The following is a 57,671-nucleotide window of genomic DNA, read 5'->3' on the forward strand; positions in this document are numbered from 1 at the left end:
CGACGCCGTATGGAACGCTCGTTACGGCAAAACCATTTATAACAAGCTAAAGTCGAGCCACATTCCCATCTGCGGTGCCGGCGGTCTTGGCTCACATATCGCCATTAGCCTCGCGCGGCTTGGCATCGGCGAGCTCACCATCATCGACAAGGATGTGGTAGACATTACGAACCTTGGTCGCCAAGCTTATGAAATGACGGATTTGGGCAAACCGAAAGTTGTAGCCTTAAAAGATATTCTTCACCGCATCAATCCGTTCATCAAAGTGAACGCCGTCCACACCACCATCAACAGCAGTAATTTTGACAACTATTTAAAAGGCTTCCCCTACATCATCGAAGCCTTCGACTCGGCTGAAAACAAGGCGGAATTAACAAGCTATGTACTAACGCATTATCCCGCAACAACGTTAATCGGGGCCAGCGGCGTCAGCGGTTACGATCATCCGAATACGGTCCAAACCAAAGAATTATTCAGCCGCTATTACCAAACAGGTGACGGCCACAGCGAAAGCACCCTCGGACTTTTGGCACCGCGTGTCATGCTCTGTGCCGCTCACGAAGCAACCATGCTCTTACATTTATTACTGACTCAAAAGGAGTGACACTATGTCAACAACAGCCTCACAACAGGCCACCATCGAACCAAGTTCTAAATTTACACCGGAAGGCGATACCTTCACGCTGGGCGGCAAAACATTTTCTTCCCGCCTTATCTTAGGTTCCGGCAAATTTTCACTACCCCTTATAAAAGCCGTCGCCGAAGAAGGCAAGGCTCAAATCATCACCTTAGCTTTGCGTCGCGCCACGCCGGACGGGCAAGAAAACATCTTAGACTTTATGCCTAAAGATGTAACCTTATTGCCAAATACCTCAGGTGCCCGCACAGCGGAAGAAGCGGTGCGCATTGCCGAACTCTCCCGTGCCATGGGCTGCGGCGATTTTGTCAAAGTAGAAATCATTAGCGATGCCCGCTGGCTCTTGCCGGATAACCAAGAAACCATCCGTGCCACCAAAATGCTGGCCGATAAAGGCTTTGTCGTACTCCCTTATATGTATCCCGATTACTATGCCACTAAGGCTCTTGAAGAAGCCGGCGCAGCCGCCATCATGCCCCTCGCCGCACCGATTGGCAGTAACCGCGGTCTTTGTACCAAAGCTTTCATCGACATTGTTCTAAAAAGTACGGACTTGCCGGTTATCGTCGATGCAGGCATCGGCAAACCGTCGGAAGCATGCGAAGCCATGGAGATGGGTGTCACCGCCATCATGTGCAACACGGCCATCGCCACGGCCGGCAATGTAGCGCAAATGTGTAAAGCTTTTCGCCTCGCCATCGAAGCCGGTCGCCTGGCGTACCTTGGCCAAACGGGCCGCGTTATTGCGGACCAAGCGGAAGCATCCAGCCCACTCACGGGCTTCTTGAACGATTAAATACATACACACGAAATGATTACGTGCGCATCTTCAAGACAAGTTCTTCCGACATTGATCACCGGATTACTTTCCTAATGCGCAATTAAACTCAAGCTAAATAATTTAGGAGATCATAATGAATATATTACCTACTCCTCGTCATATGATGCCGCCCAAGCTCAATGGCCACATCAAAACGGCCACGCCCGACGACGAAGCTGTATTAAAAAATAACATCATGGCCTACACTTCGTCCATGGACCAATTGGATATGACGCGGCTCAACTATGTGCTGAATACTAAAAACAGCTTTTCTGATAAAAACTTTACCGCCCACCATGTAGAGCAAGCCTTGGCCAAAGACACATTGGAGCCGGAAGATTTTATGGCCCTCCTCAGTACGGCTGCCGCTCCCTATTTAGAGGCGATGGCGCAAAAAGCCAAAACCTTAACGCGGGCTCGCTTCGGCAATAACGTGCAACTATTCACGCCCCTCTATATCGCCAACTACTGCCATAACGGTTGTCGTTACTGTGGTTTTAACAGTAAACAAACGATTAAACGCGCCCAACTTTCCATGGATGATGTGAAACGCGAGTTAGAAAGCATTGCTCAAACAGGCTTACAAGAAATTCTATTTTTAACCGGTGAATCAGAATCGCGCTCTTCCATCGAATATATTGCAGCCGCCCTCGAACTGGCCAAACCATATTTTGCCAACATCGGCATAGAAATCTATCCGGCCAATCAAGCGGACTACGAAATTCTCCATCAAGCAGGCGCGGACTTCATCACTGTATTCCAAGAGTCTTACGACCTTAAAGCGTATGAATACTACCACCCTTACGGCAATAAACGCTCCTTCCCGTATCGCTTTTATGCCCAAGAACGGGCTTTGAACAGCGGCTTTAGAGGCGCCGGCTTTGCCGCTTTATTAGGTCTTAGCAATTTCCGCTACGATGCCTTAGCCACCGGGCTTCACGTCTGGTCTACGCAACAAGCCTTCCCGGCCGCCGAACTCAGTTTTTCCGTACCACGCTTGCGTCCGGTTAACGGTGAACTGGGACACTTCAACCATTTAGTGAGCGACCGTGACTTCTTACAAATCATGTGTGCCTATCGTTTGTTTGTTCCGCAAGCACAAATTACCGTATCCAGCCGCGAAAGCAAAGAATTCCGCAATGCAGTCATGAATATTTGTGCCACCAAAGTATCGGCCGGCGTTCAAGTGGATGTGGGCGGCCACAGTGCCAGTAATAAACATCGCAGTAGCGACCAATTTGACATTAGCGATACCCGCAGCGTTGCCGAAATGCATGATGATATTCAAAAACTGGGCCTCCAGGTAGTGTACCATGACCACATCCGTGTCTAAAAACGAAGTTTTCAACTTAAAAGCTCCCTCAACTGCGCAAGGGGACGCAACCACACAAGGTTCTATGAAACTAACCTATGTCACTCATTTACCCGCACTCTATGAGTTTTTAGGAAAAATAAATTCACCCTTGTCACCGACCGACTATTTACGAGCTCTAATTAAGTCCGGTCCCGATGCAGTATTGCTTCGAGCTAAGGAATTATCCATCAAAGAGTATGAGGACCTACTCACAGAACTTCTTCCCATAGCTAAAACGGTCGGCACGGAGCTCATCATCAGCCACCATATCGACTTAGCCATAAAATATAATTTGCCGGCTCAACTTTCAGTGCCCGAATGTCTCGATATAACGGCTCAAGCCCAGGCAGAGTCTGTTTTAGGATATAAAGTTCTTATGCCTGCCCCGTTTAAATTTGGGGTTTCAGTTCATTCTTTAGGTGAAGCCCAAAAAGGAGAATCTCAGGGTGCCAAATGGTTAGTCTTAGGGCACTTATTCCCTTCTCGCTGCAAACCGGGACTGGCACCGCGAAATAGCGCCGAATGCCAGGACGTGCTTGAGTTCGCGAAAGCCCACCATATCCCCCTTCACGCTATCGGCGGCATAAACTTTAACACGTTCAGCCAACTTCCAAAAGGATTTGCGGGCATCTATGTAATGACGGAAACCATGGAACAGGAAGATATTTACGGTTACACGAAAAAATGGCGGCAACTGTTAAGCGGCATTGAATAAACTTAGTTTTCTATTAACTACAAAAGGCGCTTGAATCTAAGCAGAGATAGATTCAGGCGCCTTTTATAAGGGTCATTGGCTATATTTTTATTGTATTGAATATGTAGTATTTGATATTCCGCATCTAGGATTTAAAATCCAGTACTCAATATCTAATACTTTGTATTCGGCATTCAGTATCTAATACTTTGTATTATTAGTTGCCTTTTACTTTTAAAATGTCAGCACCGGCAATACCAGGTTTTGTCATTTCAGCCGGCGATAAGATATGGTTCATTTCGGCTTCGGTCAACAAACCTTTTTCCAAAATGATTTCTTTAATAGCGCGGCCCGTTGTGTACGCTTCTTTAGCCAAAGCGGATGCGTTTTCATAACCAACATACGGTAACAAAGCGGTTACGATGCCCACACTGCGGTTCAACCAGTATTCGCAACGTTCGCGGTCAACTTCGAGGTCGATTAATAATTTATCAACGAAAGTATTTACGCCGTTTTTCAAATAGCACATAGCATTGAACAAGTTGTACGCAATAACCGGTTCCATAACGTTCAATTCGAACTGGCCGTTTTCAACGCCCAAGGTTACGGCTAAGTCGTTAGCTACTACCTGGTAGCAGACCTGGTTCAATACTTCCGCAATTACAGGGTTAACTTTGCCCGGCATAATGGAAGAACCCGGTTGACGAGGTGGTAATTTCAATTCGCCAATACCGCAACGAGGGCCGGATGCCATCAAGCGGAAATCGTTCGCCATTTTAATCAACACGAGAGCCGTTACTTTCATGCCACTGGAAATGTCGGCAAAAATATCGGTGTTGTTCGTAGCATCGATCAAGTTATCAGCGGTAACAAATTTTTCACCAACCACTTCAGATAATTCATGAGCTACGTCTTCGATGTAAGAAGGTTCGGCGTTAAGACCCGTACCTACAGCAGTCGCCCCCATGTTCACAACATGAGCACCTTCAATGGAAGACTGAATACGTTTAATGCCACGGCGAATACCGGAAGCGTAAGAGCCCATTTCCTGACCAAGGGTAATCGGCACAGCGTCTTGTAAATGAGTACGGCCCATTTTCAAAACTTCTTTGTATTCTTCCGCTTTCTTTTCCAATTCGTCAACTAAGCGCTGCAATGCTTCAATTAACGGTTTGCTTTTTAAAATAGCACACACTTTAATAGCTGTCGGGAATGTATCGTTCGTGGACTGAGCCATGTTGCAGTGGTTGTTTGGAGAAATAATGTCATAACTGCCTTTGGCATGACCTAAGATTTCAAGACCACGGTTCGCCAACACTTCGTTCATGTTCATGTTGAAGGATGTACCGGCACCACCTTGAATCGGATCGATTGGGAATTGTTCTACCCATTGGCCGGCAATGATTTCATCGGCAGCCTGCACGATGGCATTACCGATAGTCGGATCCATACGACCTGTCTTCATGTTAGCCAAAGCACTGGCTTTTTTAACCATAGCCATGGATTTAATGAAATCACGGTCAAGATGTTTCCCTGTAATTGTAAAATTTTCCATTGCGCGAAGAGTTTGCACACCATAATACAATTCGTCAGCAACTTCTAATTCGCCTAAAAAATCATGTTCCTTACGCATACATTTTACCTCATTTCTTCTAGTACCTACTATGTTGAACCGATTATCGCAAACCGGTTAAAATCATTGTTATATTATTGTTATGTTACTGTTAGTTTTTGTTCGCTCATTGGATTCCTTCTGTACAACTTTAAGACTGTATTATCCTTTGTCTTAAAACTTCATTATTCAAGCTGCATATAGGAAATGTCCGGTATGGGCTAAGTTCGCTCCATCCAATATCTACCGGACACGTTCATTATAACATGTATACAATGTACAACAAAGGCTAAAAGGGCCATAAAGCTATATCAAATAAGGATATAGCTGGCATAGGTCATGTCTTTTTCTATAGAACAGTTAACAAAGCCACTAGCTACAACGGTATAACAACAATGAGTTTGACGCATAGCTCTGACGAGTTTTGACGCTTTTTAGTACGGTAATATGCATTTGGCTAAGACTATAGAATATAAAGGCTCGTCAGCCTCTTCCTACAAATAAAAAGAGCCGCAGCGAAATACAGATGCACTGTTTTCGCTACAGCTCAATTATGGTTTGAGTAAATGTCCGATATATTAGTCTTCTACAGACACCAATTCAATTTTGAAGTTAAGTTCTTTGCCGGCCATTTCATGGTTAGCGTCGAAAGTAATCATTGTTTCAGTTTTGTCGATTACTTTAGCCGGTACCGGTTGACCTGCAGTATTAGTTAACTGAACACGATTGCCTACTTCGAGTTTTTCAGAACCCGGTAATTCAGCAATTTCAATTGTTAAAATATAAGCAGGATTTGCTTCGCCGTAAGCATCAGCAGGCATCAAGTGAATATCTTTTACTTCGCCTACAGCCATGTCTTTAACGGCTTCGTCAAAACCTTTAATCATCATGCCGGCACCACAAATGAATTCTAATGGTTCACCACGATCGTAAGAAGAATCAAACTTCGTGCCGTCATTAAACGTGCCGGTGTAATGTACTTGTACTTTTTTGTTTTCGTTGCTCATGTTTAGCTCCATTCTGTTTAGAGAATTTCTGAAAAATATTCAAATCCTTTTCATTGTACACTAAGTAAGTCATAAAGTAAAACTATCTAAATAATCGCTAATTCCAATTCTTAATGGGTAATATAATGTAAACCATCATCACCTTGAAAAATTTCAGAACCATTTTTTTCTCGTTTAATCTTTTTTTGATTAATTAGCTTTTCTTTTTCTGCTTTAATCCTTTTTAGGAGTTCACTTGCTGGTTCATCATTAGGGTCTTGGGGAGTCAATTTCCCTCTCATTGCCAAATCTAAAATTTTATCTTTCAGCGCTTTTGTATCTATCATTCTTCAACCTCACCTAAAAGCTCCTTCAGTTGTGCTACAGCATGCGCTATATTATCTGATTTTTCCTGCATAAGATCTAACATTTCTAAAATAGTATATTCTGTTTCCTCGCTTTCAGGTTCAATCCAAGAAATATCTAAATTCACACTATCCCTTTTTAAGATCTCTTCAATGCTATACTTACGCCATCGACCATTAGTGTTAGACTCATTCCAAAGTTCCTGACGCTCCTCACGATAATCTCGTTTATAACATTCAACAAATTCTTTAAAATCATCTTTATTCAAAGGATTTCGTTTTCCAAATGTTCTCATATTATTACGTAGATCATATATCCAAATCTCCTTAGTATTGTTTGTTTCTGTTGCGCCTCTTTCAAAAAACAATACATTTGTTTGAACACCTTTAGCATAAAAAATTCCCGTTGGTAACCGCAAGATAGTGTGTAAATTACATTTATTCATTAAGTCTCGCCTAATTAACTCTCCTACACCACTATCAAATAAAACATTGTCTGGAACAACGACTGCAGCCCTTGATTTTCCATTGGGCTTCAAAGAATTATAAATTATCTGAAGAAAATTCAGCTGCTTATTACTTGTCTCGTATGTTAAATCATCACGAGTCGCTCGTTCTCCTCCTGACTTTGTTCCAAAAGGTGGATTGGTTAAAACAACATCAAAATCCTTCATCCACTTCCCATTAGAAGATAAAGAGTCTCCCTGCACTAATCTACAATCTATGTCATGAAGCAATGCATTCATCAATGCTAATTTATGTGTATTAGGAACTAATTCCATACCACTTAAAGCCTTTTGTTTTTGAAACTCAACCTCATCAGGCGATAGTTCAAAAAACTCGTCATACTTTGATTTAAGATAATGATTTGCTGCGATCATAAAACCAAATGTACCTGCTGCTGGATCATTTAGTTTTTCTCCTTTAACTGGATTGACTAATTCCACCATGACATCAATTAAAGCTCGTGGTGTAAAATATTGACCTGCACCAGATTTTGTTTCATTAGCATTTTTCTCTAATAACCCCTCATACAAATCTCCAAGACCTTCTTCTTTGGCCGAATACCATTCTAAATCATCAATAGATTTAATTATCTTTTCTAGATTCTTAGGTTCATCTATATGGGTTGAAGCGTCTGCATAAATCATATTTAATGTTCTATTCGCCGTAATTGCAGGATCTCCTAAGTCGAGCAATAACCTTTTATAAAATTTCTTAAGCTTTAAACCTTCTTTAGAAACTAACTCATCCCAACGATACATCTCCGGAATTACTTCTTCAGAGTTTTGTTCTTTCATCATTTTAAGAAACAAAACATAAGTTAACTCAGTTACATAGTTTTGATAACTAATCCCATCATCTCGTAAAATATCTGCCATTTTCCATAGTTTTTGTACAATTTCATTATTTGTCACAATTTATCTCCTATCACTATGATATATACAATTCATCATTAAGTAATTCAATAACTTTGTCTATATCTTCTCCTATTCTTCGTTTCATCCCGTTATATCCGCCTTTTTCACGCCATACAGTTGTCTCATCAAAATATACCTGTGCTGTTGGCGCCAATACCGGCGTACTCAAAAGTTGGGCTCTAATACGTTTCAGCCACTCCATTTGTTTCGGTGTCCAAGATTTCATATTATATACTTTTTCCATGGCATTTTCTATACGTGTCTCATGAGAAACTAATGCACTTCCAATTGCAGCTTGTCTAATAAAGCTAATAATATCTGCAACAATATATTCTTTTTTGGCTTTTTGCCACGCAGAATTCAACATATTTTCATCGTAATGATTACGTTTTAATTCTAATTGAATAGAGCGCAATTCGTTAAAAGTCAAATCTTTTGGTCTATTAACTATAATATTTAAAGCTGCAATTTTATTTATATTATCGTTTATAAACTTTGAAAACTCTTCTAAATAGTCATTAGGTTTCATATTCTTAGGACCATACGTTTGAATTACTTCCAAAAGCTTATCCGGATGCTTAGAAATATATTTAATATTTGGATATTTTGAATTTGTGTGCAAACGATCAAAAGAGTCTATTTTATCTTTTTCGGCTCCCAACTGTTTTTGGCTCATGCTCTTTAAGTCTAATAGCCACGAATCCAATGTACCAAAAGAAGCTGATATTTCTATATTATTTTCTTCAGTTCTATCAATTCGTTGTTTTTTTTGCTGCATTTTAGCAATGAGCTCATTTTTAAAATATTCATATGTTTCGTTATCTGTAGCATCTAATGCTCTCTGATACAACTCCATTAAAGATAGATTAGTATTTACTACAACCGGTTTCATATCAGTAATATTCTTCAAATGATCATATAAATGAACCGCATCGAAAATATAAAATGATGTCTTACCAATCTTCGGACAAAGCCTTGTTGCACGACCTAACATTTGATCATATAAAATGCGAGAACGTACTCTCCGCAAAAAGACTAAATTAATTATTTTTGGCACATCAATACCTGTAGTTAATAAATCTACGGTTACCACTATATTAGGATATTTCTCATTTTTAAATCGCTTAATTGCTTCTTCTGGATTCTTAATATATCCTGTAATTTTAATAATGGCATCATCATGTACCGGAATACCCTTATCTTCATATGCCTTTTTTAAAAGTCGAACTACCATATCAGCATGTAAATCATTGGCTGCAAAAATAAGAGTTTTCCCATCGTCGTCTGTATCTAAATAATCAGTTAATTTTTCTAAGATTACTTTATTAAAATCCTCTGTAATTACCTTTTTATTAAAATTGTCTACTTCAAAACTTAATTCATCCTCTAAATAGGCCTTATCAAAAACCTTCTTTTCTTCATCCCATATATCGACATCTGATTTTGCAGCAAAAGTTATCCCATTTTTTAATAGCTCTGTCTCAAATCTATATGGCGGCTCATGATCAACTAAAAAACCATCAATCACAGCATCAGAATACGAATAAGTATATATAGGTGCATTAAAAATTTTTGTAGTATGTAAAGCTGGAGTTGCCGTAAGCCCCACCACCGTAGCGTCAAAATAATCAATAACTCTTCTATATTGACTAATATATTCTTGTTGGTCTCTAAATAAAATTTCATCATCAGTCATTTCTTTGTCATAAAGATATCCTCTATGAGCTTCGTCAACAATAATGAAATCATATGTTCCAACAGATAATATTCTATCATCAGAATAAAAAAGCCTCTTAACCATACCTTGAACGGTTGAAATATGAATCTTTGTAGCCGTTTCAGGATCAGGTTCACCTATCGATTTGACATCATAAATATCTGCAACAGATAAATTTTCAATTTTTATATCCCCAAGCGCATCGGCCGCCTGAATACCTAAACTTCTACGATCAACTAAAAAGAGCACTCTCCTTACACGTTTAGTTTTAATTAATCGATACATTAATGCTATCGCCAAACGAGTTTTTCCAGTACCTGTAGCCATTGCCAATAGCATTCGACGTTTATTATCAGCTAATCCCTTTTCAACAGCCTTTATTGCCTCAATTTGATAATAACGTTCTACAAAATCTGGATAAGGTTCATTAATTAATTCAGCATTAGCCTTATTTTCATCTACTTTAAGCTTTTCTTTTAAATCATCCGGACTATGCCACCCTTCTAAAGGAAAAGAAGTTTTTTCAGGGTATCTACTATCCCAGAACCATATTCCAGATTGTTCTTTGAATTGTTCTATATACGAACGACCATTAGTTGCATATATAAAAGGTACTTTATATTCTCCATCTATAAATGGCACCTCATATTCATCCATGTCTTTTATATTTTTAGCATAAGTCTTTGCTTGTTCTATATGACCGGCTATTGAAAAATTATATTGTTTTGCTTCTATTATACCCACCAAATCCAAACCAATAAAAAGAGCATAATCAGCATATCCCCCATTAACAGGAACTTCAGCAATAGCCTTATTCTTATTTTTTTCCGGTCTTTCACCTTGAGACCAAGCTATTTTATCAGTATCCGCTAACCAACCTGCATTACGCAACTGCTCATCAATAAAATTAAGCCGAGTCTCTTTTTCAGAAAGGGGTTTATTTTTAAGATATTTTTGAGACTGAGATCTACGAACTTTAGTAACATTCTTATTAATAATGTTTCCTGAATTTTTACTTAACTTTTGTAATTTTAAACCATAATCTAATCGTTCGCTTTCCAGTATAGCCTCTAATAATTTAATCTTTTCATTTAACTCATCAATTGTACTATTAGGATTATCTTGTAGTTTTTCGGGATTGGAAAAAGCTTTCCCTTCATAATCATAAGAAACATATACTTCCATGAACCAATTTGCAAGAAAATGTGCCCACCGAACACTATTTAGTGCTGTAGTAAAATCACCATAATTTGTATGAACTGCCAAATTACCATGTTTACGAATATTATGAAAAACTTCTAATAGCTCTGGTTCTAAAACATTTCTCAATTCTAATATTCTTAACCGTTTGATTAACGAGCACTCAGAATCAACTTCAATCTGCTCGAGAGAAAATATTGCTTCTACCATACTTTCTGCAAACTGTCTAATTTTAACCAATGTTACATTTGGATCTCTATAAACATTGTACTCCGCTGTTTCTCCCAGATGCCCCAAAAGACTCCATTCATCCTTCATCATATCAAAGTTACTCATATAAATACCCCATTTTCCTAATCTATGCTTCCATGAGTATCTTCCATATATTTATTATTATAGGAAGTATTATTTTATATTATTATATCACATCACCCATGAAATATGATTTTATATTATAAAATATTTGACTTCTAGATATTATCTCAAATATAACAAAAAAGACCGCTTGATGAATTTTTCATCATGAACCGACCCCTTAAAGTTAGACCTAAAAATCTAATTTTAAGGAGGTCGGTTTTTTCATGTCAAAATATAGTTTTAAATTTAAGCTAAAAGTTGTTACAGCATATTTAAATGGAGAAGGCGGTGGCAGAACTCTAGCAAAAAAATATGGAGTCAAATCATATTCTCAGGTCAAAAGATGGATAAAAAATTATCAAGCATTTGGTGTGGAAGGACTTAAAGAAAGAAAATCTAAGACTAAATATACTTCTGAGTTTAAGCAATCTGTGGTAGAGTTGTACTTAACAAGTATCTTATCTTATCAACAAATAGCTTTACAGTACGGAATTAATAATCCAACATTAATTGCTCGATGGAAATCAGAGTATATAAAAGATGGTGTAAATGCCTTTGTTGAACGACCTAAAGGACGGCCACCCACTATGAAGAAATCTGAGACTAAGCAATCCAAGCCTAAGAAACCTATACGTATTAGTCAAAAAGAACTATCTAAATTAACACCTGAGCAACAACGAATTTTAGAACTGGAAAAACAATTGCGCTATGCTCAAATAGAGAATGCCTATTTAAAAGAACTGAGGAGGCTGCGACTCGAGGAAGCTCGAGAAATGAAAAAATCGCAAGAATCATCAACGGCCTCCGAAGAGAGTTCACATTAAAGGAGATTCTTGCGGCATTAAATTTTCCTAAGGCTACTTATATGTATTGGCAAAAGAGGTTCACTCGTGAAGATCCAGATTTAGCAATAAAAATAGAAACTGAAGAGATTCGAAAAACCAATCCCAATTATGGATATAGACGGTTATTACCCTTATTAAAACTTAAAGGGATAGTAATTAATAAAAAGAAACTGCAGCGTATCATTAAAAAGTTTAAACTTCAAATTACTACATATTCTCGCAAAAGCAGAAAATATAACTCCTACAAAGGCAAAAAAGGTACGGTTGCTCCCAATCGAATTCACCGTAGATTTGAATGTATATACCCCCATCAAAAAATCACAACAGATACAACTGAATTCAAGTATTATGAGGGGGGAGCTGATGGAGAATTAATAACAAGAAAATTGTATTTAGATCCATTTATGGACCTATACAATCTTGAAATACTAAGTTTCAGTATTTCACCGGCACCTTCAGCAGCTGGTATTTTAATGGCACAAAGAAAAGCTATTAAAATAACAGAGGATGCTAAATATAGACGAACATTTCACTCTGACCAAGGCTGGGCGTATCAAATGAAAGAATATCAAAGGCTCTTAAAGAATAATAATATCTTCCAGAGTATGTCCAGAAAAGGAAATTGCTATGACAATTCGCCTATGGAAAACTTCTTTTCAATTTTGAAGCAGGAAATGTATTATGGAAAAACATTTCATAGCTACAAGGAATTAGAAACAGCACTTACTCAATATATACTTTATTACAATGAAAAACGAATAAAAGAGAAGTTGAATTGGCTAAGCCCGGTAAAGTATCGCTTAAAGAATACAGTAGCATAAAAAATTCCGAGAAACCTATTCAGGCTTCTCGGAAATAAAAGTCTAACTTTTTGGGGTCACTACATCACTACGGTCTTTTTTCAATATCCGAGTCTTTTAATCTATGCTAAATCATATAGCTATTCAATATTATCTATACACTACTAAACACCATTACTTAACTTCCAGCTGCAACATCATGCCGTTTTCTTCATGTTCCAAGATATGGCAGTGAACCATGAATACGCCAGGTTTAGTGAAGTGAAGTCGGATACGTACGTGTTCGCCCGGATCTACCTGGATAGTATCTTTAAGACCTTTTTCAGCAGCATCTACGGGGCGACCGTTGCGGGACAAGACTTCGAACTGAACACCGTGTACATGGAACGGATGCATCATGCCCATCATGCCCGGATCTGCATTAGATACGTCCCAGATTTCAGTAGAACCCAATTTGCTGGTGAAATCAATACGACCCATGTCGAATTTTTTACCGTTAATCATTACGTTTTGAGCCATGCCGGACATAACGATAGATTTATCGGCCGGTTTCGTCAAGTCATCGGACGCATTCATATTGTTATAGTTCCAAGCGGCCATGTCCGTGTTTACTTTAGCTTCGGCCGTTAAGGTATCGGCCCCACGTTTGAAGTTCAATACATTGGCTGTACCGTTAGTACCGTTTGTAGTTACCAAGCTTGGCAAGGCGTCTTTATATTTTGAAAAATCAACCAACACTTCGACACGTTCACCCGGGGCAATCGTAATGGATTGTTTAGGTACCGGCCAAGGTAAGATGCCACCGTCACCGGCTACTTGCATCATAGGACTCATGTCGGACAACTGTAAGGTATAGGTACGCGCATTGGAACCGTTCAATAACCGAAGACGAACCATGTTGGTTTTCACATCAAAGTATGGATTAATAGTACCATTTACAACGAGGGTATCACCATATACGCCGTCGGCATTATAGTCTTTCTCATAATCCCATTGGTTATCGGCCGTGAAGTTGCGTTCCTGAATGGCCACCGGGATATCGTCAACACCATAAGTATGCGGCAAGTTCAAAGCGCCTTCTTTGTTGTCATCTACGTAGATGAAACCGGCTAAGCCTTTATATACCTGGCTGGCCGTTAAGCCCATGGCATGCGGATGATACCAAGCTGTATTGGCTGACTGATCAACGGTAAACTCAACTTCGCCGGTGCCACCGTTAGCGGCAATCGGATAATGAGGACCACCATCAACATCGGAGCGAACTACCATGCCATGCCAGTGATAGGTTGTTTTTTCAGGTAACTCATTCTTCAATTTAATGGCTACTTTTTCGCCGTGTTTCATGTATAAAGTGGTACCGAGTACGCTGCCGTTATAGCCATATGTATCGGTAAGGGCACCGTCTTTAATGGCTGTTTTCCCTTCTTGAGCCGTTACTTCAAGGTGACGCACACCGTTTTCATCTACTGTCCCTTTTTGCATAGGGGGTATAGCCAACGGTTTTGCAGCTTGTTGTACTTGCTTCAAAGCGGGCACATCATCAACGCCGTGCATGTGTCCCATCATGCCCATCATGCCGTTCATCGAATTAGTAGCCGTCATGCCCATCATACCGCCATTCATCATGCCGGACATCATGGAGTGCATGGAGTTGCTATCCATGGAATTTTGGCCATTCATCATAGAATGCATAGAGCTGTTATTCGCGGAACTCTGATTGTTCATCATGTTATTGACCATGCCGCCCATCATAGAACTCATGTTAGCCGTCATATTTTGGCTGTTTGTAGCGGTCGCGCTATCGTAGCAACAATCATTGGTCGTCACTGTATCATGAGCAGATACAATGGCTGTCCCGCCTGTTATCGCTACTGCCACCAATAAAGCTTTCATATAATTTGAATACTTCTTCATTTCACCGTCTCCAATACTTACATTTTAACTACAACACATTTTAAATATTTCACCTGAAAACCAGGATATATGTATGCCTATACCAATACCGATATATACTTGATTTTGAAATAGTATATACCCCATACCGGTATATTAGGTTTTTTACCATGTAATCATACCATGATTGTAGGAAAGACTCAACACGGGGGTATATTAGGGTACATCTGTCTTTTGAGGCTAGTCTTTTTTATATTTTATGAATAAAAACCTCCTAATATTAGCTCTCATATCTAATATTAGGAGGTTGATTTATAATTTTAATATTGGAGTTTTTTTAATGTAAGTGTTTCAAAATGCTCGACAAGTTGCCTACTATTTTGGCTGATATTCACTGTTAATTTTATTCCAAAACGCTGTATGATGCGCTTCGTTAAATTCATTTTCGCTCATATAGGAATTCGGCAAAGTGAAGGTCATATAGTTTTGTTTCTTTGGATCATAGGTTGGCCACTCAGACTGCTTATTAATTTCACCGGCACGCGCCCAAATTTGAACCATTTGATTGGCTAACTTTTGCTGTTCCGGATTTAAAGCCGTAGATTGAATGGAACTGCCGTTAAATCCAGGGAAGATGTACGGTAATTCATAAGTATGCGATGCTTTTTGCGGGAAACTCGTTACCAAATAAGACGGCGCCGTTTCATCAGCAAACACATAAGCATACACCGGAATCTGATTATAGAGCACATCATTTATGCGTTGCATCGAAGAAGATAACCATGCATCGGTAATCAAAGGGGCAAATGCTTCAGCGTAAGAGTCATATTGCTCCGGTGGATACTCTGCCATAATAGCTTCTTTGAGGCCCGGTCTGTCGCCCAATAAATTTACCAGCCAATCTAATTGAGCCATATACCCTTCACGATCCATGGCTTTCCCGGTCAAAGTTTCCGGTAAGCCGGCAAAGAAATTACCTTCCTGCTTAGTAACACCATTAATAAGGGTTGCTTTATTAAAACGGCCGTTTTTAAATGCTTCCATCGAACGTTCTGGTATGTACTCCCCATCAACCATAAATGTCATCAACATATACGGTGTCTGAGTGCGAAGAATTTGTTCCGTCGATAAGCTTCTAAGCTGTTCGGCCGTAGCATCTTTTAAACCATTGGCTTCGGCAAAGGCAATCCCTTTCGCCTCAGCTTCCGCTATACTGTTCTGTGTAAAGGCAGCCGTCATAGTTGATGTATTACCACTCATGGAAATAACCTGCTGGAACTTACCGGCTGAATGCGGATTTACCATGGCCGTCAAGACACTTTCACCACCGGAAGATTCCCCGGCAAGGGTAACGTTTTGTGGATCCCCACCAAATTGACTGATATTTTCTTGTACCCAGGTGAGTGCCATGTCCTGGTCCATAAGGCCGTAATTGCCGATGGCATGGCCTTCGGCATCAATAGCCGGGTGGGCAAAAAGCCCAAATATACCTAAGCGATAATTTATCGTTACCACTATGGCTCCCTCTTTTGCTAAGGCCGTCGGATTATAATCCTGAGACGCGCCAACTTTTAAACCGCCCCCGTGAACCCATACAAACACCGGAAGTTTCTCATTATTGGCTTCTGCCTTAAGGCGGGCCGCTTCGTCAACAAACACATTAAGATATAAAGCATCTTCGCTACCACCGGCGGTGGCAAATACGCCTAAATCACTATTCTGTGCAAACTGACTTTTATACTCGGTGGCGTCATAAACACCCTCCCAAGATTTTGGCGGCTGCGGCGGACGCCAACGAAGTTCTCCTACCGGTGGCTCAGCATAAGGGATTCCTTTATAGCTCTCAATGCCATTTTCGATTGTCCCTCGCAAAAGACCTGTGTTAATGCGCACGATAGGTGCCGACTGCTGCACCGCCGTGGTCGCTAAATCGGTTACTGCTACCGACGGTGCCCCATTAGTAACAACGACATCGGCCGCCGTGCTGAAACTAAATTGACTTGCTAATAAAACTGCTAAACCTAGTTTACTTAAGTTTCGCCATGCTTTCTTTTGAAATAAATTCATTGTATCACTCCTCTCTGATAACAGTGTAACCGATTTAACATTGACAGAGAAGTTTCCATTTTTTACAATAGATGTAACTAAAAGTTTCTACTTATTATATGCCGATAACTTTTACACCCTACGCTTTATTAGTAACAGTCTTATCTTAAATCAGGTAAAAAGACGTATGTATGCATCGTTTTTCAAAATAAGGAGATCTTATGTACAACAAAGATTTAGATATTTTTAAAGCAGTTGCCGAAACAGGAAGTTTCTCCAAAGCAGCACAAAAGTGTTTTATTACTCATACAGCAGTCATTAAGAAGATGGGCAATCTGGAAACGCACTTTGGCGCGACTTTATTCCATCGTTCGACGCGAGGGGTCACCTTAACAACGGAAGGACAAATACTATATCATCACACGTTAGAGATAATGGACTTCGCTAGTAAAGCAATTGCAGAAATAGAGGCGGTCCAACATAAGAAACATCCGATTCTCCGAATAGGCTGTTCCTTTATGTATCCCATCGATCCATTCATACTCCTTTGGAATCGTAATTTATCGGTAACGGCAAATATGCAGTTTAGAATTATTCCCTTTAGTGAAGATGAGTCTTATAAGAAACTACTTAATAATAAATTTGACTGTATTATCAGCCCCTACAATCATTTTCGCGCTACCGATAATATTTCAATTCTCCCGTTAGGCTCGTATCACTTTTGCTTGGCCGTACCCATACAGCACCCATTACACGGCCTATCGCAATTATCTTTTAAAGATTTAGAAGGTCATCGCTTGCGCATGATGATTACCGGCATCAGTCCTTTAAACGACAATATCCGTAACCATCTGGTAACGCATCACCCACAAATTAACATCGTAGATATTCAGGACCACTACAATATGGATACCTTCAACGATTGTGCCGAAAGCGGAGACATATTACTGTCCTTAGACTGTTGGCAACAGATTCACCCGGCCCTTCTGTCTATTCCTTTGGAAGAATCCTATGAAATGCCATATGGTCTAATTTATTCTAAAGAAAGTCCACCTAATGTTCTTTCGTTTTTGGAACAACTAAAAACTGAGTAAACATCGATGTCAACCCCCCTATCAACAGCTAATAAGGGGCGATCCCAATGACAGTCCTCTAAGTATTTCAACACACAAAAACACCCCGTGACCTAAGCCACGGGGTGTTTTGATTTGTTAAGCTATAATGCTAAACTTAAATTATTTAAGTTCAACAGTTGCGCCAGCTTCTTCCAATTTAGCTTTAAGAGCTTCAGCGTCAGCTTTAGCAATGCCTTCTTTTACAGGAGCAGGTGCGCCGTCAACAACAGCTTTAGCTTCTTTCAAGCCAAGACCGGTTACTTCGCGAACAACTTTGATTACGTTGATTTTACCAGCGCCAGCGTCTTTCAAGATTACGTCGAATTCAGATTTTTCTTCGCCTGCGCCAGCAGCACCGCCAGCAGCAGCAACAGCTACAGGAGCAGCTGCAGTTACGCCAAATTTGTCTTCGATAGCTTTTACAAGATCATTTAATTCAAGGATTGTTGCTTGTTCTAATTCAGCAACGATGTTTTCAATGTTAAGTGCCATGATTTAGTTCCTCCACTAATTATATTTGGTAGTAATATGTTTAAATTACCGATTATGCTACAGTTTCGTCTTTTGCTTCGGAAACCGCTTTTACAGCGTAAGCCACGTTGCGGATTGGAGCCTGAAGTACGGAAAGGAGCATGGAAAGCATACCTTCACGGTTAGGCAATTTAGCAAGGGCTTTAACTTCGTCAGCATTGATTAATTTACCTTCAACAAGACCTACTTTAACGTCAATTGCTTCAGTTTTAGTGTCTTTAATGAAGTTTTCAATGATACGAGCCGGAGCTACTGCATCAGTTTTGGAAATTGCCAACGCAGTTGGACCTTCCAAGTGCTCCGCGAAACCTTCAATACCTAATTCATTAACTGCAATGCGAGTCAATGTATTTTTGATTACTTTGTACTCTACATCTTCAGCCAAGAATTTACGGCGTAAATCAGTTACCTGAGCTACTGTCAAGCCATGGTAACCAACAAGTACGGCCCCCTTTGCTTCAGAAAGATTTTCTTTCATCTGTGCAACGATTGCCTGTTTCTGTGTAGTGACAGCCATTAGAATACCTCCTTATAGATTTTTGGTGATGCTCTATGTACTATCTTAGCGTAAAAAACGACCTCACCGCCAAAACGATGAGGTCAGAACCGTTCTACTAAAAGAATTCGGTGTCAGCCTCAGCGGGCGGATTTACATCCATTATACATACCTGCGGTCTACAGCTAAGAGAACATATCTAATTATTGTTCCTTCGTAACAGTAGTCAATTTGAATACGTTAAGTGGAACACCAGGGCCCATAGTAGAGCTCAAGGTTACAGATTTAATGTACTGACCTTTAGCTGCTGCCGGTTTAGCCTTAATAATAGTATCAACGATTGTGCGGTAATTGTCAAGCAATTTAGCATCATCGAAAGAAGCTTTACCGATTGCACAGGAGATGATACCTGCTTTGTCGGTACGATACTCGATCTTACCGGCTTTAATTTCGTTAACAGCACGAGCTACGTCCATCGTTACAGTACCAACTTTAGGGTTTGGCATCAAGCCTTTAGGACCCAAAATTTTACCTAAACGACCAACTTGGCCCATCATGTCAGGAGTTGCTACAGCAACGTCGAAGTCGCTCCAGCCACCCTGGATTTTTGCTACTAATTCTTCAGAACCTACGAAATCTGCACCAGCATCTTCCGCTTCTTTAATTTTTTCGCCTTTCGCAAATACGAGGACGCGTTTAGTTTTACCAGTACCATGAGGTAAAACTACTGCACCACGAACTTGTTGATCAGCGTATTTAGGATCGACATTCAAGTTGAAAGAGATTTCAACAGTTTCGTCGAATTTAGCAGTCGCAGTTTTCTTAACGAGCTCAACAGCTTCTACTGGTTCGTAGAATTTGCCGGCTTCGATAAGTTTAGCTGCTTCAGCGTATTTCTTACCTACTTTTGCCATTCTAAAATCCTCCTTATGTGGTTTAACGGGAATTCCCTCCCACCGATATGTGCCCTCATTGGCACACGTCGTACGCTAATTAATCAACGATTACAATGCCCATGCTGCGTGCAGTACCTTCTACCATACGCATGCCTTGTTCTACAGTATTTGCATTCAAGTCAGGCATTTTGAGTTCAGCGATTTCACGAACTTTATCGCGACTAACTTTTGCTACTTTGTCACGGTTAGGGACACCGGATCCTTTAGGGATACCAGCTGCTTTTAATAAAAGAACAGCTGCCGGTGGAGTTTTTGTAACGAAAGTGAAGCTTCTATCTTCAAATACAGTAATAACAACCGGAATAGTTAAGCCAGCCTGCTGTGCTGTACGTTCATTAAATTCTTTAACGAACGCCATAATGTTAACACCTGCCTGACCAAGAGCCGGGCCGATAGGTGGCGCTGGACTAGCCTTTCCTGCTTCACACTGAAGTTTTACAATTTTTGTAACTTTTTTAGCCATGGTGATTACACCTCCTTGTGCTCAAAATGTGGTGGTAACGGAAAAATTTCCTCCCACTGGCGACCACCAAGCCGCCTAAAAAGTTTAGAGTTATATTGTATATATTAAAGATTTTTCTCAACTTGAGAAAAATCTACCTCTACCGACGTTTCACGATTGAACATTTCCACATCAAGTTTCAATGTCTGTTTTTCGTGATTGATTTCAGTAATAGTACCTAATCTATCTTCAAAGGCACCGGAAGTAATGCGCACTGTTTCGCCTACTACGACATCAATCGTTTGCTTTGGTGCTTGATCCAGCCCCTGTGATTTGAGGATATATTCAACCTCGGAATCAGATAACGGTACCGGTTTGGTAGCAGAGCCTACGAAGCCTGTTACACCCGGTGTGTTACGTACTACATACCAGGAACGATCATTTACTTCCATTTCTACGATTACGTAGCCGGGGAAGATTTTGCGTTTTACAACTTTCTTAACGCCATCTTTCTCGTCGATTTCATCCTCAACAGGCACTAAAATACGACCAATCGTATCTTCCATGCCCATGGATTGAACCTTACGTTCAAGATTAGTTTTTACTTTATTTTCGTAGCCTGAGTAAGTATGTATAACATACCATTTCTTTTCTGCTTCCACGGAAAGGCCTCCTATCCGACAACACGCATCAACAACTGGAATAATTCGCTAAAGATAGCATCTACAATGCCGATTAAGGCGGAGATAAATACTACGGTAACGAATACTACAATCGTGTAATTGATGAGCTCTTTTCTTGTCGGCCAGACTACTTTTTTGAGTTCCGCTTTCATTTCGCGCGCCATACGACCTACGCCGCCACGACGCTGCTGCGGTGCTGTAGAATTGGATCCTGCCATCATTTCACATCCTTAAATCATCGGGTTAATTGGATGAAACGAATTATTTCGTTTCGCGATGTAACGTATGTTTACCGCAGAATTTGCAGTATTTCATCATTTCAATACGATCAGGATTGTTTTTCTTATTCTTGTTCGTCTGATAGTTACGTTGTTTGCATTCAGTACATGCCATAGTCACTGCATTACGCATCCGGATACACCTCACTTCAAAATAAACTTGCCTTAAACAAATATGCTTATATAGCCTACCACAGCAGGGCAAGCATGTCAAGTTTTGGGCAACTTAAAAAAGCCAGGCGACCACCTGACAATTCATTATAACAAACTTTACCTACTGTGTCTATAGGCTAAATTTAATTTTTTCACAAAATTTTTGGTCCGCCTGCTAACCGCACGTCCCACTGAATGGATCGCTAAAACCTCAGCCTATCCAGTAAGCAAACATCCCGGCGAAACAAAGAGCCTTTACCATCGGCTGATACCGGGCAAAGACTCTTTATCGTCATTTACAATTACATATCTTACGCTATTATTAAAACTTAGTCAATAGATACGATACGTTCTGCTTTTTCTACTTTAAAGGAGAAATAATTAGGATTGTTGTTATGTTCCAAGAACAAATTTTCACCATCAAAGCGACCGCGCCAACCTACTACGATTGGGTACATGGTGCTGATTGTCTTTAATAATTCAATAGGCTTCAAATTTAAGATTGGTGCAAACAATACATTAACATTATCCAGTAAAATTACATCGGAACCGCACGCCTTTAGAGCTTCACACATAACGTCCTTCGCCATATCGGGACGTAAATCGCGAGCTACTTCCAAAAACTCATCGTCAATAAGTTCTTTTGCTTCAATGTACTTCCAACCGTCTTGCTCTGCCAATTCGCGGATTAATTTACTCTTCCCGGATCCGGGACCGCCGACAATAAATAAAATCCGTTCTTCATCCGCCTGCAGAGAATTCCATCGTTCTTTGATGTCCTGTGCTGTTACCATGTGTCATCCTCCTTTACCGAAACCCTACTTACTCAATTCTTTGTTAGGTCTGTCTGACAACATTACCGTTTTTATAAAATTGTCTTTCTCACCCACTGTAAACAACAAATAGCTGTATGCCGAGTCAGGGTTCTTGTAAGTATATATCATGAGCGGATCGCCGTTAGCCGCGGTATCCGTTTCCACGCTCGTAGGCATGCCATATAAATATAACAATAAATACTTACTATCGCCAATCGAAATGCCGCGGCGCGTCAAAGCGGTGCTTTTGGTAATCATCGCCCGCACTACCATCTGATTTTTGTCATAGCCTACCAAAACATCGTCGTAAGCAATGAATTCGTCGTCATATAAGAAGCCTCGTTGTTGCCATTGTTCATCTTGATTCGAAACGAACGGTTCATTCACACGATAGCCCATGAGACTAAAATCATCAGCCGTCAAGTGGTTGGCTTTGTAATACTGTTCCTGCACAGCCGGTAGCTTAAGACGCGACCACACCTGGCCGTCAATCATATCGATAGCGCTTACTTTATTATTCTTTAGTGTAAACACTAAATACTGCGAAGACGAAGCATTAATACCATTAGTTGTAAGCGGTATGCCTTCTCTATTATCTTTCGCCACAGGCGACGCAAATTCCTTCTTACTTTTTACAGAATTTTTACTTTTTTCATATTTATAAATAAGCGCTACGGTTCCCGTTTTAGCATCCCGCCACATGCCTTGCGGAGCCCCGTAAGCAAAGAGGATTGTGCCGCGCGTTTTGCCGATACCGATGTCGCGAACCGTCTCAGCCGCGCCTTCGGTGATGTGAATATTCGTAATAGTTTGTGGGGCAAACGTATAATCCAGACCTTCACGACGCAACGTATCACCGTCACCCAAATGACCGTTTAAAGAGCTCGAATTAGGGCCATATACGCCGGTATACACGGTGAAGCTCCCGTCTTTACCGGTATAAGTAGTAAACATATCTTTCACGGTAATCGGTTTAACCGCCGGTTTTGCGGGACGAATCTTTTTAGATTTCTTAGCGTCATCGGCTAACAGCTTAATCTCACCATCGTCCTTTACCGCATCATCGACATCTTTCCCTGCATCGACAGAATCAGTCTTAACGGCATTAGTTGTATTAGTTGTATTAGCTGTATTAGCTGTATTAGCTGCATCAGCTTTCGCATCTTCAGAGGCACCTTTAGCCGCGTCTTCAGCAACACCGTCTTTAGCGTCACCTTTTGCAGCATCAGCTTTAGCTGCTTCGTTAGCTTCAGCGTCCTTAGTGGTATCAGCGGCATCAGCAGCATCAGCCGCATCAGTGGCCGCTTTAGTAGCCGTAGCCGTTTTATCACCGGCAGCCGCTTCACGTTCACTTAAAGGACCACCGAGCAGTGCTTCCCAATCACTGTCCTTACCTGTTAAGGTTCTAAAATCAGCACCGAGGATCAACTTGCCGATAGCAAAGTCCTTTTCAGACAAAGCTTCCAAAGAGTCAGCCGTATAACTCTTGCCGATAGCCGTCAAGTCAATGCCGGTTTTTTCACTCTCTTGAGCCTCAATACTTTCCGCCAAGCGCACCGCCATTTTATTAACGGCGGCCTTCTCCGGTGCCCAAGTATCGGCCGGATCCATAACCAAATCAGCTGTTCCATTTGCAAAAACACCACCCGTTAAGGCACTGCTTATGAGAACTGCCAATGAAATACGCTGTAATTGTTTCATAACTACCCCTTTCGTACCGCTTCTATCTGAGCTTTAAGCCAATCCGTCCATTCGGTTAGCCCTGTTTTGGCAGTGCAGCTCACTTCAAACAGGCTAACCGCCGGATTTAAGTTCTTAATATCCGTAACGGCTTTCTCCTTATCGAACGGAATATACGGCAACAAATCCACCTTATTCAACAACACAGCCTTCGATTCTTTAAAAATCAAAGGATACTTGAGCGGTTTGTCTTCCCCTTCCGTAACGGATAGTACGGTAACCTTCATGGCTTCGCCAATGGCAAACTCAGCAGGACACACCAAATTCCCTACGTTTTCTATAATAATCATATCAAGCTTGTCTAAATCCAGTTCAGCCAAGGCATCTTCAATCATTTTCGCATCCAAGTGGCAACCGCCAACCGTATTGATTTGCAAAACGGGAATGCCCAATTTATGAATGCGTTCCGCATCTTTCGCGGTATATAAATCGCCTTCAATTACGGCGAGTGAATACTCTTCGGCGAGCTCCTTGAGGGTCGCTTCGAGCAGTGAGGTTTTGCCCGCACCCGGTGAGCCCAATAAATTAAAGACAAATATATTTTTTTCTTTAAACAAGCGCTGTAAATCAGCTGCAATAGCATCATTTTTGGCCAGCACATTGGTCATAACTTTTACTTCCATAGCTACCTCACTCTTAATCTATATACACGGACCATATCAATCCATATCGATTGACGCCACCTGCAATTCGCGGCCCGTTATGGTGGAAATGGCCAAACTGCCGCAATGGGGACATTTAAATACATAATCGGTGACGGAAAATTCCTTATCACAATCAAGGCATTTGCCACAAAGCGGTATCATTTCAATTTGCAAAACCGCATTTTCGGCGGCCGTATTTTTAGTAACCGAATCAAAACAGAACTGCAATGCATCCGGTTCAACACCCGACATAACGCCGAGTTTTAATTGAATGGCGTGAATTACGTGACCCTCATTAGCTTTTAACGTATCGAGGGCAATATCAACAATTCCCTCAGCGATTGACATTTCGTGCATGATAGGCCTCGTAAATATTTTCTAATAACATCGTGGTCGTTACGGAACCTACGCCACCCGGTACAGGCGTAACGGCGCCGGCCACTTCAATAGCCGATGCATACTCTACATCGCCTACCGTCTTACCGTCTAAATCATTAATCCCTACATCGATAACGGTAGCGCCCGGTTTTAACATATCACCGGTAATCACATGAGCTCGGCCCACAGCAGCTACCACTACATCAGCTTGCTTTAAATGCTCTTCTAAATTTGTAGTTTTGGAATGGCAAAGAGTCACCGTCGCATGTTGTTCCAACAGGAGCAAAGCTACCGGTTTACCTACAACCTGACTGCGACCGACAACGACAACATGCTTACCGGCCAACGGAATTTTATAATGTTCTAAAATGGCCATACAAGCGAGCGGCGTACATGGCCAGAACCCGCCTTTGCCGGAGCTGGCAAGGCCGATATTACGCGCCGTAAGACCGTCAATATCCTTACCGGGATCCAGGCTTTCAATAATCACATCAGGGTCTACCTGCGGCGGCATCGGCATCAACGGCAAGACGCCATAAATGCGGTCATCTTCGTTCCACCGTTTAACAACAGCCAGGACTTCCGCTTGGGACGCATCAGCCGACAAATGTGCTACTTCAACACCAAAGCCGGCACTCTTGGCAGTTTTTTCCATAAAACGAGCATACATTTGCGCCGCTTTATCATCGCCTACCAATAAAATACCTAAGCCCAGCACAATACCTTTTGCCTGAAGTTCTGCCAAACGCTCACTTAACACTGCTTTGTGGGCATCCGCCACAGCTTTGCCACGTAATTCAATCATGCCAACGCCTCCTAATTATATATAACAATATCTTTATCGTTTAAAATAAACTGTTACCGCTTCGCCCGCTTCGGCTTCGCCACCGGCGGGGATATCCTGAGATACTGCATAACCGGTACCGTCAGGAGCAAATTGTAAACCTGCATCATGGAGCCAATCGCGCACTTCACCGGTCGTCCAGCCGGTAAAATCAGGAATGATAACGCTGCCATCAGGCGCTTTTTCAACGCTCGGTTTAGCCGGGCGAGTATCACTCTGCCCTTTCAAGTCTTTTTCACGCGTTACCGATGGTGACAACTGGAAGTAACGCACCAGCTGACTCATAATGTCTTTAAAAACAGGGGCTGCAATTTGACTGCCATAGTAGGTACCGCTCGGATCGTCAATTACAATAAGCGTTACGAAACGCGGATCTTCCACCGGACCCATGCCGATGAAGGACGCAATATAACGCCCTTTTAAATAACCGCCATGTTCCGGATCCAGTTTTTCAGCCGTACCGGTTTTACCGGCAAAATGATAGCCGTCAACGGCCGCCTTATTGCCGCCCCCTTCGGATACTTCTTTTTCCAAAATATCAAGAATTGTCTTGGCCACATCTTCCGGAATCGGTTGACCCGCCGACATATCTTGAGTTATCTCTTCTTCCGAGCCATCCGGATTATTGATACTCTTAATAATATGCGGTTTCATCATTTTACCGCCATTGGCAATGGCACTAAAGGCCTGTACCATTTGGAGCGGGGTAACGTTAACACTTTGGCCAAACGAAATTGTCGCCAAATCAAGCTGGGACATATCATCCAACGACCGGAGCTGGCCTTCCGCTTCACCCGGCAATTCAATACCTGTGGCTTTACCAAATCCGTACGCCCGGAGATATTTATCCATAATCTCTTTACCGGTCGTAATACCCAACTTAGCCATACCGGTATTGAGGGAATATTTTAAGATTTCCAACAAACGCACCGGGCCGTTGCCTTCGCCATCCCAGTTCTGAATCGTATGGTCTCCCACAACAAACGAACCGGTATCATTAAAAACGGTATCCACAGTCCATTTACCGGATGCCAACGCCGCCGAAGCAGTCAACGGTTTAAAGGTAGAGCCCGGTTCATACATGTCGGTAACAGCGCGGTTTTTATAAGAATTATCATTTCCTTTATCAAAGTGGTTCGGGTCATATGTCGGACGATTAGCCATTGCCAAAATTTCGCCCGTCTTCGGATCCATAACAATAATGCTGGCGCCCGTCGCTTTCGTATCCGCCATGGCTTTATCCAACGCCCGTTCCGCAATAAACTGAACCGTCGTATCAATCGTTAAGGTAATACTTTTTTCTTTTTCCGGCAAAAACTGCGATAATACAGAGCCAAAAATAGCGGTACCATGCGAGTCCGTAGCGATCAACTCTTTAGTCGTGCCACCGCGCAAAGTATCATCCATTTGCATTTCCAGACCGTCCAGCCCTTTATCATCGGTGCCTACAAAACCGAGCACCTGAGCTAACAAATTACCGTTAGGATAGAAACGACGACTTTCATTAACGAAATTAAGGCCTACAAGTTCATTATCCTTTATAACTTGATCAACCGCTTTCGATTTATCTGGATCCATCATACGATCAAGCCAGATAAACGCTGTATCTTCTTGCAGACGTTTAACAATGGTCTCTTCCTTAATACGCGTATACGGCGCAATCAGCTTCGCAATTTCCTCCGGCGACTGTTTAATCATCTTCGGATCCGCATACAAGGACCGAGTCACGATACTGATGGCCAAGGGATTACCGTTGCGGTCAAAAATCGTGCCGCGCGGCGATTGAAGTTTACGTTCTTCTTTTACCTGACTTAAATTCTTCGTATCCAATTGACTGTTATCAAACACCTGGAGCCATAACAGACGCCCGGCTAAGAGAACCATTACGCCGGAAAAAATCACGAGAATTAGAAATATTTTATTTTGTAAGGCTTTCTGATCCTTATTAGTAATCATGAATCCCTATTACTCCTTACGTGCTTTACGAGCCAGTTTACGCTTAGCCGCCTCCATTAAGGCCTCCGGTTCATTCGCAACTTGACCGCTACGCACTTGAACTAACAATGCTTGCAATATCTCCCCTGTTTTGTCACCCAATAGGGCCGGCAATTCAGGCCCATACGCCAAATCTCGCGTATGAATCGGCACCGATTCCGTTATCGCCGCCAGGCATTCGCCCATGGCGTATGTACCATCGGTACTGCTATGGGGCCGACCGCAACCGATAACATCGGCAGCACACACTTCAGCCATTTGCTGTACCGCTTCTTTTAACTCGCTGCTTTTACGAAAACGGCCACTCTGAGCCTCTTTACGCATCCAGCGCCAAGGGTCGGCATCCTGATTATTGGCAAAAAAGTGAAAGCGCATATGACTGCTCACGAGCCATGCTACGCGCTGCACCATCTTTTTTGGGTATTGTAAGCGTGTCAAAATAACTTCTGCCATTTGAGCGCCCAATTGATCATGGCCACGGTCCGTAATACGGCCGTTGTGAAAACCGCGAATGCAGTCCATGCCTTTGGCCACATCATGCAATAAAGCAGCCCAACGCAAGGTTAAATCAGGCTTAATCGCCTGCACTACGGCCAAGGTGTGCACCCAGCCGTCATAGGCATGAAATTCCGGTTGCTGCGGTAATCCCACCAAATGATGCAATTCCGGCAAAATCGGAACTAACTCATATTCACCGGCCATGAGTATGCGACAGTTGCAATCGGCCAAGCCGGACTGAACCAAAACATCAAGACCTTTGGCCGCATGAGGTGTGACCAAGAGCCCGTCCAGTTCCTGACGAACACGCTCCAAGGAGAGCCCTTCTACGCGTTTAAAGTTAGGCGCCATACCATCCAATAAGCTGCGATGCGGCAAAAAACCGAGCTTGCCCACAAAACGGCAAGCCCTAAACAAACGTAGCGCGTCTTCTTGAAATCGTTCTTCCGCATTACCAATGGTACGCAAAGTAAGACTTTTAATATCTTTAAGGCCGCCCACTAAATCTATCACTTCACCCTGAGCCGTCATGGCCATGCCATTCACCGTAAAATCGCGGCGAGCCACGTCTTCTTCAAGCGTATCGGCATATACCACTTCTTCCGGACGATGACTGTCCGCACCATAGCGCTCGCGGCGGAATGTGGCGACTTCATAACTGCCTTCCGGCACCATCACTACAACCACGCCAAAAGACTTACCGACTACACCGGTCGTATTAAAACCGGCCTTAGCCATAATATCTATAATATCATCGGGTCTTGCCTTCGTTACAATATCATAATCATGAGGTGTTTGTTTGAGCACCAAATCGCGCACCGCACCACCAATGACATAGGCTTCAAATCCGGCATCCGCTAACGCACGCAGAATCCGCGTCGCACCTTGCCAAATTTCACCGCTCGGCTCTAACGTTATTTTCTTTGATGTAAACCAACTCACCCATATCACCTCACTCTTATCACGATAATTTATTATAACATACCCATGTATTGAATTCACCCTTTCGAGATACCTGAATAATAAAAAAACGCCTTCATGAGTTTTCTCATAAAGACGTTTTAATGACGCACTCTTACATTTCCGCTAATTGTTTAGCAATGCGACGACCGGTTTCAGTAGTAGCCAAACCACCTTCACTGGTTTCACGCAATGTGCTTGGCAACGCGCGACCGATGCGATCCATGGCTTCAATCACTTCATCAACCGGAATCTGGCTGATCAAGCCGGCCATAGCCATTTCAGCGGCACTAAGGGCATGAACGGCATAAATACCGTTACGTTTTACACAAGGTACTTCTACAAGACCCCCAACCGGGTCGCATACTAAGCCCAATACATTTTTGAGGCAAAGCGCAACTGCATTAATAGCCTGTTTAGTAGTGCCTTCAAGCATAGCTACCACGGCACCGGCCGCCATGGCGGCAGCGGAACCTACTTCGGCCTGACAACCGCCTACGGCACCGGCTACACAGGCTTGATTCGTAATAACGTTGCCGATACCGGCACCCATAAAGAAACCGCGTAACATAGCCTCATCATCAAGCTTCAACTCTTCGGCTACAGCGCACATCGTACCGGGCATAACACCGCAGGAACCGGCTGTAGGACAGGCTACAACACGGAACATTTTGGCATTCGCTTCATTAACCGCAATCGCATACGTTAAGGCTTTATAAGCTGTCGGGCTCATTAAGCGCGGCGTATGTTCCAACAAAACGTGAGCCTGTCCACCGGACATACCGCTCACCGTACGTTTACGGTCTTCAATACCGTTGACAACGGAATCTTTAAAAATCTGAATACGACGCAAAGCTTCTTTCTCAATGGCTTCGCGAGATTGACCGGACGCTTCCATTTCGGCGCGAGTTACAATTTCCCACATAGGTAAATTATGGGTATCGCTTAAATGCGCCAAGTCGGCTAATGTATCATATAAATAACTCATTCTGCTACCGCCTTTTCCAAAGGTTCAAAATACATAACGGAGGAAATACTTTTATGATTCTGAATGTCCGCCATAACTTGTGTATCAACCGGTTCATCCGTATTGATCAACATAACGGCTTCACAATGCTTACGTTTGCGGAACACTTTCATCGTCGAAATATTAACACTTGCTTGACCAAGGCGGCTCGTTACCCAAGCAATAACCCCCGGACAATCATGATGGAATGTCAAAATAGTAAAGTCTTCACCGGAAATCTCCACTTCCAAGTTGTTTACATTTGTCACCAAAATACGGCCACCGCCCAAGGAACGACCTACAATGCTCATATGATGACCGTCTTTGCTGTAAAGATCGAATTTAACTTCGTTCGGATGACCGCCTTCTTCAGACGATTCAATGAACTGATACTGCAAATTAGCTTCCGCAGCGTCTTTAAATGCGTCACGAATGCGTTCGTCTTCCGCATCAAATCCCAAAAGACCACCTACCAAGGCACGATCCGTACCATGACCTTTATAGGTTTTGGCAAAAGAACCGTATAAGGTTAAATCAACGCGATCAATGGGCTCTTTGAAAATAGAGCGAGCCATTTTACCTAAACGGGCAGCTCCGGCAGTATGAGAGCTGGATGGACCAATCATAACCGGTCCGATAATCTCAAAGATACTACTCATTTATGTCCTCCCTAAGAAAACATTATCACACCTGCACTGTGCATTTCTCACAAACTAATTCAGGGTAAACCCTTGAATTTCCTTAATTTGTATTATACCATAGTTTGTTTCCATAGAATAGACACGGTCATACTTTTTATGCATATTAATTCTTTTAAGATTCTCATTTGCTCATAAAGCCTATTGCTACGCGGTTTGCAAGGTACACGGCAGACGAACGAATTATTCAAAAAAGTACCCACTGCATAAAAAAATATAAAAAATAGCTCCCTCTTTCGAGGGAGCTATGAGAAATTTTAATTGATAATTAACGAGAAACATAAGTAATCACGGGATGGACATCACTATACAACCGCAAACTATCAACTATATTATTTTAACGATTAATCTATAATATGTTTATATTAGTTATTGCCAAGGATAGCTTTCATATCAGCTTCCGGTGTAGTAATTGGGTGTAACTGGAATTTTTCTACCAAGATGCCCAATACGTTGCTGGATAAGAATTTTGGCAAAGTAGGTCCGATATAGATGTTGCGGATACCCAATGCTAACAAGGTTAACAAGATACATACCGCTTTTTGTTCGTACCAGGACAATACCAAAGTCAACGGCAAGTCGTTTACGTCGCATTCGAAGGCGCCGGCAAGCGCTACGGCTACCTGAATAGCGGAGTAAGCATCGTTACACTGACCCATATCGAGCATACGAGGGATGCCGCCGATTTCGCCGATTTCAAGGTCGTTGAAACGATATTTACCGCAAGCCAAAGTCAATACAACAGTGTCTTTCGGAGTCTGTTTTACGAATTCAGTATAGTAGTTACGGCCTACTTTAGCACCGTCACAACCACCAACCAAGAAGAAGTGTTTAATAGCGCCGGCTTTAACAGCATCAATTACTTTGTCCGCAATGCTGAGTACGGTACCATGACCGAAACCGGTTGTTACTTCGTGGCCGCCGTTAATACCGGTGAATTCTTGAGCTTCGCTATAACCGCCGAGTTCAAGAGCTTTTTCAATAACTGCGGAGAAGTCTTTCGTACCGTCTTCGTTAGTTTCCACATGTTTCAAACCAGGGAAACCTACCATATCGGTGGTGAAAATGTTGTCTTCATAAGATTCACGAGGAACCATTAAGCAGTTAGTAGTGAATAAGAAAGCTGCCGGAACGCCATCGAATTCGTTCTGCTGGTTCTGCCAAGCAGTACCGAAGTTACCTTTTAAGTGCGCATATTTTTTAAGTTCAGGATATGCGTGGCAAGGAAGCATTTCACCATGAGTATAGATGTTAACACCTTTACCTTCGGATTGTTCCAATAACATTTTGAGGTCGTGTAAATCATGGCCGGTTACTACGATGAATGGACCAGGTTCTACAGTCAAGGAAACTTTAGTCGGAACCGGTGTGCCATAGCTTTCAGTGTTAGCGGAGTCGAGCAAGGCCATACATTTGAGGTTGATGTGACCGAATTCCATCAACAAAGCGAGCCATTCGTCAGCGCTGTGATCTTTGGCAAATTCAACGAGGCCTTTTACGAACCAAGCATCTACTTCAGCATCATCATAGCCGAGTACGGATGCATGCCAAGCGTAAGCTGCCATACCGCGCATGCCGAGTAATAAAGTGGAGCGTAAGGAGATGATATCTTCTTCGCCTACCCAGAGAGCTTCCCAATCGAAGTCCTGAGCGCTAGCGTCAATTGCTTGACGAGCTGCTTCTACGCGATTAATGAATTCTTGAACACGTTCTTCGTCGAAGTTAACGTTTGTTACGCACATGAACAAGCCCTGTTTCAATAATTGGTATTCTTTAGCAGAAGCGCCTTTTGCATCACAAGCACGTGCCAAACCGATCAAGGCGGACGTCAACTCATCCTGTTTGTTAGCTACCGGTGCGGTTTTACCACATACGCCCTGTACTGTACAACCACCAGGATTTGCAGACTGTTCACATTGGAAACAAAACATACTCATAATAGCCTCCTTCTTCGGGACTCTCCCGACACTGTACTTTCTTAACACTCGTAAGAAAGTAAAAAAATATAAAATACTTGCTTATTACAAAATCAAATTGTCACTTATCGCAAGTTGTTTACTTTGTGACTACATTTAAAGTATAGTATACTTATAGGTAAAAAACTGTAGCTATGGCAACATTTACAAAAATTTTATATTAAGGAGGCTCCTATGCATATCGGATTATCTACTGAACTTGTAACGGAATATCTGGCTGTGCTCAGCAGCAGTCCCTTATTCCGCGACCTTTCGGAAGAACAGTTGCGTCGCTTCTTAAGTTCACCGAACTTATCTATATCCAATTATAAAAAAAATAGCTTTATCGCCATTGCCGGCGAACCCATGGAAGGGATTGGCATTTTACTCAAAGGTCATGCTCACCTGACCCGCGAAAACGTCTTGGGTCAGCGAACAATTATGACCGATCTCACGCCGTCTGCCATGTTCGGCGAGGCCATTCTTTTCACGGACATGCCCAATTGGCCGGCCACCATCCAAACCACCTTGGACAGTACGGTATTGTTTTTGCCAAAATCGGCTTTCACCACATCATTCAACAATTGCGATGCCTGCCAGGTGCAGATTCTAACCAATTTGTTGCATGACATGTCTGAAAAAGCCTTGGCCCTCACCCGTAAGGTTCACTATTTATCCTTAAAAGGGATGCGCGAACGAATTTTTGCCTACTTTGACGATTTATATACTTACCAAAAACAAAACCCGATTCGCCTGCCCCACAACCGTCAGGAAATGGCGGACGTGCTCAATGTATCGCGCACATCCTTAAGCCGCGAACTGGGCCGCTTGCAGGATGAAAAGATAATCGAATTTGAAGGCAAAAAAGTAAAACTATTGGATTTAAATGCGATTAACGAATATAGCTTTTAAAAAAGCGTGTACCCTCGAGTTTTGACTCGGAGGTACACGCTTTATTTATATACATTATAGTACATCTATAATCTGTTATTTACATATACACAATGGATTTTTTAGAACCAAGGGGACAAATCGAACTCTTCACCAATGGTTACTTTCACATGGGCACGCCCTAAATAGAGGCCCAAGAGCGTCAAGCTGGAATGGCTAAGCGGCATGGAGTCATACATATCAGCCACTTTAGGCAATACCGGTGAAATGTATTCCAATACCTGTTTGCGTTCGGTAGAGTTAAAATCAACCGGTTTGCTCATCGCTAACCCTAAAATGTGTTGCTGAATTTCCGGATTATCCAAATGAGCCATCTGGAAGTAGCGCGGTGCCAAGCCTTCATCAACAACCGCTAATTTAAGAAGCGGAGAGTTTACACTTTTCACCACATAGCGAGCATCCAAATAATTACCGCGCAAAGCACGGGTCAATTCGTCTTTGTCAAAACCGGCATAACCGAATACGAGCGGATAGGAATGAACCATAATATCCCAGAAGGTATTACGTTCCGGCTCTTGAATGGAGCAACGAAGGTAATCCAATTGACGATACATAGCTTCTTCCCGTGGCAATTCGGACAAGAACGGCTCGATATATTTATCTACATAATGCTGTAAATGTTCCAAGCTGTAGTTGTTGGAGTTACGGGAGTATTGAAGCAATAACGCCAAGGCCATAATCTGAAAATGACCGAGCTGCAAATGCGGCAAAATGCGCAAAGCGTCAAAAGCTACCAGGTACGGCGTACTGGATTTAGGCTGCTGTACTACGTCCACAAAGGCCTCAATAGCGGTTTCCTTCATCCAAACGGTTGGTGTCGTAGCGTAAGCTTTTTGCATACAAAGCAAGGCTTCCTGCACCACGATATTTTCCAACAAGGCATGTAATTCACCACTGGCGGTGATGCCTAAGCGGTCGAAAGCCGTTTTAGTAATATCCAATACCTGTTCTTTAGTGCTGGCGCTAACAGCACCGAAAGAACTCATGAAGTGCGATGTGCCAAGGGTAATTAAGTCGGACATGTCCGGCTCACCATAGCCGATATGGCTTGCACCGTGACCGGTGCCATGAGCGGTAGCATCAGAACCTGCATGTTCACGCACAATCGGAATGATACGAGTTGCATCAGCCGCAACTTCCTCCGACGTTGCTTCAGTCGGTGTCACACGATGAATACGACGCGTTAATTCGCTGTCATCTAAAGCGGCTGTTGGCGGTTCGGTCGGAATTTTAAGCATAGGCTTCGTAATGTCCAAATCAGACACTATGTCACGGTTTAAACTGCCTTCCGAGGAATCCTCATGGGCCGAGCCGAATCGCGATGCCGACGGTTCCGTCATCGCATTATGAAAATCGGATTCCATTTGCGTATTAGACAAAGGAACGAATGTGGTGGCCATCTCTTTATCGGATGTTTCTTGACGGCCATCGCCTGCTTCTTGACGGGTACTGCCAACTGCACTGCCGGATCTATAATTATCTCTATTCTGTTTCGCATCCTCACGATAGTAAGCGGCGCCGTGATCACGACGTTTACGCTCGTAATAATCGCCGTTGCTCACTCTTTCATTGGCTAAAGCTTCAGCTTCTTTAGACTTACCGCTGTCACGGAATACTAAATAACAGACTCCGAAAAACAAGACGATAACGCCCAATACGACTAAATATGGTATAAATGCAGACATTTTCTTCCTCCTGCCGTAGTTTATTAGAATTATATAGACCACACGATTAATGCTTGTCAAAAATCCGTGTCGGCCTTTCTATTTATTCCTATATTATTATATTATGTTACCACATCTTGGGGTATTCGCCAATGAAGATAGGAGATTTATAGTAAAAGAATTTCCTCCATAAAAGTCATTATATATACGCCATAAATTAATAAAACGATTTTTCTCGTTTTCATTCTTTTTCCTTGTAAATAACGACTTTATTCGTTAAAATATAATTAAAGAAAGGAGTGACTCGTATGCCTAGAAACGCGCTCAATGAATTTGAAAAGGGACTTAGGAAGCAAATTTCGGAAAATCTAAAGAAGTATACCCCAAATATCACACAAAATGAATTATCAAAACTAACCGGTATTCCAGCATCAACGATTTCCGGATATTTTGCAATGCGCTCGACTCCAAATGCAACTAATGTTCAAAAATTAGCTAATGCCTTAAATTGTTCCATAGCAGATTTAGATCCACGCTTTGCCGATACATTTATAGATACTAAAAAAATATCAAATACAGAGAATCGAAAAAGAGACATACAAGTACAGCTACAAACACTTTTTGACGAATTAGATAATAAAGACTCCATAAATTTTTATAATGGTAATAAAATATTAGACGATGAAACGAGAGAACTGTTAAAAATATCACTGGAAACTTCCATAAAGTTGGCCAAAAGCCTCTCAAAATAGAATGCTTATTATTATAAGCACCTAACATTCATTTAATACATCATAACAGGAAATATTTTATCGGGGTTTATTAGGTCGTTATTTGGGTTTTATTAAAGTTTTAAAACACTAACAATTTGAGTTTTCCTTATATTACTTGGCTTTTTGGCACTTTAGATTACAAAAAGTTATTTAAGTTTATTGGGGTTTATTTGTGTTTCATCTAATTGAATGATTGCATCATTCAATTATTGCGGGGGGTTCAATGAATATTACAGCACAAGATTTAGATAGATTATTATTAGCGGGTGAGAACATAACATTCGAAGTAAAAACCGCTACCAACGGAGTCCCCAAAAGTTTTTGGGAAACATATTCTGCATTTGCAAATACAAACGGCGGAATAATTGTACTAGGGATTACCGATTCACCAGAATTTGAAGTTTTAGGAATTGAAAATACACAAAAATATATAGACGATATCATTTCTACAGCACGTAGTGACAAAGTAAGTCGCAACCTATTTACATCGCCTGACGCGATTTTTTCTCTATCATACAAATCCAAAAATATTATTGTATGTGAAATCCCAGAAGCGCCATTTGATGACAAACCTGTATATTTGAATAACCATTTAGCAAATGCTTACGTTAGGAGAGGCTCCGGAGATCATAAAATCACTAAAGATGAATTATCGAGTATACTAAGAGATACAAATCACGAGTTAGATCGTGAGTTACTTAATAACTTTACAATCGACGACCTTGATATGACGTCTATTATCAAGTATAAGGCAATTCTTCATAAGCGTGCACCATCAAGACAATTCGATACTCAGGATATTCCAACTTTTTAAGTAATATGGATGTATTCGTACGCGATAGAGTTGATGGAAAGCAAAAACTAACCTTAGCAGGACTATTATTCTTCGGAAAACTTAACAGCATTAAATCCTATATCCCAGCCTACCACGTTGACTACTTTGATAAAAGAGGCTCTACCGAGCGTTGGCGTGATAGAGTAGACTCGGAAGACTTAGAGTTTGAAAATTTAAATTTATTCAACTATTATGAAATAGTAATGGAAAAGTTAAGACTAAGCATCGATAGAAATTTTGAATTAGATAACCAAACCACCAGAAAACCTCCCGGGGAGTTACTCATAGCACTTAGAGAAGCCTTCGTAAATATGATTGTCCATGCAGATTATTTGTCAAGCCATCCTACACTTATCGCCGAAGTTCACGATTTATACTATAAATTCTTGAATCCTGGTAAAATGAAAATTACTAAAGATGAATTTTTCTTTGGAAGCAGGTCTATAGCCAGAAACCCTACTCTTATTTCATTATTTACAAAAATGGGGGCTGCAGAAAGAGCCGGCAGTGGTAGTCAGAAAATCATAGATGTTGTCAAAAAAAATGACTTTAAATTACCTGAAATAGAATCTACCATTGAAGAAACGAGACTAAAGCTATGGATTGCACATCTTATTGATTCTTTAAATTTACCACAAATTGAAAAGGACATCTATGCCGTAATCACTATCTCTCCAACACACTCTTCATCAAAAAAAGATATAATGAAAATATTACCCCATTATACTGATTCTCAAGTTAGGGATGCCCTTGAAAAATTATATGCACAAAAATTAATTAGTAAACATGGTGGCAACAGAAATAGAACCTATTCAAGAAATCTCTCAGAGTTGGAATTCATTAAATCATTAGAGGCAGTGACGGAAAAAGTAAAGCAAATTTATACAAGATCTAAAAAAAGTAAGTTATAAAAGCATAAAAAATGGTGCGTATTGAAGATTTTCCCCTTCAATACGCACTATTTTTATTTCGCAAAAACTAATTAATGTACTATTCAAAATCCGTTAGTGAAACAAAACTCTTAGTATTTATCCTTATTTTCCGGAACGATACGGACACGTTGAATGGTTGGATTACCATCTTTGTCTTTTCTTACCGTGTCAATACGGATGTATTTGAGTTCCGGCGAGAATTCTTTAGCCAAACGACTTAAGGTATTGTCGCCTTTAAGAGCCGCATTAGAAGCAGCACCTGCCATAATAGCTCGGTATACGATCGTTGCAAATTCATAGCGAGTCATCATACGATCGCCACCGAAAGTTCCGTCAGGATAACCTTCGATGATACCAAGTTCATGAAGTTTAGTCACATATTCATAAGCCCAATGATTATCTGGCACATCAGGGAAGAGTTCGCTGTTTTCTTCCTGAAGTCTACCCGGATTTTGACCAGTCAACTGATTAATCAATTCACTTTGACGATTAATCACGGCATTTTGATTATTAACTAATTCTTCAAGTTTGGCCATACCGGCTCGAAGATCTCGCACTTCTTTAGCCACACCAACACGGGAGTTGGATACGTTATTGCCTTGGCCCAATTTGAAGGATACACCGGCGTTGATCATATTTTCGCCGCCACCGATAGTACCACCGATGGAGAAGGTAGTATCTTCGTTAGGTTTGTAAAAGGCACCAAGTGCACCGGCACTTGCACCGTTATAATTGCCATAACCGAAGGCAAAATCCCATTTGTCATCAGGATCGAAGTCCTGTGGATGAAGGGCTGCCAAAGCGGCTGCACCGGCACCAACTTTATTAATACGGTTATCTGATTTATTTACCGCACCACCTATGTTGTTAATAGCCTGGTCACGTTGAGCAAGTTGGCTACCATTAATTGCATCGGTGGAGCCTGGAGCAACGACACCGTCAGCAACACCGCTCACCACGTTGTTACCCATGTTGATATTGCTATCCTGAATAGTGATTGTACGATCACTGTCTACCGTCTTAATGGTAACACCACTATTATTAATAGTCGCATTACCGGTTGTTACACTATCAAGACCGGTTAAGTCTTTAACAAGTTTAATATCAAGACCATCACCGTTAGCATTTTTTACGACGCCGATATTACCGCTGGATAAGTTAGAAGCATCAGCACCACCGTTGAGTTTCAAGGTATCACCAAGGCCAACAGACACTTTATTATCAGCACCGTCGTCGCCTTCGAACACACGACCTCCGGTAATCTTATCATCAACCGCTTTCAACTGATCTTCCGTAGCTGCACGACCGGATTGAATGTTTTGGCCATCCCACTTAGTATTATCCAAACCGGTAAGGTAACTGCCTGTTGCCGGATTGCTGTCGCCTGCCGTGTTGTCTTGATTGCCAAGAACAACACCGCCTGCGGAAATATGACCTTTGGAACCATCCAGCTTAACTTGGTTATCACCACTGCCGGCTGTCACGGTTGCACCATTACCGTCGATGTTAACTTGTTTCGCCGGATCAGTATTATCACCAAGAGTGATATTATTATTCAAGTTAACTTTATTGTTTTTATCAACGGTAATATTCTTACCGGACTGAGCTTTCGCAGCCTCAGCTTGGCCCTTAGCAATATTGTACACGTTACCGATGTTAGCACCGTTGTTGTAGTTTTCTTGACCTTCCACACTTGTATCATAGTTATTGCCAAGACCACTACCTACGTTCTTGATTACAGTATTGCCTGCATTAATGCCATCTTTGTCGATGGAAATACCGGAATCTTTAACAGTAATCTTGTCAGTAGCAACGCCTTCTTTGTCAATAGTTGTGTTGCCGGCTGTAATAGACCCTTTTTGACCAAGATCTATATTGTCTTTCAAGCCTACTTGTAATTTGCCGTCATCGGTTACTTTTGTTTCGATGTTTTTATCACCGGCTACAGTAATCGTCTGACCTAAATCTTGCTTTACAGACTTGCCGTCATCAGCTGTTAAGCCGAAGCCACCGTTTGCTTGACCTTTGATGTCATTAATAGCCGTGTTCAAATCACCGATATTGGCCGCGTTATTCCAGTTTTCCTGACCAGCTTTAGTGTTGTCATACGTCTTACCGGTTGTACCGCTGGCCACATTAGTAATTTGGTTACCACCGTTATTGAGGCCTTTATCAGTAAGACTTACCGCACTTGTACCGCTACCGATAGTTACACCGCTGTTGTTAATTACGGTGTTGCCAATAGTTACGGAACCTTTATCAGAGAGGTTCAAGTCTTTGTTCAACTTAATCAACAATTGACCGTTATCGCTATCCTGGCTGGATACAACACCGATATTACCATCAGTTAAGTCAGCTTCGTTAGTTGCATTGCCTTTTACATTAACTTGGTTGTTCAATTTAACTTTAGAGGTATTACCGAAGTCGCCACCGTATTTCATGCCGTCGCTCAAGGTAGCTACAGTATTACCGCCTACAGTAATACGATCAACAGGGGAGCCGTTTACATCGTCAACACTAGGACCAACTTTAATATTTACAGTTGTACCAGGTGTTCCGTCAGCACCGGCAGGACCGGTTAAACCGATAGAACCGTCCTTGCCGTTGATAACAACGGATGAACCATCTTTACCGTTGATACCAATCTTACCGTCTACGCCATCTGTGCCATCAGAACCGTCTTTTGCACCGATAGAGAGATTATTACTTAAACCTACAGTAATCTTACCATTAGCAGCATCAGCTGTAGTTGTAATATTCTGACCATCGCCGGCAATTTGGATTGTTTCGCCGAGATTTTGTTTAACTGCATCACCACTGTCTGCAGTCAAACCAAATTCACCGCCACCGGTGCTTGTTGAAATAGTATTTACCTTATCGTTAAGAGCTTTAAGTTGATCTTCAGTAGCGGCACGACCACTTACAGCATCAGGGTTAGTCGTATTCCAAGCCGTATTATCTAAGCCGGTTAAGTAAGTACCTGTTTGAGAAATACCACTTGCTGTACTTGCCTTTTGTTTCCCCAAAACTGCACTACCTACTCTTAATGAACCCTCATCGCCTAAGTTAACATCTTTTACTAATTGAACTTTTAATTTACCGTTAACGTTGTTAACACCGATGTTATTTTCAGTTAATTTGTCGGCATCAGCACCACCAACGATATCTAACTGTTCGTTAAGTTTCTTAGCGATGACATTAGTGCCATCTTCCTTAGCATTGTCACCGGCATACTTCTGGCCATCATTCAAAGTGGCTACTGTTTGATCGTTTACTACGATACGGTCAACAACTTTTCCGTCTACACCCTTAACACCATCTATACCATCAACGCCTTTTATAGTAATAGTTTTGCCCGGAGCTCTGTCACCATTGGCAGGACCGGTTAAACCAATAGAACTGTCTTTACCGTTAATAACAACGGAAGAACCGTCTTTACCGTTTACAGTTACACTACCATCTTCACCATCTTTGCCTCTTGTACCGACAGAAAGAGTATTACTCAAGCCTACGGTAATTTTACCGTTAGTTGCATCACTGGTAGTTGTAATGTTGCCGTCACCGGCAATATTTAAAGTTTCACCAAGGTTACGGTGTACGGAATCACCACTATCAGCCGTGAAATTCAAGCCATCATTAGTTAATTCGGTTTTAGCCGCATCGGTAATATTTTTAATGTCACCGATATTGGCACCATTGGTAAGGTTGTTATAAGTTGGGTTACCATCAGCATCAACACCATCATAACCGCTAGCTACATTAGTAATCTGTTTGCTACCGCCATCGATGCCGCCGGTTGTTACGGACGGGCCGTTAGTAATTGTTAAACCGCCGCTTGTAAGAGCTGTATCGCCAACTTTTACGCCATCATTATTAACAACAGTGTTGCCTGTTATCACGGAACCTGTATCGCCGGTATATACCATGCCGTCATCAAGCGTAGCTACAGTCGCACCGCCTACAGTAACACGGTCAATGGAGTTACCGTTTACATCGTTAGCAGCCGTGCCGGCTTTAATAGTAACAGGCGAACCGTCAGCTGTATTCAAAGCGATAGAGCCGTCAGCACCGTTAATCGCTACTGCAGAACCAGCTTTACCATTTACGGTAATGGAGCTGTCCGTCCCTTCTGTGCCTGCAGCACTATCAGCAGCACTACCTAAAGTAATATTATCTGCCAATTTCACATCATAAGTCGTTGCACCGGTTGTTTCAGTTTTTTCAGTTACCTGCAAGTTGCTGCCTGTATAGTTACCACTTGTACCGGCTGCAGTACCGCCTTCAACAGTAAGGTTTGTCTTGCTGCCTTCACCGGCACTTACACCTGCAATTGCCTTGGTCAACTGATCTACGTTGACAGCATCCGTGCCTTTAACACCGGTTGCCACATTGCTGATGACATTATTACCATTGTCAAGACCGGAACCTGTCAAGGACACAGGGTCACCTGTAGCAGGCGTAATCGTAATGCCATTATTATTAACAACCGTGTTACCTAAGGTTAAGGAACCGGTAGAACCTAAATCAACATCTTTCACTAACTGAACTTTTAACTGGCCGTTAACGTTGTTGACGCCAATGTTTTTGTCCGTCAATTCTCCTTCAGCACCGCCAACAATATCTAATTGCTCGTTAAGTGTCTTAGGAATAACTTTAGTTGTATCACTCTGACCGTCATCACCGGCGAATTTAAGACCGTCGCTCATAGTCGCCACCGTCTGGCCGCCTACAGTAATACGATCAACAGGATTACCGGCTAAGTTATTAGCACTTGTGCCTGCCTGGATGGTTACAGGAGAACCGTCAGCTGTATTCAAAGCGATAGAACCGTCAGCACCGTTAATAGCTACGGAAGAGCCGTCTTTACCATTTACCGTGATAGAGCCGTCGGTCCCTTCTGTACCGGCTGCACTGTCGGTTTCACTACCTAAGGTAATAGTATCCGCCAACTTCACATCATACGTCGTAGCTCCGGTTGTTTCGGTTTTTTCAGTAATCTGCAAATTGCTGCCTGCATAGTTACCACTGGTTCCGGCTGCAGTACCGCCTTCAACAGTAAGATTTGTCTTGCTGCCTTCACCGGCACTTACACCTGCTATAGCCTTGGTCAACTGATCCACGTTAACAGCATCTGTACCATCTGTACCGGTTGCAACATTGGTAATCTTATTGCCACCGTTATTAAGGCCACTATTAGAAAGGCTTACCGTATTATCGCCGCTACCAAAAGTTAAGGAACCGGTAGAACCTAAGTTGATATCTTTATTAAGTTTAACCGTTAATAAACCGTTGTCGCCGGCTTGGCTGGAAACAACGCCGATGTTACCGGTCGTCAAATCAGCTTCCGTTGCTGCTTCACCTTTTACATCTACTTGATTGTTGAGTTTTACATTGGAAACTGTACCGAAGTCACCGCCGTATTTCATACCGTCATTAAGAGTTGCAACAGTTTGACCGCCTACGGTAATACGGTTAACAGGGGATCCGGTTACGTCATTAGCACTGGTTCCTGCCTGAATGGTTACAGGAGAACCATCAGCTGTATTCATTACGATAGAACCGTTAGAACCATTAATTGCAACGGAAGAACCGTCAGCACCATTAACAGTCATAGAACCATCGGTAGTACCTTTGTCGCCAAGCGCAACAGTATTGCTCAAACCAACAGTAATTTTACCGTCTCCGGCCGTAGTCGTAACATTACCGTCACCGGCAACTTGAATTGTTTTGCCAAGGTCCTGTTTTACAGCTGTACCGCTATCATCAGTCAAGCCAAAACCACCGGTTGCATTAGCACTGGTACCGTCGGAAACAGCAGTCACTGCATCGCTTACGGTTTTGAGCTGATCTTCAGTCGCTGCACGACCGGTTACGATGTCAGGATTTGTTACATTCCAAGTCGTATTGTCTAAACCGGTTACATAGCTGCCGTCTTGAGCTACACCACCGGCTGTCACAACGCCTTGGTTACCTAATACAGCATCGCCCGCTTCTACCGTATTCAAACCGGTAATATCTTTAGCCAAGCGAACGGTTAATTTGCCATTGTCGCCATCTTGAGCGGCCACAATACCAATATTATTATCGGTAGATAGTTTGGATGAATCGGTTTCGCCACCAACAATATTTACTGTTTTATTTAATTTAACAGCAGCCGAACCTGTGTCGCCGGTATATACCATACCGTCGTTCAAGGTTGCTACAGTTTGTCCACCTGCTGTAATACGGTTAATAGAATTACCGTTCACATCATTTGCCGACGTACCGGCTGTGATAGTAGCTGTAGAGCCGTCTGTACCGGTTAAGGCAACAGAACCCGTTGCACCATCAACAGCTACAGAAGAGCCGCCTGTACCGTTAACCGTAAGGGAACCATTTGTACCACTGGTGCCTGTGCTACCTAAGGTTACGTTATCGGCAAGTTTTAAGTCATACGTCGCTGTACCTGTTCCGGTCGTTGACGTAAGTTGTAAATTATTACCTGTATAGGTACCACTTGTACCGGCTGCCGTACCGCCTTCAACAGTAACGGTAGTCGTCGTACCGGAGCCACCGCTAACACCGGCAATAGCTTGATTCAATTGACTGACGTTAACACCATCTGTACCGGCCGTACCTGCAGCAACGTTAGTTATCTTATTACCGCCATTATTAAGACCGGCGGTGGTCAAAGTTACATTACTACCGGATTTAGGTCTGATAGTAACGCCATTCCCGCTAACAGTTGTGGCGTTGCCGGTAGTCGGATTTGTTAAATAAATCGTTTCCAAACCGCGAAGTGTTTTATTGAGGCGAAGTGTAACTGTATTATCACTGATGATAGCCCCGATATTAGGTTGAGCCGCAAAATCAGACTGATAATACAGTGTATTATCTACACCACCCGTAATCTTCAACGATTGATTTAAAAGCTTAGTAACTGTACGCGGTGTGCCGTCAGAACCATAGGTAGTAGTATAGCTACTGTCTTTGAAATCACCGGTAGTAGCAAGCATGGTATTTGTCCATTGCTTCATGTTCACGGCATCCGTATCATACTGACCGGCCGCTAAACCGGTAAGTTTACGCGTCAACGCAGTTCCATTGGCTCCATCAGTACCAATGGAAACAACACCGGACGTGCTATTCCATGCCCCACCGGTAGTAGTTCCGGCATTGCCTTTTGTAGAAAGCCAGCTTCTCCAAGTGCTGTCCTGATTATTCCAACCGCCACCGGTCGTATCTGCAGCACGACTTGCCACAGAGTTAGCACCAATAGCAACACTGCCTACTGCATTAGCTGCAGAAGTATCCCCTAAAGCGACAGCAGTGGTAGCCGAACCATCAATAGTAGAACCTTTACCTATGGCAATAGCATTACCTGCCGTAGAACTCGCCTGATAACCAATAGCAATAGATTCCGGTCCGGTTGATACAGTACCTGCAGTTGCTTCTCGGCCGATAGAAATACTTCGTCCACCTACTGCTTTGGCTTGATAGCCAATGGCCATAGAACTACCTGCACTGGCTACGGTATCATAACCCAGGGCCATCGTATACGAAGAAGTTGCTTGTGCATTCGTACCTTGAGCTATTGCGCCACCACCACTGGCCACAGCAGTAAAACCCACCGCTAAAGAGCGTAATCCGGTTGCCTGAGCACTGTTACCTACAGCTGTCGTATATTGATTGTTAGCAACTGAAGCTGCACCGGCAGCAAGAGAACCAACAGACGTAGCTTTAGCAGCCTCCCCGAAAGCAGACGTACTGGTGGCACTTGCGAGAGCCCCATCACCAATAGCGGCAGCACTAATATCGGTTGCCTGGCTTCCTGAACCAATAGCTACAGTATGAAACGACGTTGCTTTAGCCCCGGAACCTATGGCAGCTGCAGCCAAACCATTACCGTCATATGAAGTTCTACTAGTATCGGTATTACCGGCAACAGCATTATTACCAATAGCGATAGCGTCCGTAGAGTATGAACGAGTATTAGTACCGATGGACATGGTATTTTCATAGGCAAGCGTACTCCCATCAGGTTGGCCGGCATACGCATTCTGGCCGATGGCAATACCATGAATAGCATTCGATCGGTTATTTGAACCTACAATAACCGAGTTGCCGGCACGACCGTAAGCAATATTGTCATGGCCAATCATGACACGGCCGCCTAGAGCCGAGCTAAGGCCTGTTCCCTCAGGCGTATCTTCCGACGCAGTGGTGGTCGGAGCAATAGCCGTCTGATTAGCACCAACGACGACATCATTGAGGCCGTAGGCTAAAGCCGAGCGACCAATAGCAATGGCATTTTCACCACTCTGAGTTACGCCGCCGACTGAATATGTACCACCGGCGAAAGCACCAGCCCCCATTGCAATTGCATAATTATAGCCTGAAGTGGCACCACCGATAGCAACGGTTTCCGTACCGGTTGCAGATGCATCAGTCCCCAAAGCAAGGGCATCCTCACCGGTTGCGGTAGCCGTACCTACAGCTACTGCACCTCTACCATCTGCTCTTGCAGTACCACTGACAGCCGTAGTATCATTATCAAAATTAACACGTGCCCCCCATTGGTTTGTTGCATCAGCTGTCATAGGATTAAGCCATGCACTACCTACAACTAAACTACTTACTACAGCAAGGCGCAACAAATCACCGGTTACCTTCATACCGGATTGTGATTTGTTTCTACTATGACTTTTTGCTACTTCCGAAACTACTACATAAGCATTTCGAACCTTACTCCAAACAACCTTATAAATCTTATTCATTACGACTACAACCTCCTCTTTTTCTTATTTGATTATTTTGAATAAAATTCACTTAATTAAATATTAAATAAAATGTTTCTTAAATCAAAAGAAAAAGCAAAAAAAATAAAGGTTCTATAATTTATTTTGGGGCGCTAAAGAGAAACGCTAGTTGCGTGTCCTCTTGGCGCCTACTTTTTTTGCACAAAAAAAGACATATTGAATAAAATCCGATACAATAAAGGTGCTAACAATTAACGAAAGGATGTTTATTCAATATGTCTAGTCTTAATTATATAGGAAAAATGCTCGGAATAAAAGATTCACATATCCAAAATATGAGAGAAACTTCAGAAGAATATGTATTACATGTGATGGTGCCGGTAAAACCTCATGTTTGTCCTAATTGCCATAAGGAAACAACGCGTATAAAAGGCTATACACATCGTACAATCCGCCACACTACAACCAATGAAAAGCCGATTCGCCTTATCTATCGTCAACGCCGGTATAGCTGCACTTGCGGACGCACGTTTAATGAAAAAACAGAGTTCTCTACGCGCTATCTTAGGACTACCCCCCGACTACGAGAAGTGGTCATTACTGAATTGTCAGAGGTAAAATCTCTAACAGCAGTTGCTAAACATTGTCATATTAGCGTAACTCAAGTTATTCGCATTTTTAAGGAAATTAACTATAGCCGGCCCAAGACATTACCTGCGGTATTATCTATTGATGAATTTAAAGGCAATGCAGCCGGCCAAAAATACCAGGTCATCCTTACCGATCCTACTGACCATAAAATACTGGATATTCTGCCTAAACGAGATACAGTCAAGCTAATACAGTACTTTTTGCAATTCCCAAGACACGTACGAAACAACGTAAAATACATCACAATGGACATGTCCCTCCAATTCCGCTCCGTCATGAAGCAATGCTTCCCTAAAGCTCATATTGTTGCTGACAGATTCCACTTAATCCGGCTGGTGACCTTTGCCCTTGAGCGAGTGCGTAAAGCTGAGCAAAATACCTTAACTAATGCAAGCCGAACCTTCAAAACGAATAAGCGAATATTGACTAAACATTTTAAGGATTTAACTGACAATGAATATGCAAAACTGATGGATATGTTTCACTATTCATCGAGATTACACCGTGCCTATATGCTAAAATATACCTTCCATACAGTGTTGAAATTTAAACGGAGGCGCGATATTCTAAGGTCCATAAATGAATGGCTTTCATTAGTTTTTGACTCTGAACTATCTGAATTTCAATCCCTCTTAAAAACGTTCTCCTCTTGGAGCGACGAAATTATTAATGCCTTAACCTTACCATATTCAAACGGCTTTACCGAGGGTTGCAACAACAAAATTAAAGTTTTAAAACGTTGCTCTTTTGGGATACGGAACTTCCACTACTTCCGAAACCGGATTTTATTCATCAATGCAAGAAAAGGACACGCAACAGTTATGTCGCATGTCCTTCCTCAAAGTGCATAGACTCTTTAGCGCCCCAAAATTTGACAAAGAGCCAAAATAAATCGTGCTCTTGAAAATGAACCACTTGTTAATCGAAAAACAAAATAAATCCATTTGACACGATTTATTCACTTCACAAAAACACAATATTTTCAAGCATTTTTCAAATATCCATCAACTCAAATACAATTCAAAAATTAATGAGATATTTATGAATCTATCTTAAGTATACCATTTCAAAATATTCGATGTAAAGAATTAATTATAAATTTATTTTTATAACCTTATTATTCATATTATCATTATCATCGATATGATTCGACATTTATCAATTAGCATCGAATTTCATAGATAAATATAGATAAATGCGAATATATTCATTTCTTTAATTATCAAATAGGTTTTAGGCTTATAGGACAAAAAGTGTGTGTGGCTTTTTTAGTTAATCCCAATAAATTGGAAATTCCGTGGACATATGAAACTCATTCCAGACGATGGCATCGCCCCATTGCGGTAAGATATTATCAGGACGGTTATTCCGCATTATCCTACGGTAAGTAGCAGCAATGGTTTTATCTGTAGGCATACATTTTAATATTTCAGCAACAGGAAGCGGTCTAGGTGAGTGCTCGTAACACCACCAATAGACCGCTTTTAATCGTCTTTCTAAGGATAACCCTCTGTGATCTCGTAACATCCCCCTAAGTTGCGCATTAACGCCTCCTTCCAGTCGATTGTTCGTTGTAGGTACGGTAATATCTACAAACGTCAGGTAGGTAAATAGAGTCTCATCTCTAATTAATCGTAAAAGTCCTGCCTCAGCTTTTAAGAGGCGTTCATGAGTTGCCCTTTGATTCCCATTTTCGTCGACTGTCATTTCACGTAAGAAGTCATCAAACTCTTCTCTCCAAGCTAATAATCCATCAATCCAAGTATAGGCATCATCTATCGATTGAATCTTAAATAAACGCTTTGCCAGTTCATATAAGGCCTTGCCGGCTATTGTTTTTGGCGCAGAGGTTGTATACCTTCTTACTTGCGCAAAAACATGAAATAAGCAGCGTTGATGGTTACTTGTCGGCCACCTCTTTGCTAAGGCCTTAGCAAATCCGGATCCGCCGTCTGAGATAACAACACGCGGAGGAGCAATACGGTCCATTAATGCCTGCCAAGCTCTAGAGTTCTCATATCTACAAACATACCAGCCTAATACATGGTCCTTACTACAACAAATAAGTACACAGAGCTTACGCGTTAGGTATATGCCGTCAAAGTAAAGCACATCATATACTTCCTCAATCTTTGGTGGGAGGCACCATATGGACCAAAATTTAGACGTTTTACGTCTAAATGTACGCCCTCTTCCAGGCATATGCTGCTGCAATTGTTTACTAAATAACCATTTCAAAAACAGCTTTAGATCATTACTATCAGTGTTAATTTTGTTAGTGAAAGCGACTTTACAGTGCTTACAAAACCATCGCTGAGAACCGGATTTCAATATACCGTGTTTTATACATTTTCGACCACAATCAGGGCAAACTACTTGTTTAATTTTAATCATCCTCCTATTTATGTTTTTATTTAGGAAGATATAATACCATTTTAGTCAGTAGTTATGTGGGTTCAAGCATGTTTTTACACACACTTTTTGTCCACCCTTTATCTTTGTCAAAAAAAGATAAAAGTGCTATAAACCCAGTATCTATCTAGGTTTACAGCACTTTTTACACACACTTTTTGTCCTATAACTCTGTTTTTACACACACTTTTTGTCCACCCTTTATCTTTGTCAAAAAAAGATAAAAGTGCTACAAACCCAGTATTTATCTAAGTTTGCAGCACTTTCTACACACACTTTTTGTCCTATAACTCAGGTTTTACCCCCCCCATCGATTTTTATCGATATCGTATTTTATAACCTGTTCCTGCATAAAAAAACAGCCACTGTGAGTACAGTGAGCTGAAAGTAAAACGCTATCAATATTAACTATTATTTTGTGAAATTAATAAACTTTTGTAAACTAAAAATTCAACGTTTCGTTTACGAAGCATTCCTTATTTTCGAGGCACATTAATTTCGCATTAAAAACAAAAAAGCACTTGATTTTTCAAGTGCTTTTTCTAAAGTTTCTGGTGGACGATGACAGGATCGAACTGCCGACATCCTGCTTGTAAGGCAGGCGCTCTCCCAGCTGAGCTAATCGTCCATATGTGGTGACCCGTGGGGGAATCGAACCCCCGATACCGCCGTGAAAGGGCGGTGTCTTAACCGCTTGACCAACGGGCCACATTGGCTCCCCGAGTAGGACTCGAACCTACGACCGATCGGTTAACAGCCGATTGCTCTACCGACTGAGCTATCGAGGAATGGTACAAGAGATATTTTATACTAAATTCAAAGTAAAAGCAAGTACTTTTTTATTAAATTTTTACAAATTCCATACGTATTTTAAATATGTTGCAAAAGTCACACATTTCGGGCTTTTATTAAACCTTTGTTAGGCTTTTATTAGGCCTTTATTGTTCTTTTCCGCCCCTGAAATCCCGACTATATGATTGGTAATTTCACTAAATCCGCCCGCCTAAATCTGCCTGCCCAAACCACGCGCAAAAAAAGCGGTCAGGCATTACTTACCTGACCGCTCTTACGCTGAGTATACTTCTTTCATTATATTATTTAGCAAGGTGGCTACGCATAGCCTGTTAGACAGTCATACTTAGCGTTGTATAAGTTGTACGGACTCAATCAGTACTCACTACTGTTTGACCGTTAAAAGCAAAGTGTAAAGATTCTTAAAGCTGTAGTCAGCTGTTAATTCAAATTAAACGAGTTTGCTCCCGTTATTATCAGCCGTTGAAACCACGAAGTTTGCTGGCATCAACCAAACGTTTCAAAGCTACCATGTAAGCAGCTAAACGAGGATATACTTTGTACTGTTGTTGCATTTCCCAAACTTCTTCAAAGCTCATTTTCATGTTCTTTTCGAGGCGAGCATTTACTTCGTCTTCATCCCAGTAGAAGCCGGCTTTGTTCTGTACCCATTCGTAGTAAGAAGTTACTACGCCGCCACCGTTTGCCAATACGTCAGGAATGATTTCGATGCCTTTTTCAAAGAAGTACAAGTCAGCTTCATTAGTTGTAGGGCCGTTAGCACCTTCCAAGATAGTTTTAGCTTTAACTTCTTTCATATTGCTGCCGTTCAATTGGTTTTCCAAAGCAGCGAGGTATAATACATCTACGTCGAGAAGTAATAATTCAGGGTTAGGAATACGAGTCATGCCGGCTTCTTCGTAGCCTTCCAAGGAACGGCCATGAGAGTTGGCATATTCGTAAGCTTTTTCAACGTCGATACCGTTTTCATTGTAAATGGAACCATGAACGTCGCCGATAGCAACGATTTTAGCGCCTTCACGATGCATCAATAAAGCACCAACGCTACCTACGTTACCGAAGCCTTGAACAGCGATAGTTACGTCGCTCATTTTCTTACCTTTCTTTTCAAGGTAGCTCTTCAACGTAAACATGCAGCCACGGCCGGTTGCTTCGTTACGGCCTTTGGAACCGCCAACGGCCAATGGTTTACCGGTTACAACGCCCGGGGACCATACGCCTTTTAATGTGGAGAATTCATCCACAATCCAAGCCATAATCTGAGGATTAGTGTTAACATCAGGAGCCGGCACGTCAGTGTCAACGCCGATGATTGGCGCAATTTTACGAACAAAACCGCGAGTTAAGCGTTCTAATTCGCGTTGGCTCAATTTCTTAGGATCTACTTTAATACCGCCTTTACCGCCACCGTATGGAAGGTGTGCGATAGAGTTTTTGATTGTCATCCAAGCTGCCAAAGCACGAACTTCGTTTTCATCGGAATCAGGATGGAAACGGAGACCACCTTTAGCGGCGCCCATAATTGTACTATGTTGCGTACGATAACCGCTGAAAACTTCAATATGACCATCGTCCATTTGTACCGGTACGGCTACTTGCATTTCCCGTTCAGGATGACGGATAACTTCATAGTCGTTTCTCGTCAAACCTAATTTTTCGGCCGCTTGGTCAAGTGTGTTAAGCATGTTTTCGTAGGGATTATAATTTGCCATAATAATCGTGTCTCCTTTTTACGCATACACTATAAAATCAAAGATTCAACATTACAAATCTATGTCTTGTATACACTATACCACAGCCCCAAGTTATTAACCATGTATTTTTCATATGAGGCATTTTTATCATAACTATTACGCATGATTTATAAAGGATAGAAAATAAAAGAGTCCGCCTTGATTTTTTAAGGCGAACTCTTACTATTTTTATGTATATATGACAATTCAATATAGATAAAACTCCATAAAGAACCGTCTTTTTGACCATTCTATAGAGTATAAATCAAAAATCCCTGTCAAAAACTATACTTCTACGGTGATTAAAGATTAATTTCCAACTCAACCGGGCAGTGATCGCTGCCGAAAATATCCGGATGAATTTTAGCTTCCACAATATCCTTATCGAGACGTGCGGAGGTAATAAAATAGTCAATTCTCCACCCTACGTTCCGATCGCGGGCTTTGCCCATATAGGACCACCAGCTGTACGCATCGGTCACGTCCGGATAAAGTTTACGGAAAGTATCGGTGAAACCGGCATCTAACAACTCCGTCATTTTCTCACGTTCTTCGTCGGTAAAGCCGGCGTTTCTCCGATTTGTCTTAGGATTTTTTAAGTCAATTTCATTATGCGCTACGTTTAAATCACCGCAAAGAATAACCGGCTTTTTCGCATCTAATTCCAACAAATAGGCGCGGAACGCATCTTCCCAAGTCATACGGTATTCCAAACGAGCCAATTCACGCTGGCTGTTCGGCGTGTAGCAGGTTACGAGATAAAAATTATCGTATTCCGCCGTAATCACGCGCCCTTCCTGATCGTGTTCTTCAATGCCGATACCGTTCGTTACATTTAACGGTTTCACACGTGTGAAAAGGGCCGTACCGCTGTACCCCTTTTTCACCGCACTGTTCCAATACTGCTCATAGCCCGGCAATTCCAACTCGATTTGGTGTGGCTGCAACTTCGTTTCCTGCAGGCAAAACATATCCGCATCAAGTTTTTCAAAACTTTCCATAAAACCTTTCGTTACCGCGGCGCGCAGACCGTTAACATTCCAAGAAATTAATTTCATCAAAGACTCCTTTCATAAGAAGCTGAGAGCTTCCTTAATAAGCATACTACTATACAGGCTTTAGCTTTAGCTTTAACTTCGGCTTTGGCTTCAGCTTTAGCTTAACCTTAACATCTATCATTTAACTTTATGTTCAACATCAACTGTCTTTTCTGTATTCGAATCAACTGCTTCGCCCCGTGCCGCCGCTGCTTTGGCCGCTTTGGCCGCTTCTTCAGCCTCTATTTCCGCCTCTTTACGGGCAAAATAAGCTTCTAATTTTTCACGGCGAACCTTACGAGTCAACTCAAATGCCAACGAGAACAACAGTAACACAACGGCAATTAAATTGGTGGTCGTAAAACCATGTGTATATATGTGGTACAAAATATAGAGAAATGCAATTATCAATAAAGCTCGCTGCAGTCCAACCATGACTAGCTCCTTTCATCGCCCCAAGCGGGATTAATCCTTCGCATACGGGGTTATAACCAACTCACCATGCACGAGCTCGGCCATATATATATCCGACGGTTGATAGCCTTGCTCTGCTACGTTCGTTTCTAACCACTCTCTATCTCTTTCGATTAATGACAATACATTTTCATCTATCTGCCCGTCAACGATTAACGGATAATGTACCGAATCTTCCCCAAATTTAACTACCGTCAATTGCCCGTTTTGTTCTAAAACGGCTCGTTTTACTTCGCCTACGCGCGTTACCCCATTGGCGCGCAGTTTTAAATGTAAGTCACCGGCACTGACGCCGTTGCGCATACAATCTTCTACTTGAATTTTACCATAATCCACCACGATTGTGGGCGTACCGTCTACGATACGTTTCACATGGTGATTATAGGCCGACAAATAGCGAAGCGCCATAACAACGATAGTCCATCCGATGAGAACCAGCAAAAATTGCAAGACTCCAATGGCTTCGTTATAAATAACACCCCCTATAATACCGCCAAGCACGTAGTTCTGCACCTGATCAATAGCCGAGTTCGGAGCCAAATTCCCCTTGCCCATTAAATTGATTTGCAGTACCAAACACAATATGCCCAGCACCAGTTTTATCATAATCAACGTATAACCCGTTATCATGTTTGCTTTACTCCTTCACCACATCTATGACTTTAATCTGCGAATCTATCACGTGTACCTGCGTCAATGAATAGGCTCCGTACCCTTTGATAAAATGGGCCCGATAAAAACGATTGCCCGCACTGACTATTACGTCATCATCAAGATGGGTTGAATTAACCTTCACATCTTCCTTATTCGTGCCCAAACGCTCCGATACAGATACGATAAAACTAGCCATGCGACTGCTTTCTTCCGAGTTTCGCATAGAGGAATCATATTCACTCCAACGAATGCCCAAAATAAACACAATCAGCAGCGATAAAAGAATTGTCAAATCGCGATAACGACTATTCAAACGATGGCGCATAAATAAGATACTGACCCCCAACAGCGCCACCAAGAGTATAAATGATATACCATATTGCAAAAGGGCGTTAAACTGCCCTTGTTGCACGATATAGGCATAAGTATAGAAATTCAAACGTACTCACCTCTGTCACATTAATGATTCATCGTAAACAGCGCGTGCGCCGCCGATATATTTAGGCCGTACGCGGCCGGCTGTCACATGAGCTTCACCGATTGTTTTTACGCCTAAGCGAACCGGCACGGCTACCGGTTTTAAATGCATGCCGATCAGCGTATCGCCAATATCAAGGGCCGCATCAGCCTCTACCCGTTCAACCACAACCGGCGCCGCAAAGTGCTTATACGCTGCCATCGAGGCAGCACCACCGGCGTGAAGTTGCGGCACTGCATTACAAATCGGCCAATTATGCCGATTAGCTACCGACTTTTCAAGTACCAAGGCGCGATTCAAATGTTCGCAGCATTGCACGGCCAAAGAAATCTTCAGCGGCTCTAAAACGGCGGCGGCTGCCTTAATAATTGTTTCACCCACGTCCGTTGCCGAATCTGTACCGATACGGCTTCCTCGCACTTCACTGGTGGAACAACCGATAACAAACAGATCACCGGCTTCCAGCTTGGCAACGGTCACCAATTCCTTCACCGCCGCCGTCACTGCTTCACCGATAGAACGCAACAATTGTGCTTCATCCACCGAGGTTAATTCATCCTTCGCCATTATACCCCTTCTTTCTGTGCGGACTCTTTTAATACATACGCATAAGCCCGCTTATAACCGGTTTCATCCGCTTCAATATAAACGCCTTGAAGCTCCGGTGCAAAACCCGGTAATTCATTAATGCCTTCTTCAAGGGCCACGAAATAATCACGAGCCGCTTCCGACCAAAGTTCACCCGGCTGCACGCAAATAACGCCCGGCGGATACGGCAAGGCCCCTTCAAGCGCCATGCGACCCACACAGTCCGCAATCGGAATCAATTCCCCTTCACCGCGTACAAAATCAATATTCGCCGCCTGCGGTGTTTTCACATAGGTAGGGAAATACTCCCGTTTAAATAATTTCTGTTGCAATTCACTCACACGGCGCACTTTATAAAAGTCATGCATTTCTTGGCACAGCTGACGAATCGTATAGCCGCGATAGCGGTCGATGTTCTGCGTATATACACTCGGCAAAACATCCTGTAATGACGCGTCCGCTTCGATGAGCTGCTCAAAACGCAACAATTTAGCAATGAGTGCATCCATTTTGGTGTACGACTCGGCCGGTGTGAGCAAGAATAAAATCGTATTGAGGTCACATTTCTCCGGCACGACCTGATGCTCGCGCAAATAATTTGCCAAAATTGTGGCCGGAATGCCAAAATCCTCGTATTCACCGGTTTCCATATCGATGCCCGGTGTTATGAGCTGGAATTTACAAGGGTCGATGAAATATTGCCCTTCGCCGTAACCGCTGAAGGAATGCCATTTCGCATCCGGCTCAAAGGCAAAGTACGACACATCATCGGACATAACTTCCGTTTCGCCGTCTTCCCACGCTTTACCGTGAACCGTCGGCGGCACGAGAGGCCGTAAATACTTACAGTTGCGCAGCACCGTTTTACGGGCTTCGATGCCCACCATAACACAGTCACGCCATAAAGCTCGGCCGCCTTCACCGGCGTGAATTTTCGCATTCACATCGAGGGCCGCAAAGAGCGGATAGAACGGCGATGTGGAGGCATGCATCATAAAGGCGTTGTTAAAACGCTTCTGATTCACATAACGGGCTTGCCCACGGATATGCGAATCCTTTTTGTGAATTTGTGATGTTTGTGAAAAACCCGCCATTTGTTTATGCACGGACTGAGTTACCAAAATGCCCGGATCGTCAGGACCGAGTTCCAAAAGTAGTGGTGAACAATCTTTCATCATCGGAATGAATTGTTCATAGCCTACCCAGGCGGAATCAAAGAGAATGTAGTCACATAAGTGACCGATTTTATCGACTACTTGGCGCGCGTTATAAATCGTGCCGTCATAGGTACCAAGCTGAATTACCGCCAAACGAATCGGACGCTCAGCCTTGGCTTTTTCAGGAGCACGTTCCGCAATGCGCTCACGCAGGAAGGTTTCGTCAAAACAAGCTTCCGGAATACCGCCGATGGAGCCGAACGGATTGCGAGCCGTTTCCAGATACACCGGAATGGCACCGGCCTGGACCAAAGCGCCGTGCGATACGGATTTATGATTGTTGCGATCATAGAGCACGATATCGCCGGGAGCCAATAAAGCGTTGAGGACTACTTTATTGGACGAGGACGTACCATTGAGTACAAAATAGGTTTTGTCCGCATTAAATACCTGCGCCGCATGCTCCTGAGCCTCCAGCGCGTAGCCTTCATGAATGAGCAAGTCGCCCAGTTGAACGTCCGCATTACATAAATCACTGCGGAAAATATGTTCACCGAAATAATCGTAAAAAGCGCGGCCCGCCGGATGTTTGCGGAAGAACTGCCCCCCTTGATGGCCCGGACAGTCAAACTGGGAATTGCCCAGCTCTACATAGCGTCTCAAAGAACGGAAAAACGGCGGTAACGAGCGATGCTCATAATTTTGAACAGCCGTTTCGAGGCGTCGAATGTAGAATTCACGTTCCGACGGCTCATCGTCTAATACCGCATAGGCATCGCGCAATACGGTGTCCTCCGCCTGCGATACTTGGTTAGGGCTTAAGCCTTCCATACCGGTGCCTGTGCGC

45 protein-coding genes and 3 tRNA genes (1 of these 48 running past the window's edge) are annotated in these 57,671 nt (G+C 42.4%); 11 read left to right on the plus strand and 37 right to left on the minus strand.

Going from position 1 to position 57,671, the window contains the following annotated elements; translation table 11 throughout:
• The 4 genes from thiF to CCC71_RS00020 all read left to right on the plus strand — a co-directional run.
• A partial coding sequence (thiF, locus tag CCC71_RS00005; protein WP_296332562.1) for a sulfur carrier protein ThiS adenylyltransferase ThiF occupies nucleotides 1–604 on the plus strand: 604 nt, incomplete at its 5' end.
• A 4-nt stretch (nucleotides 605–608) separates the two neighbouring features.
• Entirely contained in the window at nucleotides 609–1,433 is an 825-nt protein-coding gene (locus CCC71_RS00010) for a thiazole synthase (RefSeq protein ID WP_021842331.1), read from the plus strand.
• Between the two features lie 118 nt (nucleotides 1,434–1,551).
• Nucleotides 1,552–2,790, plus strand: coding sequence for a 2-iminoacetate synthase ThiH (thiH, locus tag CCC71_RS00015; protein WP_226974534.1), 1,239 nt, complete (start codon nucleotides 1,552–1,554; stop codon nucleotides 2,788–2,790).
• Nucleotides 2,783–3,526: a thiamine phosphate synthase gene (locus CCC71_RS00020; RefSeq protein WP_296332565.1), complete on the plus strand. Its 744-nt coding sequence runs from the start codon at nucleotides 2,783–2,785 to the stop codon at nucleotides 3,524–3,526. The genes thiH and CCC71_RS00020 overlap by 8 nt, the downstream gene beginning before the upstream one ends.
• A gap of 196 nt (nucleotides 3,527–3,722) precedes the next feature.
• Here the strand turns inward: CCC71_RS00020 and CCC71_RS00025 are convergent, their stop codons facing one another.
• The 5 genes from CCC71_RS00025 to hsdR all read right to left on the minus strand — a co-directional run bounded on the left by CCC71_RS00025 (nucleotide 3,723) and on the right by hsdR (nucleotide 11,142).
• The gene (locus CCC71_RS00025; RefSeq protein ID WP_296332568.1) at nucleotides 3,723–5,138 is read right to left on the minus strand and encodes an aspartate ammonia-lyase; all 1,416 of its coding nucleotides are present in this window, start codon (nucleotides 5,136–5,138) and stop codon (nucleotides 3,723–3,725) included.
• A 557-nt stretch (nucleotides 5,139–5,695) separates the two neighbouring features.
• Nucleotides 5,696–6,124, minus strand: a complete 429-nt coding sequence (locus CCC71_RS00030; protein ID WP_021842327.1) for an FKBP-type peptidyl-prolyl cis-trans isomerase — start codon at nucleotides 6,122–6,124, stop codon at nucleotides 5,696–5,698.
• Nucleotides 6,125–6,234: 110 nt separating this feature from the next.
• On the minus strand, nucleotides 6,235–6,450 hold the full coding sequence (locus tag CCC71_RS00035) for a hypothetical protein (protein ID WP_295241269.1): 216 nt from the start codon (nucleotides 6,448–6,450) through the stop codon (nucleotides 6,235–6,237).
• On the minus strand, nucleotides 6,447–7,886 hold the full coding sequence (locus CCC71_RS00040; protein WP_021840203.1) for a class I SAM-dependent DNA methyltransferase: 1,440 nt from the start codon (nucleotides 7,884–7,886) through the stop codon (nucleotides 6,447–6,449). Before CCC71_RS00040 ends, CCC71_RS00035 begins: the two co-directional genes overlap by 4 nt.
• A 16-nt stretch (nucleotides 7,887–7,902) precedes the next feature.
• Entirely contained in the window at nucleotides 7,903–11,142 is a 3,240-nt protein-coding gene (gene hsdR / locus CCC71_RS00045; RefSeq protein ID WP_296332570.1) for a type I restriction-modification system endonuclease, read from the minus strand.
• A 245-nt stretch (nucleotides 11,143–11,387) separates the two neighbouring features.
• On the opposite strand from hsdR, the gene CCC71_RS00050 reads away from it, so the two are divergent.
• Nucleotides 11,388–12,829, plus strand: a protein-coding gene (locus CCC71_RS00050) for an IS3 family transposase (RefSeq protein WP_296332573.1) whose coding sequence is annotated in 2 segments (ribosomal slippage) — nucleotides 11,388–11,895 and nucleotides 11,895–12,829 — 1,443 coding nt in all. Because the reading frame shifts where the segments join, the coding sequence is not laid out codon by codon here.
• A gap of 153 nt (nucleotides 12,830–12,982) precedes the next feature.
• Here the strand turns inward: CCC71_RS00050 and CCC71_RS00055 are convergent.
• Nucleotides 12,983–14,722, minus strand: a complete 1,740-nt coding sequence (locus CCC71_RS00055; protein WP_021840360.1) for a multicopper oxidase family protein — start codon at nucleotides 14,720–14,722, stop codon at nucleotides 12,983–12,985.
• A gap of 354 nt (nucleotides 14,723–15,076) precedes the next feature.
• On the minus strand, nucleotides 15,077–16,768 hold the full coding sequence (locus CCC71_RS00060) for a carboxylesterase/lipase family protein (RefSeq protein WP_156705529.1): 1,692 nt from the start codon (nucleotides 16,766–16,768) through the stop codon (nucleotides 15,077–15,079).
• Nucleotides 16,769–16,968: 200 nt separating this feature from the next.
• Between CCC71_RS00060 and CCC71_RS00065 the strand changes: the two genes are divergently transcribed.
• The gene (locus tag CCC71_RS00065; RefSeq protein WP_021840358.1) at nucleotides 16,969–17,841 is read left to right on the plus strand and encodes a LysR family transcriptional regulator; all 873 of its coding nucleotides are present in this window, start codon (nucleotides 16,969–16,971) and stop codon (nucleotides 17,839–17,841) included.
• A 141-nt stretch (nucleotides 17,842–17,982) separates the two neighbouring features.
• Here CCC71_RS00065 and rplL read toward each other — a convergent pair whose 3' ends face one another.
• From rplL to hcp, 17 genes are all read right to left on the minus strand, one after another.
• Nucleotides 17,983–18,354 (minus strand): 50S ribosomal protein L7/L12, encoded by a 372-nt coding sequence (gene rplL / locus CCC71_RS00070; RefSeq protein WP_006555624.1) that lies wholly within the window; start codon nucleotides 18,352–18,354, stop codon nucleotides 17,983–17,985.
• A 52-nt stretch (nucleotides 18,355–18,406) separates the two neighbouring features.
• The gene (gene rplJ / locus CCC71_RS00075) at nucleotides 18,407–18,910 is read right to left on the minus strand and encodes a 50S ribosomal protein L10 (RefSeq protein ID WP_006555623.1); all 504 of its coding nucleotides are present in this window, start codon (nucleotides 18,908–18,910) and stop codon (nucleotides 18,407–18,409) included.
• A gap of 182 nt (nucleotides 18,911–19,092) precedes the next feature.
• The gene (rplA, locus tag CCC71_RS00080; protein WP_006555622.1) at nucleotides 19,093–19,803 is read right to left on the minus strand and encodes a 50S ribosomal protein L1; all 711 of its coding nucleotides are present in this window, start codon (nucleotides 19,801–19,803) and stop codon (nucleotides 19,093–19,095) included.
• A 79-nt stretch (nucleotides 19,804–19,882) separates the two neighbouring features.
• Complete coding sequence (rplK, locus tag CCC71_RS00085) at nucleotides 19,883–20,308, minus strand: 50S ribosomal protein L11 (RefSeq protein ID WP_006555621.1); 426 nt, start codon at nucleotides 20,306–20,308, stop codon at nucleotides 19,883–19,885.
• Nucleotides 20,309–20,412: 104 nt separating this feature from the next.
• Nucleotides 20,413–20,949, minus strand: coding sequence for a transcription termination/antitermination protein NusG (gene nusG, locus CCC71_RS00090; protein ID WP_247240117.1), 537 nt, complete (start codon nucleotides 20,947–20,949; stop codon nucleotides 20,413–20,415).
• Between the two features lie 11 nt (nucleotides 20,950–20,960).
• A complete protein-coding gene (gene secE / locus CCC71_RS00095; protein ID WP_021840600.1) occupies nucleotides 20,961–21,191 on the minus strand; it encodes a preprotein translocase subunit SecE in 231 nt (76 codons plus the stop codon).
• Between the two features lie 40 nt (nucleotides 21,192–21,231).
• The gene (gene rpmG, locus CCC71_RS00100; protein WP_006555618.1) at nucleotides 21,232–21,381 is read right to left on the minus strand and encodes a 50S ribosomal protein L33; all 150 of its coding nucleotides are present in this window, start codon (nucleotides 21,379–21,381) and stop codon (nucleotides 21,232–21,234) included.
• Between the two features lie 349 nt (nucleotides 21,382–21,730).
• Complete coding sequence (gene brxF, locus CCC71_RS00105) at nucleotides 21,731–22,195, minus strand: BREX-3 system P-loop-containing protein BrxF (RefSeq protein ID WP_021840601.1); 465 nt, start codon at nucleotides 22,193–22,195, stop codon at nucleotides 21,731–21,733.
• Between the two features lie 24 nt (nucleotides 22,196–22,219).
• Nucleotides 22,220–23,917 carry a hypothetical protein gene (locus tag CCC71_RS00110; RefSeq protein ID WP_296332582.1) on the minus strand — a complete coding sequence of 566 codons (1,698 nt, stop codon included), beginning with the start codon at nucleotides 23,915–23,917 and terminating at the stop codon, nucleotides 22,220–22,222.
• A 2-nt stretch (nucleotides 23,918–23,919) separates the two neighbouring features.
• On the minus strand, nucleotides 23,920–24,579 hold the full coding sequence (gene hypB, locus CCC71_RS00115) for a hydrogenase nickel incorporation protein HypB (protein WP_021840603.1): 660 nt from the start codon (nucleotides 24,577–24,579) through the stop codon (nucleotides 23,920–23,922).
• Between the two features lie 36 nt (nucleotides 24,580–24,615).
• Nucleotides 24,616–24,957, minus strand: coding sequence for a hydrogenase maturation nickel metallochaperone HypA (gene hypA, locus CCC71_RS00120; protein WP_021840604.1), 342 nt, complete (start codon nucleotides 24,955–24,957; stop codon nucleotides 24,616–24,618).
• On the minus strand, nucleotides 24,935–25,783 hold the full coding sequence (locus tag CCC71_RS00125) for a bifunctional 5,10-methylenetetrahydrofolate dehydrogenase/5,10-methenyltetrahydrofolate cyclohydrolase (RefSeq protein WP_021840605.1): 849 nt from the start codon (nucleotides 25,781–25,783) through the stop codon (nucleotides 24,935–24,937). Before CCC71_RS00125 ends, hypA begins: the two co-directional genes overlap by 23 nt.
• 33 nt (nucleotides 25,784–25,816) lie before the next feature.
• A complete protein-coding gene (locus CCC71_RS00130; RefSeq protein WP_021840606.1) occupies nucleotides 25,817–27,778 on the minus strand; it encodes a penicillin-binding transpeptidase domain-containing protein in 1,962 nt (653 codons plus the stop codon).
• A 9-nt stretch (nucleotides 27,779–27,787) separates the two neighbouring features.
• Nucleotides 27,788–29,209: a CCA tRNA nucleotidyltransferase gene (locus CCC71_RS00135; protein WP_156705572.1), complete on the minus strand. Its 1,422-nt coding sequence runs from the start codon at nucleotides 29,207–29,209 to the stop codon at nucleotides 27,788–27,790.
• A 181-nt stretch (nucleotides 29,210–29,390) separates the two neighbouring features.
• Nucleotides 29,391–30,263: an L-serine ammonia-lyase, iron-sulfur-dependent, subunit alpha gene (sdaAA, locus tag CCC71_RS00140; protein ID WP_296332586.1), complete on the minus strand. Its 873-nt coding sequence runs from the start codon at nucleotides 30,261–30,263 to the stop codon at nucleotides 29,391–29,393.
• Nucleotides 30,260–30,940, minus strand: a complete 681-nt coding sequence (gene sdaAB / locus CCC71_RS00145) for an L-serine ammonia-lyase, iron-sulfur-dependent subunit beta (protein WP_021840451.1) — start codon at nucleotides 30,938–30,940, stop codon at nucleotides 30,260–30,262. Before sdaAB ends, sdaAA begins: the two co-directional genes overlap by 4 nt.
• Nucleotides 30,941–31,344: 404 nt before the next feature.
• Nucleotides 31,345–32,916, minus strand: coding sequence for a hydroxylamine reductase (gene hcp, locus CCC71_RS00150; RefSeq protein WP_021840450.1), 1,572 nt, complete (start codon nucleotides 32,914–32,916; stop codon nucleotides 31,345–31,347).
• Between the two features lie 213 nt (nucleotides 32,917–33,129).
• On the opposite strand from hcp, the gene CCC71_RS00155 reads away from it, so the two are divergent.
• Nucleotides 33,130–33,846: a Crp/Fnr family transcriptional regulator gene (locus CCC71_RS00155; protein ID WP_021840449.1), complete on the plus strand. Its 717-nt coding sequence runs from the start codon at nucleotides 33,130–33,132 to the stop codon at nucleotides 33,844–33,846.
• 101 nt (nucleotides 33,847–33,947) lie between these two features.
• Here CCC71_RS00155 and CCC71_RS00160 read toward each other — a convergent pair whose 3' ends face one another.
• Entirely contained in the window at nucleotides 33,948–35,570 is a 1,623-nt protein-coding gene (locus CCC71_RS00160; RefSeq protein ID WP_021840448.1) for an LPO_1073/Vpar_1526 family protein, read from the minus strand.
• A 287-nt stretch (nucleotides 35,571–35,857) separates the two neighbouring features.
• Here CCC71_RS00160 and CCC71_RS00165 point away from each other — a divergent pair, with 287 nt between their 5' ends.
• The 3 genes from CCC71_RS00165 (at nucleotide 35,858) to CCC71_RS00175 (ending at nucleotide 38,068) form a co-directional block, all read left to right on the plus strand.
• Complete coding sequence (locus CCC71_RS00165; protein WP_021840447.1) at nucleotides 35,858–36,301, plus strand: helix-turn-helix domain-containing protein; 444 nt, start codon at nucleotides 35,858–35,860, stop codon at nucleotides 36,299–36,301.
• Nucleotides 36,302–36,545: 244 nt separating this feature from the next.
• Nucleotides 36,546–37,136, plus strand: coding sequence for an AlbA family DNA-binding domain-containing protein (locus CCC71_RS00170; RefSeq protein WP_296332588.1), 591 nt, complete (start codon nucleotides 36,546–36,548; stop codon nucleotides 37,134–37,136).
• A gap of 5 nt (nucleotides 37,137–37,141) precedes the next feature.
• The gene (locus CCC71_RS00175) at nucleotides 37,142–38,068 is read left to right on the plus strand and encodes an ATP-binding protein (RefSeq protein WP_296332590.1); all 927 of its coding nucleotides are present in this window, start codon (nucleotides 37,142–37,144) and stop codon (nucleotides 38,066–38,068) included.
• Between the two features lie 110 nt (nucleotides 38,069–38,178).
• On the opposite strand, the gene CCC71_RS00180 is transcribed toward CCC71_RS00175, so the two are convergent.
• Nucleotides 38,179–46,845 carry an S-layer homology domain-containing protein gene (locus CCC71_RS00180; RefSeq protein ID WP_296332592.1) on the minus strand — a complete coding sequence of 2,889 codons (8,667 nt, stop codon included), beginning with the start codon at nucleotides 46,843–46,845 and terminating at the stop codon, nucleotides 38,179–38,181.
• 317 nt (nucleotides 46,846–47,162) lie between these two features.
• Between CCC71_RS00180 and CCC71_RS00185 the strand changes: the two genes are divergently transcribed.
• A complete protein-coding gene (locus CCC71_RS00185; protein ID WP_296332595.1) occupies nucleotides 47,163–48,329 on the plus strand; it encodes an ISL3 family transposase in 1,167 nt (388 codons plus the stop codon).
• A 421-nt stretch (nucleotides 48,330–48,750) separates the two neighbouring features.
• On the opposite strand, the gene CCC71_RS00190 is transcribed toward CCC71_RS00185, so the two are convergent.
• The 11 genes from CCC71_RS00190 to speC all read right to left on the minus strand — a co-directional run.
• The gene (locus tag CCC71_RS00190) at nucleotides 48,751–49,863 is read right to left on the minus strand and encodes an IS1249 family transposase (protein ID WP_296333587.1); all 1,113 of its coding nucleotides are present in this window, start codon (nucleotides 49,861–49,863) and stop codon (nucleotides 48,751–48,753) included.
• 579 nt (nucleotides 49,864–50,442) lie between these two features.
• Nucleotides 50,443–50,518: transfer RNA gene (locus CCC71_RS00195), tRNA-Val, on the minus strand.
• A gap of 5 nt (nucleotides 50,519–50,523) precedes the next feature.
• Nucleotides 50,524–50,598 (minus strand) — tRNA-Glu (locus CCC71_RS00200).
• Nucleotides 50,599–50,602: 4 nt separating this feature from the next.
• A tRNA-Asn gene (locus CCC71_RS00205) sits at nucleotides 50,603–50,678 on the minus strand.
• A 480-nt stretch (nucleotides 50,679–51,158) separates the two neighbouring features.
• Nucleotides 51,159–52,415 (minus strand): Glu/Leu/Phe/Val family dehydrogenase, encoded by a 1,257-nt coding sequence (locus tag CCC71_RS00210; protein ID WP_021841772.1) that lies wholly within the window; start codon nucleotides 52,413–52,415, stop codon nucleotides 51,159–51,161.
• Between the two features lie 323 nt (nucleotides 52,416–52,738).
• Entirely contained in the window at nucleotides 52,739–53,494 is a 756-nt protein-coding gene (locus tag CCC71_RS00215) for an exodeoxyribonuclease III (RefSeq protein WP_021841771.1), read from the minus strand.
• Between the two features lie 117 nt (nucleotides 53,495–53,611).
• Nucleotides 53,612–53,908, minus strand: coding sequence for a hypothetical protein (locus CCC71_RS00220; protein WP_021841770.1), 297 nt, complete (start codon nucleotides 53,906–53,908; stop codon nucleotides 53,612–53,614).
• 30 nt (nucleotides 53,909–53,938) lie between these two features.
• On the minus strand, nucleotides 53,939–54,577 hold the full coding sequence (locus CCC71_RS00225) for a DUF421 domain-containing protein (RefSeq protein ID WP_021841769.1): 639 nt from the start codon (nucleotides 54,575–54,577) through the stop codon (nucleotides 53,939–53,941).
• Nucleotides 54,578–54,584: 7 nt separating this feature from the next.
• A complete protein-coding gene (locus CCC71_RS00230; protein ID WP_021841768.1) occupies nucleotides 54,585–55,040 on the minus strand; it encodes a DUF3290 domain-containing protein in 456 nt (151 codons plus the stop codon).
• A 15-nt stretch (nucleotides 55,041–55,055) separates the two neighbouring features.
• A complete protein-coding gene (locus CCC71_RS00235) occupies nucleotides 55,056–55,646 on the minus strand; it encodes a TIGR01440 family protein (protein ID WP_021841767.1) in 591 nt (196 codons plus the stop codon).
• Nucleotides 55,646–57,671: the 3' portion of an ornithine decarboxylase gene (gene speC, locus CCC71_RS00240; protein ID WP_021841766.1), read on the minus strand. 188 nt of this gene lie beyond the right edge of the window; the window shows 2,026 of its 2,214 coding nt (coding positions 189–2,214); the start codon falls outside the window, past its right edge; it ends in the stop codon at nucleotides 55,646–55,648. The genes CCC71_RS00235 and speC overlap by 1 nt, the downstream gene beginning before the upstream one ends.

The organism is Veillonella sp. LMAG:90, from assembly GCF_008679445.1.
GTDB lineage: Bacteria > Bacillota > Negativicutes > Veillonellales > Veillonellaceae > Veillonella_A.

Excerpts from the sequence above, each read along its gene's own strand:
- rplJ (WP_006555623.1), bottom strand. The coding sequence starts at position 18,910 with ATGGCTGTCACTACACAGAAACAGGCAATCGTTGCACAGATGAAAGAA.
- CCC71_RS00065 (WP_021840358.1), top strand. The coding sequence starts at position 16,969 with ATGTACAACAAAGATTTAGATATTTTTAAAGCAGTTGCCGAAACAGGA.
- CCC71_RS00175 (WP_296332590.1), top strand. The coding sequence starts at position 37,142 with ATGGATGTATTCGTACGCGATAGAGTTGATGGAAAGCAAAAACTAACC.
- CCC71_RS00225 (WP_021841769.1), bottom strand. The coding sequence starts at position 54,577 with ATGATAACGGGTTATACGTTGATTATGATAAAACTGGTGCTGGGCATA.
- CCC71_RS00155 (WP_021840449.1), top strand. The coding sequence starts at position 33,130 with ATGCATATCGGATTATCTACTGAACTTGTAACGGAATATCTGGCTGTG.
- rplL (WP_006555624.1), bottom strand. The coding sequence starts at position 18,354 with ATGGCACTTAACATTGAAAACATCGTTGCTGAATTAGAACAAGCAACA.
- secE (WP_021840600.1), bottom strand. The coding sequence starts at position 21,191 with ATGATGGCAGGATCCAATTCTACAGCACCGCAGCAGCGTCGTGGCGGC.
- sdaAA (WP_296332586.1), bottom strand. The coding sequence starts at position 30,263 with ATGAGTTATTTATATGATACATTAGCCGACTTGGCGCATTTAAGCGAT.
- CCC71_RS00030 (WP_021842327.1), bottom strand. The coding sequence starts at position 6,124 with ATGAGCAACGAAAACAAAAAAGTACAAGTACATTACACCGGCACGTTT.
- CCC71_RS00025 (WP_296332568.1), bottom strand. The coding sequence starts at position 5,138 with ATGCGTAAGGAACATGATTTTTTAGGCGAATTAGAAGTTGCTGACGAA.
- CCC71_RS00165 (WP_021840447.1), top strand. The coding sequence starts at position 35,858 with ATGCCTAGAAACGCGCTCAATGAATTTGAAAAGGGACTTAGGAAGCAA.
- CCC71_RS00010 (WP_021842331.1), top strand. The coding sequence starts at position 609 with ATGTCAACAACAGCCTCACAACAGGCCACCATCGAACCAAGTTCTAAA.
- CCC71_RS00180 (WP_296332592.1), bottom strand. The coding sequence starts at position 46,845 with ATGAATAAGATTTATAAGGTTGTTTGGAGTAAGGTTCGAAATGCTTAT.
- CCC71_RS00185 (WP_296332595.1), top strand. The coding sequence starts at position 47,163 with ATGAGAGAAACTTCAGAAGAATATGTATTACATGTGATGGTGCCGGTA.
- sdaAB (WP_021840451.1), bottom strand. The coding sequence starts at position 30,940 with ATGAGTAGTATCTTTGAGATTATCGGACCGGTTATGATTGGTCCATCC.
- CCC71_RS00130 (WP_021840606.1), bottom strand. The coding sequence starts at position 27,778 with ATGATTACTAATAAGGATCAGAAAGCCTTACAAAATAAAATATTTCTA.
- CCC71_RS00235 (WP_021841767.1), bottom strand. The coding sequence starts at position 55,646 with ATGGCGAAGGATGAATTAACCTCGGTGGATGAAGCACAATTGTTGCGT.
- CCC71_RS00125 (WP_021840605.1), bottom strand. The coding sequence starts at position 25,783 with ATGATTGAATTACGTGGCAAAGCTGTGGCGGATGCCCACAAAGCAGTG.
- CCC71_RS00170 (WP_296332588.1), top strand. The coding sequence starts at position 36,546 with ATGAATATTACAGCACAAGATTTAGATAGATTATTATTAGCGGGTGAG.
- CCC71_RS00210 (WP_021841772.1), bottom strand. The coding sequence starts at position 52,415 with ATGGCAAATTATAATCCCTACGAAAACATGCTTAACACACTTGACCAA.
- hypA (WP_021840604.1), bottom strand. The coding sequence starts at position 24,957 with ATGCACGAAATGTCAATCGCTGAGGGAATTGTTGATATTGCCCTCGAT.
- hypB (WP_021840603.1), bottom strand. The coding sequence starts at position 24,579 with ATGGAAGTAAAAGTTATGACCAATGTGCTGGCCAAAAATGATGCTATT.
- rplK (WP_006555621.1), bottom strand. The coding sequence starts at position 20,308 with ATGGCTAAAAAAGTTACAAAAATTGTAAAACTTCAGTGTGAAGCAGGA.
- CCC71_RS00220 (WP_021841770.1), bottom strand. The coding sequence starts at position 53,908 with ATGGTTGGACTGCAGCGAGCTTTATTGATAATTGCATTTCTCTATATT.
- CCC71_RS00110 (WP_296332582.1), bottom strand. The coding sequence starts at position 23,917 with ATGAAACAATTACAGCGTATTTCATTGGCAGTTCTCATAAGCAGTGCC.
- CCC71_RS00215 (WP_021841771.1), bottom strand. The coding sequence starts at position 53,494 with ATGAAATTAATTTCTTGGAATGTTAACGGTCTGCGCGCCGCGGTAACG.
- hcp (WP_021840450.1), bottom strand. The coding sequence starts at position 32,916 with ATGAGTATGTTTTGTTTCCAATGTGAACAGTCTGCAAATCCTGGTGGT.
- rplA (WP_006555622.1), bottom strand. The coding sequence starts at position 19,803 with ATGGCAAAAGTAGGTAAGAAATACGCTGAAGCAGCTAAACTTATCGAA.
- brxF (WP_021840601.1), bottom strand. The coding sequence starts at position 22,195 with ATGGTAACAGCACAGGACATCAAAGAACGATGGAATTCTCTGCAGGCG.
- CCC71_RS00055 (WP_021840360.1), bottom strand. The coding sequence starts at position 14,722 with ATGAAGAAGTATTCAAATTATATGAAAGCTTTATTGGTGGCAGTAGCG.
- hsdR (WP_296332570.1), bottom strand. The coding sequence starts at position 11,142 with ATGAGTAACTTTGATATGATGAAGGATGAATGGAGTCTTTTGGGGCAT.
- rpmG (WP_006555618.1), bottom strand. The coding sequence starts at position 21,381 with ATGCGTAATGCAGTGACTATGGCATGTACTGAATGCAAACAACGTAAC.
- CCC71_RS00035 (WP_295241269.1), bottom strand. The coding sequence starts at position 6,450 with ATGATAGATACAAAAGCGCTGAAAGATAAAATTTTAGATTTGGCAATG.
- CCC71_RS00160 (WP_021840448.1), bottom strand. The coding sequence starts at position 35,570 with ATGTCTGCATTTATACCATATTTAGTCGTATTGGGCGTTATCGTCTTG.
- thiH (WP_226974534.1), top strand. The coding sequence starts at position 1,552 with ATGAATATATTACCTACTCCTCGTCATATGATGCCGCCCAAGCTCAAT.
- CCC71_RS00060 (WP_156705529.1), bottom strand. The coding sequence starts at position 16,768 with ATGAATTTATTTCAAAAGAAAGCATGGCGAAACTTAAGTAAACTAGGT.